The organism is Chloroflexus sp., from assembly GCF_034431535.1.
In the GTDB taxonomy this organism is placed as follows: domain Bacteria; phylum Chloroflexota; class Chloroflexia; order Chloroflexales; family Chloroflexaceae; genus Chloroflexus.
Genome location: NZ_DAOUDC010000055.1, coordinates 115,344 through 164,826 on the forward strand (window position 1 = coordinate 115,344; position 49,483 = coordinate 164,826).

Annotated in this window: 58 protein-coding genes and 1 pseudogene (1 of these 59 running past the window's edge); 38 read left to right on the forward strand and 21 right to left on the reverse strand. The window is 62.9% G+C overall.

The annotated features are described in order from the left end of the window. Nucleotides 1-47: the end of a hypothetical protein gene (locus U9R61_RS13660; protein ID WP_322489372.1), read on the forward strand. 166 nt of this gene lie to the left of the window's left edge; only the last 47 of its 213 coding nucleotides appear in the window; the start codon falls outside the window, past its left edge; it ends in the stop codon at nt 45-47. 13 nt (nt 48-60) lie between these two features. Continuing rightward, nucleotides 61-594 (forward strand): SdrD B-like domain-containing protein, encoded by a 534-nt coding sequence (locus tag U9R61_RS13665; RefSeq protein WP_322489373.1) that lies wholly within the window; start codon nt 61-63, stop codon nt 592-594. Between the two features lie 303 nt (nt 595-897). Here U9R61_RS13665 and U9R61_RS13670 read toward each other — a convergent pair whose 3' ends face one another. From U9R61_RS13670 to U9R61_RS13720, 11 genes are all read right to left on the reverse strand, one after another. After that, nucleotides 898-3,036: a C25 family cysteine peptidase gene (locus U9R61_RS13670; protein ID WP_322489374.1), complete on the reverse strand. Its 2,139-nt coding sequence runs from the start codon at nt 3,034-3,036 to the stop codon at nt 898-900. Between the two features lie 19 nt (nt 3,037-3,055). After that, a complete protein-coding gene (locus U9R61_RS13675; RefSeq protein WP_322489375.1) occupies nt 3,056-3,511 on the reverse strand; it encodes a hypothetical protein in 456 nt (151 codons plus the stop codon). A gap of 278 nt (nt 3,512-3,789) precedes the next feature. Next, nucleotides 3,790-5,406 carry an FtsK/SpoIIIE domain-containing protein gene (locus U9R61_RS13680; protein WP_322489376.1) on the reverse strand — a complete coding sequence of 539 codons (1,617 nt, stop codon included), beginning with the start codon at nt 5,404-5,406 and terminating at the stop codon, nt 3,790-3,792. A 31-nt stretch (nt 5,407-5,437) separates the two neighbouring features. Then, a complete protein-coding gene (locus tag U9R61_RS13685) occupies nt 5,438-6,439 on the reverse strand; it encodes a hypothetical protein (protein WP_322489377.1) in 1,002 nt (333 codons plus the stop codon). A 191-nt stretch (nt 6,440-6,630) separates the two neighbouring features. Next, nucleotides 6,631-7,041, reverse strand: coding sequence for a hypothetical protein (locus tag U9R61_RS13690; RefSeq protein WP_322489378.1), 411 nt, complete (start codon nt 7,039-7,041; stop codon nt 6,631-6,633). A 3-nt stretch (nt 7,042-7,044) separates the two neighbouring features. After that, entirely contained in the window at nt 7,045-8,238 is a 1,194-nt protein-coding gene (locus U9R61_RS13695) for a hypothetical protein (RefSeq protein WP_322489379.1), read from the reverse strand. 213 nt (nt 8,239-8,451) lie between these two features. Further along, the gene (locus tag U9R61_RS13700; protein ID WP_322489380.1) at nt 8,452-9,336 is read right to left on the reverse strand and encodes a hypothetical protein; all 885 of its coding nucleotides are present in this window, start codon (nt 9,334-9,336) and stop codon (nt 8,452-8,454) included. 272 nt (nt 9,337-9,608) lie between these two features. Then, nucleotides 9,609-12,239 (reverse strand): replicative DNA helicase, encoded by a 2,631-nt coding sequence (gene dnaB / locus U9R61_RS13705; protein ID WP_322489381.1) that lies wholly within the window; start codon nt 12,237-12,239, stop codon nt 9,609-9,611. A gap of 36 nt (nt 12,240-12,275) precedes the next feature. Next, nucleotides 12,276-14,225, reverse strand: a complete 1,950-nt coding sequence (locus tag U9R61_RS13710) for a hypothetical protein (RefSeq protein WP_322489382.1) — start codon at nt 14,223-14,225, stop codon at nt 12,276-12,278. A 74-nt stretch (nt 14,226-14,299) separates the two neighbouring features. Continuing rightward, nucleotides 14,300-14,647, reverse strand: a complete 348-nt coding sequence (locus U9R61_RS13715; protein WP_322489383.1) for a hypothetical protein — start codon at nt 14,645-14,647, stop codon at nt 14,300-14,302. Nucleotides 14,648-15,096: 449 nt separating this feature from the next. Further along, the gene (locus U9R61_RS13720; protein ID WP_322489384.1) at nt 15,097-15,378 is read right to left on the reverse strand and encodes a helix-turn-helix transcriptional regulator; all 282 of its coding nucleotides are present in this window, start codon (nt 15,376-15,378) and stop codon (nt 15,097-15,099) included. Nucleotides 15,379-15,558: 180 nt separating this feature from the next. Between U9R61_RS13720 and U9R61_RS13725 the strand changes: the two genes are divergently transcribed. The 25 genes and pseudogenes from U9R61_RS13725 to U9R61_RS13840 all read left to right on the forward strand — a co-directional run bounded on the left by U9R61_RS13725 (nt 15,559) and on the right by U9R61_RS13840 (nt 32,881). Beyond that, nucleotides 15,559-15,714, forward strand: a complete 156-nt coding sequence (locus U9R61_RS13725) for a hypothetical protein (protein WP_322489385.1) — start codon at nt 15,559-15,561, stop codon at nt 15,712-15,714. A 52-nt stretch (nt 15,715-15,766) separates the two neighbouring features. After that, nucleotides 15,767-16,561 (forward strand): hypothetical protein, encoded by a 795-nt coding sequence (locus U9R61_RS13730; protein WP_322489386.1) that lies wholly within the window; start codon nt 15,767-15,769, stop codon nt 16,559-16,561. Between the two features lie 50 nt (nt 16,562-16,611). After that, nucleotides 16,612-17,040, forward strand: coding sequence for a hypothetical protein (locus tag U9R61_RS13735; RefSeq protein ID WP_322489387.1), 429 nt, complete (start codon nt 16,612-16,614; stop codon nt 17,038-17,040). A gap of 39 nt (nt 17,041-17,079) precedes the next feature. Continuing rightward, entirely contained in the window at nt 17,080-17,292 is a 213-nt protein-coding gene (locus U9R61_RS13740; RefSeq protein ID WP_322489388.1) for a hypothetical protein, read from the forward strand. 43 nt (nt 17,293-17,335) lie between these two features. Then, nucleotides 17,336-19,084 (forward strand): AAA family ATPase, encoded by a 1,749-nt coding sequence (locus U9R61_RS13745; RefSeq protein WP_322489389.1) that lies wholly within the window; start codon nt 17,336-17,338, stop codon nt 19,082-19,084. A gap of 84 nt (nt 19,085-19,168) precedes the next feature. Continuing rightward, complete coding sequence (locus U9R61_RS13750; RefSeq protein WP_322489390.1) at nt 19,169-20,548, forward strand: hypothetical protein; 1,380 nt, start codon at nt 19,169-19,171, stop codon at nt 20,546-20,548. 59 nt (nt 20,549-20,607) lie between these two features. Then, a complete protein-coding gene (locus tag U9R61_RS13755) occupies nt 20,608-21,708 on the forward strand; it encodes a DUF6166 domain-containing protein (RefSeq protein WP_416208854.1) in 1,101 nt (366 codons plus the stop codon). After that, nucleotides 21,705-22,574: a hypothetical protein gene (locus U9R61_RS13760; RefSeq protein WP_322489392.1), complete on the forward strand. Its 870-nt coding sequence runs from the start codon at nt 21,705-21,707 to the stop codon at nt 22,572-22,574. The genes U9R61_RS13755 and U9R61_RS13760 overlap by 4 nt, the downstream gene beginning before the upstream one ends. A 104-nt stretch (nt 22,575-22,678) precedes the next feature. Next, a complete protein-coding gene (locus U9R61_RS13765; RefSeq protein WP_322489393.1) occupies nt 22,679-23,815 on the forward strand; it encodes a sigma-70 family RNA polymerase sigma factor in 1,137 nt (378 codons plus the stop codon). A 14-nt stretch (nt 23,816-23,829) separates the two neighbouring features. Beyond that, entirely contained in the window at nt 23,830-24,465 is a 636-nt protein-coding gene (locus tag U9R61_RS13770; protein ID WP_322489394.1) for a hypothetical protein, read from the forward strand. A gap of 139 nt (nt 24,466-24,604) precedes the next feature. Beyond that, nucleotides 24,605-24,961, forward strand: a complete 357-nt coding sequence (locus U9R61_RS13775) for a hypothetical protein (protein ID WP_322489395.1) — start codon at nt 24,605-24,607, stop codon at nt 24,959-24,961. A gap of 10 nt (nt 24,962-24,971) precedes the next feature. Continuing rightward, the gene (locus tag U9R61_RS13780; protein WP_322489396.1) at nt 24,972-25,268 is read left to right on the forward strand and encodes a hypothetical protein; all 297 of its coding nucleotides are present in this window, start codon (nt 24,972-24,974) and stop codon (nt 25,266-25,268) included. 3 nt (nt 25,269-25,271) lie between these two features. Next, nucleotides 25,272-25,799 carry an AAA family ATPase gene (locus tag U9R61_RS13785; RefSeq protein ID WP_322489397.1) on the forward strand — a complete coding sequence of 176 codons (528 nt, stop codon included), beginning with the start codon at nt 25,272-25,274 and terminating at the stop codon, nt 25,797-25,799. A 72-nt stretch (nt 25,800-25,871) separates the two neighbouring features. Next, nucleotides 25,872-26,102: a hypothetical protein gene (locus U9R61_RS13790; RefSeq protein ID WP_322489398.1), complete on the forward strand. Its 231-nt coding sequence runs from the start codon at nt 25,872-25,874 to the stop codon at nt 26,100-26,102. Between the two features lie 13 nt (nt 26,103-26,115). Further along, the gene (locus U9R61_RS13795) at nt 26,116-26,397 is read left to right on the forward strand and encodes a hypothetical protein (protein ID WP_322489399.1); all 282 of its coding nucleotides are present in this window, start codon (nt 26,116-26,118) and stop codon (nt 26,395-26,397) included. Nucleotides 26,398-26,424: 27 nt separating this feature from the next. Beyond that, nucleotides 26,425-26,577, forward strand: a pseudogene (locus tag U9R61_RS19960) (competence protein CoiA family protein); the annotation flags it as partial. Nucleotides 26,578-26,586: 9 nt separating this feature from the next. Continuing rightward, nucleotides 26,587-27,126 carry a hypothetical protein gene (locus U9R61_RS13800; protein WP_322489400.1) on the forward strand — a complete coding sequence of 180 codons (540 nt, stop codon included), beginning with the start codon at nt 26,587-26,589 and terminating at the stop codon, nt 27,124-27,126. Nucleotides 27,127-27,145: 19 nt separating this feature from the next. Continuing rightward, nucleotides 27,146-27,298, forward strand: coding sequence for a hypothetical protein (locus U9R61_RS13805; protein WP_322489401.1), 153 nt, complete (start codon nt 27,146-27,148; stop codon nt 27,296-27,298). A gap of 55 nt (nt 27,299-27,353) precedes the next feature. After that, on the forward strand, nt 27,354-28,343 hold the full coding sequence (locus tag U9R61_RS13810; RefSeq protein ID WP_322489402.1) for a hypothetical protein: 990 nt from the start codon (nt 27,354-27,356) through the stop codon (nt 28,341-28,343). Between the two features lie 257 nt (nt 28,344-28,600). After that, on the forward strand, nt 28,601-28,777 hold the full coding sequence (locus U9R61_RS13815) for a hypothetical protein (protein ID WP_322489403.1): 177 nt from the start codon (nt 28,601-28,603) through the stop codon (nt 28,775-28,777). A 60-nt stretch (nt 28,778-28,837) separates the two neighbouring features. Beyond that, nucleotides 28,838-29,323, forward strand: a complete 486-nt coding sequence (locus tag U9R61_RS13820; protein WP_322489404.1) for a hypothetical protein — start codon at nt 28,838-28,840, stop codon at nt 29,321-29,323. A gap of 84 nt (nt 29,324-29,407) precedes the next feature. Then, on the forward strand, nt 29,408-29,746 hold the full coding sequence (locus U9R61_RS13825; RefSeq protein WP_322489405.1) for a helix-turn-helix transcriptional regulator: 339 nt from the start codon (nt 29,408-29,410) through the stop codon (nt 29,744-29,746). Between the two features lie 118 nt (nt 29,747-29,864). Further along, on the forward strand, nt 29,865-30,650 hold the full coding sequence (locus U9R61_RS13830; protein WP_322489406.1) for a ParA family protein: 786 nt from the start codon (nt 29,865-29,867) through the stop codon (nt 30,648-30,650). A gap of 169 nt (nt 30,651-30,819) precedes the next feature. Continuing rightward, nucleotides 30,820-31,746 (forward strand): ParB/RepB/Spo0J family partition protein, encoded by a 927-nt coding sequence (locus tag U9R61_RS13835; RefSeq protein ID WP_322489407.1) that lies wholly within the window; start codon nt 30,820-30,822, stop codon nt 31,744-31,746. A gap of 958 nt (nt 31,747-32,704) precedes the next feature. After that, nucleotides 32,705-32,881, forward strand: a complete 177-nt coding sequence (locus U9R61_RS13840; protein WP_322489408.1) for a hypothetical protein — start codon at nt 32,705-32,707, stop codon at nt 32,879-32,881. A 27-nt stretch (nt 32,882-32,908) separates the two neighbouring features. Here the strand turns inward: U9R61_RS13840 and U9R61_RS13845 are convergent, their stop codons facing one another. Further along, nucleotides 32,909-33,184: an HU family DNA-binding protein gene (locus tag U9R61_RS13845; RefSeq protein ID WP_322489433.1), complete on the reverse strand. Its 276-nt coding sequence runs from the start codon at nt 33,182-33,184 to the stop codon at nt 32,909-32,911. A gap of 330 nt (nt 33,185-33,514) precedes the next feature. On the opposite strand from U9R61_RS13845, the gene U9R61_RS13850 reads away from it, so the two are divergent. Both U9R61_RS13850 and U9R61_RS13855 read left to right on the forward strand, forming a co-directional pair. Further along, a complete protein-coding gene (locus U9R61_RS13850; RefSeq protein ID WP_322489409.1) occupies nt 33,515-34,225 on the forward strand; it encodes a hypothetical protein in 711 nt (236 codons plus the stop codon). Between the two features lie 10 nt (nt 34,226-34,235). After that, nucleotides 34,236-34,925: a hypothetical protein gene (locus tag U9R61_RS13855; RefSeq protein WP_322489410.1), complete on the forward strand. Its 690-nt coding sequence runs from the start codon at nt 34,236-34,238 to the stop codon at nt 34,923-34,925. 1 nt (nt 34,926) lies between these two features. On the opposite strand, the gene U9R61_RS13860 is transcribed toward U9R61_RS13855, so the two are convergent. From U9R61_RS13860 to U9R61_RS13900, 9 genes are all read right to left on the reverse strand, one after another. Beyond that, nucleotides 34,927-37,227 carry a hypothetical protein gene (locus U9R61_RS13860; RefSeq protein ID WP_322489411.1) on the reverse strand — a complete coding sequence of 767 codons (2,301 nt, stop codon included), beginning with the start codon at nt 37,225-37,227 and terminating at the stop codon, nt 34,927-34,929. Then, nucleotides 37,224-37,493 carry a hypothetical protein gene (locus U9R61_RS13865; protein ID WP_322489412.1) on the reverse strand — a complete coding sequence of 90 codons (270 nt, stop codon included), beginning with the start codon at nt 37,491-37,493 and terminating at the stop codon, nt 37,224-37,226. The genes U9R61_RS13860 and U9R61_RS13865 overlap by 4 nt, the downstream gene beginning before the upstream one ends. 2 nt (nt 37,494-37,495) lie before the next feature. Next, a complete protein-coding gene (locus U9R61_RS13870; protein ID WP_322489413.1) occupies nt 37,496-38,290 on the reverse strand; it encodes a hypothetical protein in 795 nt (264 codons plus the stop codon). Nucleotides 38,291-38,496: 206 nt separating this feature from the next. Continuing rightward, complete coding sequence (locus U9R61_RS13875; RefSeq protein WP_322489414.1) at nt 38,497-39,582, reverse strand: transposase; 1,086 nt, start codon at nt 39,580-39,582, stop codon at nt 38,497-38,499. Between the two features lie 397 nt (nt 39,583-39,979). Next, a complete protein-coding gene (locus U9R61_RS13880; protein ID WP_322489415.1) occupies nt 39,980-40,792 on the reverse strand; it encodes a hypothetical protein in 813 nt (270 codons plus the stop codon). Nucleotides 40,793-41,392: 600 nt separating this feature from the next. Next, nucleotides 41,393-41,983, reverse strand: a complete 591-nt coding sequence (locus U9R61_RS13885) for a hypothetical protein (RefSeq protein ID WP_322489416.1) — start codon at nt 41,981-41,983, stop codon at nt 41,393-41,395. Between the two features lie 48 nt (nt 41,984-42,031). Beyond that, nucleotides 42,032-42,637 carry an SAP domain-containing protein gene (locus U9R61_RS13890; RefSeq protein ID WP_322489417.1) on the reverse strand — a complete coding sequence of 202 codons (606 nt, stop codon included), beginning with the start codon at nt 42,635-42,637 and terminating at the stop codon, nt 42,032-42,034. Next, on the reverse strand, nt 42,634-43,197 hold the full coding sequence (locus tag U9R61_RS13895) for a hypothetical protein (RefSeq protein ID WP_322489418.1): 564 nt from the start codon (nt 43,195-43,197) through the stop codon (nt 42,634-42,636). Before U9R61_RS13895 ends, U9R61_RS13890 begins: the two co-directional genes overlap by 4 nt. Nucleotides 43,198-43,255: 58 nt before the next feature. Next, the gene (locus U9R61_RS13900; protein WP_322489419.1) at nt 43,256-43,468 is read right to left on the reverse strand and encodes a hypothetical protein; all 213 of its coding nucleotides are present in this window, start codon (nt 43,466-43,468) and stop codon (nt 43,256-43,258) included. 310 nt (nt 43,469-43,778) lie between these two features. Between U9R61_RS13900 and U9R61_RS13905 the strand changes: the two genes are divergently transcribed. The 9 genes from U9R61_RS13905 to U9R61_RS13945 all read left to right on the forward strand — a co-directional run bounded on the left by U9R61_RS13905 (nt 43,779) and on the right by U9R61_RS13945 (nt 49,389). Continuing rightward, nucleotides 43,779-44,336: a hypothetical protein gene (locus U9R61_RS13905; protein ID WP_322489420.1), complete on the forward strand. Its 558-nt coding sequence runs from the start codon at nt 43,779-43,781 to the stop codon at nt 44,334-44,336. A gap of 128 nt (nt 44,337-44,464) precedes the next feature. Then, entirely contained in the window at nt 44,465-44,656 is a 192-nt protein-coding gene (locus tag U9R61_RS13910; protein ID WP_322489421.1) for a hypothetical protein, read from the forward strand. A 263-nt stretch (nt 44,657-44,919) separates the two neighbouring features. Then, nucleotides 44,920-45,375, forward strand: coding sequence for a hypothetical protein (locus tag U9R61_RS13915; protein WP_322489422.1), 456 nt, complete (start codon nt 44,920-44,922; stop codon nt 45,373-45,375). Next, nucleotides 45,372-45,899 (forward strand): hypothetical protein, encoded by a 528-nt coding sequence (locus tag U9R61_RS13920; protein WP_322489423.1) that lies wholly within the window; start codon nt 45,372-45,374, stop codon nt 45,897-45,899. Before U9R61_RS13915 ends, U9R61_RS13920 begins: the two co-directional genes overlap by 4 nt. A 16-nt stretch (nt 45,900-45,915) precedes the next feature. Next, nucleotides 45,916-46,137 (forward strand): hypothetical protein, encoded by a 222-nt coding sequence (locus U9R61_RS13925; RefSeq protein ID WP_322489424.1) that lies wholly within the window; start codon nt 45,916-45,918, stop codon nt 46,135-46,137. A gap of 49 nt (nt 46,138-46,186) precedes the next feature. Further along, complete coding sequence (locus U9R61_RS13930) at nt 46,187-46,549, forward strand: hypothetical protein (protein WP_322489425.1); 363 nt, start codon at nt 46,187-46,189, stop codon at nt 46,547-46,549. Next, nucleotides 46,539-47,597 (forward strand): hypothetical protein, encoded by a 1,059-nt coding sequence (locus tag U9R61_RS13935; protein WP_322489426.1) that lies wholly within the window; start codon nt 46,539-46,541, stop codon nt 47,595-47,597. The genes U9R61_RS13930 and U9R61_RS13935 overlap by 11 nt, the downstream gene beginning before the upstream one ends. An 11-nt stretch (nt 47,598-47,608) precedes the next feature. Then, complete coding sequence (locus U9R61_RS13940; RefSeq protein ID WP_322489427.1) at nt 47,609-47,887, forward strand: hypothetical protein; 279 nt, start codon at nt 47,609-47,611, stop codon at nt 47,885-47,887. 890 nt (nt 47,888-48,777) lie between these two features. After that, nucleotides 48,778-49,389, forward strand: coding sequence for a hypothetical protein (locus U9R61_RS13945; RefSeq protein ID WP_322489428.1), 612 nt, complete (start codon nt 48,778-48,780; stop codon nt 49,387-49,389). Nucleotides 49,390-49,483: the final 94 nt, after the last annotated feature.

Here is a 49,483-nt window from a genome sequence, read left to right on the forward strand (position 1 = left end):
AGGCGGATCGCACGCTCCTTATCGACACAGCTAACCCCGAAACCTGAAGGAGAAACTCCAGTGTTTGCTCGTATCACCCTCGCCATCCTCACCGCCCTGATTCTGGGTGCTGCCGTCTCCTTCATCCAGCCCACCGCCGCGCAGAGCAGCGACCGCATCCGTACCGTGGTATGGAACGATGCCAACTGTGACGGTGTGAGGCAGGACAGCGAGGCGCTGATCCCCAACCTGACGCTGACGCTCCGTTGGGCGGGTGCGAACGGCACCATCGACGCCACCGACCGGGACATCGAGCAGGCCGGCTCACTCGTGGGCCAGTACGCCTTCACCCTGGCCGCCGCCGGCGAGCCGTACTTCATTAGCTTCCGCAATGAGGACAAGCCCGCCGGGATGGTGCCCGCGCCCTTCCGCCAGGGCAGCGACCCGGCCCGCGATAACGACCTGACGATGCCGCTGACGGGCACGAGCCTCTGGGCAACCCCGGTGTTCACCATGCCCGCCGACGGCGCGATGGTCACGGGGATCGACCTGGGCCTGTGTACCCCGACCTTCGACCCCGCCAATACGGTGTACCTACCGTCGCTGAGACGGTAGCTCAGGCACCGCCTGAGAGCGAGGCACTGACAGGCAGGGAACAATCCCTGCCCGTTTTTGTTATCTGTAACCTGAAAGAGTGTCACGTTACGCTGCCCTGTGCCATCGTCTGAACTACGCTCTCGCTGCGGGCCTGGAATGAGCTGCGCCCACTCGTGTCCCATCTCCGGTATCTCTGCTGCCGTTTCCGAAGTCAAGATTATGCCGAAAACTAACCAAAACGATACCGCTCCGGGCTGGAGCTGCTGCGCTATAAGCTGCTTCAGCGCCAACGTGCGCGCCATTACCTGCTACCCCATGTCATCACCGCATCAGACTCGGAAGAAAGGTCGCATGACGCGCCAGCGGTGGCAGGGTTACATCGGGATCGCCCAGGACATGGAAGCTATAAGCCAGGTCGCGGGATGCCGCGCCGAGTTGGCCCAGGGCAGCCAGGTGAGCGGCACCGAGGCTGCGCGGCCCCTCTGCCGCAGTCAGCACCGGCAGCAGAGCCGCCAGTAGCCGTCCGTGTGCAGTGTTGACGCCGGAGCCGACAGCGGTAAATGCCGCAACGCTTCCACCCGTCGGCATTACCAGCAGCCGCTCGTCAAGCGATTGCATGATCGGGTTGGCCCAATTGCCGCTGAAGCATGTCATCGACAGCACGATGGGAAGCCGCTGCGCGTTCTTTCGGCCATCGGCGTCGTACAGATAGAACAGATAGGGCGTGGCCGCGTCCGAGCTGGTATGCGCCCATTGCCAGGGCGAGCCGTGGCCCACGTAGACCAGCAATGACGCGCCCGGCTCCTCACCGGCGGCTAGAGGCGGGCAGGCTGTGTCCCGCTGGGAGCCACCATCCCAGGCCCGGAAGAGCCGGCACCTAAGCTCGCCGGTGTTCGCATAGGTGCCAGCGGGTGCTGACGGCTGTGGGGCATAGATAAACTGGCGCACCTGCATCCCCCGTGGCAGCAGCGCAGTCGCGTCACGGATGACTGGGGAGAACGGGCCAGCCGGGTCTGTAACGCCCGTGGGCTGCACGTCGTTATCGGCCACCATCAGCGCCCGGCTCCGCCAACTCCCCGGCGGGGGCGTAGCGTGGCCCACGGTCTTGCTTACGACCGTGCGGGCCTCGTCGAGTGTGCGCGCCGGAATACGACCAATCGGCAAGTTCGGCAGCGTATCGTCACGCACGTCTGCGGCATCGAGGCGGGTGTAGCAGGTGTCACAGGCGATTTCACCCGACGGGTCGATCCCTCGCACCAAGTAGGGCGGGATGAGAGGGTCGGACACGGGGGAGTCGCTCAACACCAGGCCGGGCGTTGGGGGCCGGACCTCACCGCCGCGCATCCGAACCGTACCAGCCCCAACGAGCAGCACCGCCCGCGGCGGGGGCATCCACTGAGCCACCGCCGTAGCGATCAGGGCGCGGATTGCTGACGGGTCGCGCTCGCCATAGCTGAAGGCGTCGTAAGCCCATTGCACATCGACGACGCCGACGGTATCCCCCTGCGCCTGCTTCAAGGCAACCAGGGGCGCCAGGGCCGGCTGAAGGCTGGCGTGCGTAATGATGAGATAGCTGGCCCCTGCCTGGCCGGCGGCAGGGCCGGCGCGCAGGTCACGGGGAGAAACCGGCGACGGGGCCGGGGAAAGAGTCGGAAGCGGCTGCTGAAGGCTAGGGAAGATCAGGTCGTCGAGCAGCACCCGGTCGGTGCCCGCACTTATCAGGGCGGCCTCCAGCGTTACAGCACCGGCGGGCAGGGGTCGCTCCAGGGTTACATCGAGCAGCCGGGGGACAGCAACCGCTCCATCGTCCCAGCGGGCCAGGCCGATGCGCTGACCGTTATAGCGCAGCTCCAGCTCGTGACCACTCCGGCGGAGAGCCGGGGCTACACTCACCTGAAGGCTGGCACCGGCAGGCAAGGGCGCCGGCAGTGTCACCGGGATAGAACGCGGATCGTCGCCAGGGCGCAGCTCGAAGGCGAACCAGCCGTCTCCGCGGAGCGAGGCAACCATCGAGTCGTAGGTCTGATCTTCCTCCCAGCGTAGCGCCGTACTGCCGGTGGGCGACGCCAGAAGCCGCTGGCCTTGCCCACGGCCATAGGTCAGCCAGTAGACGGCCTCGCGGCTAAAGATCGACTCGTTACCGTCGGCTTGAAAGCGCACCGCAGCCAGACCGCCGTTACTGTCAGCGGTGACATAGGCGGGGATCTCAACACCGTTGCGCCACACCTGCACCGTCTGGGGGGCGATCTGGGCGACCGGCCATCCTGCGGCGGCCAGCGCCGGCCCCTCCAGGCTGATCACCGCCGACTGTGCAGTGGTGACGGTGAGGGCGTTCGGAGCTGCGGCCAGCTCGTTCCACACGACCGGCACCACCGGAGCAGCATCGGCGGAGGTGGTGGGGCTAACGAAGGCCAGCGCCAGGGCGAACAGGGCCACATTGGCAAGCAGACGATACCCCATGACACGTCAGGACTTAGGGTTAGGCGCCCACAGGCTCCGGGGCGGCAGCTTGCGCGAGCTGCTGAAGGATCTTGAGTCGCTCGATCAGCTCCATTTGCGCCGCGATGCTGGCTTCCAGCGCCTCGCGCCAGGTTTCGAGCTGAGGGCCGCTGAAGGCCACATCAGCATCGATCTCCGCGGGGGCAATCTCCGCCAGGGCCGCAGCGGCATCCTGTGCCTCGGCATTCGCTCGCTGAAGCGTCGTCAGAGCCCGCTCCATATCGAGGGCCGGAGCCATCACATCACCCAGCACCTTGCGCGCCGTATCAAAATCGCCGCCCACCAGGGCGCCGTAAGCGTTCGCCAGCATCCCCGCGAGCGCGTGTACCGGCTCATCCTCGCGCTGCTGGAGCAGCCGCAGCATCACGTCGCGGCCTACTGGCCCCAACTCCGGCACCACAGCCGGTGTCCCGCTGCCATTCCGCATCGTTGTCATCAGTTGACCCTCTTCACTGTAGAGGAAATACTTCCCCCACGCGAGCCATCGAGCATAGTGTACTAAGCAGGTGTGACCAGATCGAAAATCGACACCGGGGCGGGATCTCATCCCGCCCCGGTGTCGAAGGTCGAACCATGGTGTGAACTACAACGACGCTGGCAGCAACGCGAGCAGCGCAGCAGAGGCCGCGCTGATTGCCGCCAGGCCACCGCGTCGGTGACGGGCCAGCGAGATTGCCAGGCCAATGCAGAGGCAGCAGACAAAGAGGCGGATCATCAACGTACCTCGCTCGTAACCTCGCCGCGGGCCTCGCGGGCCTCTTTGACCATTTCGAGGATCGTGGCCCGTGTCCCACCGACGAGATCGGCAATCTTGTTCGCAGAGTAGGCCCAATCGGAGTTATCGGGCTTCCGCTGAAGGGCCAGCAGGCGCACTGTCTCGGCGCGGCTGAGTGGTTCAGAGGCCACCAGGGCAAGCAGTTCGGCGCGGCTCATGTCCTGTCGAACCGGGGCAGCGGTGACAGGAATAACCGAACCGCCATTTGTCGCGCCAGTATCAGGCGAACCAGCATCGTACTGGTACGGTGATCCGACGCCAATCCTGTCATTTGCCCCGGTTTCGCCTCGTCTTGCCTCAGTGGGCACACCCCGCCGAACCGATACGGACTCACGCGCCGGGGCTACACCCCAACGCCGGCGGATCACGTCGAGCGCCTGGCGCTCCTCCTCATCAGAGATGAAGGCAGAACGCACGTTGAACGCGGCGCGGCCCAGGACAGCGGTGAAGTAGCCGCCGCCCAGGGGTAAGCCACTCGGCGGCACCACACCTTCCGGCCAGCCCCCGACCCCAATGTTGGTATTGGGCCGGTCGTCGTCGGTGGAGGGCTGGTAGCCTGCCACGAAGAGTTGCATTTGCCGGCGCCAGCGCGTCGGCGTGTTCGATGCGGTCTGCGTGCCGATGATGTAACAGATGCCCAGAGCGCGATCCAAGCTCAGGTGATCGTTCGCCCACTCCCAGAAGCGTTCCACGAACCGCTCCAGGGTCGTTAGCTCGGAAATGTATACCAGCAGGAACGGGAAGGGCTTGGGGTCTGCCGCCTCGTGCCAATTCTTTGCACCCGCCTCGCGCAGCAGGGTCTTGCGCCGCTCGCGCTCACCATCGAGCCATTCCAGCGCCGGCGGGATGTCAGGGATGTCATTTGCCAGCGCGACAAGATGCGGCAGGCCAGCATAGCCTACATAGTCCAGCCCTTTGCCGTCGATGATGACGAGGTTGAGATCGTCGGGGCTGTTCCTGAGCAGCAGCACCAGCAGCATGGAGCGCAGCAGGACATCCTTGCCGCTGCCGATCTGGCCGCTGTTCAGCACGTTCACCACGGAGTTTTGGCGGCCACGGCTGAACGTGCCACACTCCAGCAGCAGGCCGCCGTTCTGGCGCACCCGCCAGCCAATCGAGAAGCGCAGCGGATCAAACCCGCCGCGCTGATCAAACCATTCGTGCTGACGAAGCAGCGAAGCCAACCCCGTCGGAGGCTGGTCTGCGGCGACGCCATACGTAGGCGCTGGATGTGCCCCGGCGCGCATCCAGGGCAGCGGTTCGGCTTTCGGACGCCCCAGCGGATCGTCAGGGTTGAGCGGCATGGCCTTCGTCCTCTGAGCAGGCGGAGCAGCGCCCAATCCTGGCGCCGGCTGCATGGACAGCCGGCGCCAAAGCTGAGTCTGCATCCAACGCTGAAGCCAACGGGCGCCGCCGGCAAGCCCGGCCAGCCGCCGCATCACCTGATCGCGCAGTTCGGCGCGCAACTCAGGTGAAACGGCAAGGGCAATGGCTCCCGCGACGATGCTCAGAACGAAGAGCAGCACGAGGAGCTGGATGCCTTGCGCTTCGCCCATTGGCAACCCCTTCCTTGCTTAACTATGCTGACTAGGCCAGCAGAGCCCATATGGCTTGGCCCTGCACCGGCATGGCCTTCGGCGTACCCTGCGACGCCATAAGCAGCCACACCACGATGACCAGCGCCAGTGCCACCAGGACGCCGCCCACTACCATCTTGCCACCTACCATCTTGCCACGCGGATCGGCGGGTAGCAAGCTCATGATTGTGCGCCAGACCACGATCAGGCCGTTCTTCACCGCCTTGATGCGCTGCCGAATGGAGTCAGGCACCAACAACTCCCAGAGCTTCCCGCCGAACACACGGGCGGCCCACTCCGGGTAGAGCGCGAATACGGCGGCCAGCACCCACGCTGTAGCCCATAGACCCCAGCCTGTTTCGGGCACCACGACGCCCATCAGATCCATGCCCATAATAATCGGCATCATGCCCAGAGCGGAGCTTGCCACATTGCCCAGCAGCACCACCAGCCAGGTGATGATCTCCTGGGGGGTACTACCCTCTTCGAGCAGGGCGCCGTCCTCAGCATACACCGCCCGGTGCGGCCAGAAAGCGCCTTGCAGCGCGGAGACGCCCAGACCGATCAGCCACGTCCACACGAAGGGGTGAAAGACCGTGTTGGGCAGCTCGGTCAGGCCGGGGATGCGCTTCAGGAAGTTGACACCGAAGTAGCCGTCTATTCGCCACATCATCAGGGCGATAAAGAGGCCGAAGGCCAGCGCCACGCCATAGGTAAAGGCACGGTAGCCACTGCGCCCAGAGCGCGAGCGCCGGCGGGCAGGGGTACGAGCGGGTGCAGCAGCACGAGCGGGTGTAGCAGCACGAGCAGGCTGCGGTGCAGCGGCAGCATCGGCAAGCTCATAGCCAACACGCCTAGCAATGGCCTCCACCGTCATCTGCTTGAACGCCGCAACAATCTGCTCCGGCTCGTACCCCTCGCTCTCCAGAAAGTCCAGCAGATCCTCTGGCGCACCATAGTCGCGGATCAGCCGCGCACGGGTCGCCGCATCCAGGCCGGTCACTGTCGCCATTGGTTGAGTCTCCTTTGCGACACCTGATGCAAGACAAACCCAACTGGCAGGTGAGCGTTGCCCGCTCCTAGACCCCTCGCAGTTCCAGGCTACGATGGTCAGCCTGCCGCCGAACAAAACCCCCTAAGCGAGCCTAGTTGCCGTCGAACCACTCTGGTACGAGCGCATTGTAGCGCACAATCCCGGTTTTTCTACAAGAAATCACCTCCAAGTTGGTCTATATCGTTGATAGCGCCCAAATCTAGCTTGTCAAGAGACTCATGCTCATCTTCCGAGTGTTCTAATCTGTCACTTGTGACAGTATTGGGACTAGTTATTGGTGCCACAAACACGTGTGGTAAGCGTCCTTGCTGTGCAAGCCAGGTAAGTGCCGACAAAATACGGGGCAGGATGACGGAGGCCAGCATATCCTCCGTCATCCCTTTCGGCAGGCCACCCCCAGCAGCGGCCACTTCCGCCTCCATTAGCACCATGCCACGCTGGGTTGCTAGGCGGATCATATCCGCTTCGTTCGCGGCCTCTGGGTAGAACTGGCGCAGACGGTCAAGCCGCGCCAGGTCAGCAGCAGAGTAGCGAACATTTTTGGGGGATGTTGCAGCCATCAACTAGCCTCGCTTCTCAGCAGCGGCGGTAGCCTGGGCGAGCTGCGCGGCCTTCAGGATAGTGGCGAACAGGATGCCGATAGCGTTGATTACCGACGCCAGGCCGTGATTGATCAGCTCGTAGTCCTCGCCCCTCACCTTCGTTTCCGCATCGAGGCGCGGCACGATGAGATCGTGCAGCAGAATAACTCCGCCGCCTGTGATCACCACATAGCGCCGGCTCTGGCGTAGCACCGGCAGCACGGCGCCGATGAGTCCCTGGCCTTGGCTGTTCAGCACATCGTCAACCTCGGCGCTAATGTCCCGCTGCCGGCCAGCCACCAGCAACCGGCGCGTGATGAGCGCCTGCTGTGCGGCGACGTTATTCAGGTCAAACTTCGGAAACTTGCTCTTCAGAGCGCGGGCAACACGGATTGTGCCGTCTCCAACGCGGTTTGTGGTCATCTGATAGCTCGGCCTCACCCGAACTGTCGTCACCTGCAAATCGCCGCCGCCCACGTCGATGATGTCGAGGGCGTCGAGATCCGTCACGGTAGAGCCGTTCGCAGCCTTCGTGACGGCTACCAGGGTGCCGGTTGTCTGGGCCTGGGGCACTACCGTCAACACATTGATCTGCCAGGTGTCCACCACGCCGTCGGTGTTCGTGCGCTCCACATTCCACCGAGCACCTTTCAGGTGGGCCTCCAGCGCCTCACGAGTTGATGGCTCAACCCCCAGCCGCTCCGGCTCGCCCTCACCAGCGCCGCGGATCGGCACGATCTCGGTATTAGGGATAGCAAAGCCAAGAATGACATTGTGAGCGCCGGGCTTATAGCCAGCGGTGTGGAGGATTTCGACGAGCGCCGCAGCCACCATCGAGCGCAGCCGCCCGTCGATGATCCGCTGGCTCGTCGGCCCAATAGGAAGATCCTCGCCATCGTGGCTCAGGGCCGTCTCCCCCATCCAGAAGGCCGGGCCGCTGTCTACGCTATAGCTGATCTCGTTGTCGCCGCCCCGGATCAGCTCGGCCTCTTTGTAGGCCGTCGGGATGCGGAGCGTCATCAGGCTACCGTCAGACATCAACACGGCGAGCTTCAAGGCGTCGTTGCCGTGGTCAAGGGCGACGACGATCCCCAACTGCCTGCCGATCCGAACCGTGGAGCGCACCCCGAACCGGGGGCGTACCCCGGCGTCGCCGGCGGCGACGAGTTCCTGCAAGATTGTCCGTTTCCCCGTGCTAGTCATCCGTGCCTCCCTACGCTTCCAGGCGTGATGTAACCAAGTGTAACCAATTGTAATCTTTTGTAACTGTACTGTCAAGGAGACCTGTAACTAACTGTAACTTTTTGTAATTCCTTCATGAAATGGTACAAAGGGGCGCGTCCTACTGCGAAGCGCGCCCCTCCATACCACCTCGTACCAGGCTAGTTCTTATCCGTCACGACTGACACGAGGGCGTTTCGGTGTCCCTACGGCATCATCTTCCGACGGCACAATGTCGGGCCGGCGCGTTCGACGAGGCAGCAGCGCGTTCTCTTTCAGCTCGTCGGCCACGTAGCCCAGATAGCTGGCAATGTCGTCGTTGTCGTCGAGTGTCGCAAACGGGCGAGTAGAGTGGGCCAGCGCATCCACGCTCTCACCCACCCGGCGCAGCTCATAGTCAATGTTCTTGACCAGGCCGCGCATGACGCCGGCCAGCTCTTCCTTTTCTTGAACCGTCAGGTTGCAGAAGCCGATCAGCGCCTTCTGCTGGGCGCGAAGCAGCGTCGAGCGCAGAATAGCGATGTCAGCTTCGGTTTGCAGCTCGTACCGTTTGACAAGGTGTGCCTGGCGCACCTGTTCCACCAGTTCCTCACTGGTGACGGGCGTCCAGAGCAGGGCCGGAATGATGATGAAGCCCAGGATGCCGATGATCACTTGCTGGAGGATAAGCTGGGTATCGGCCACTACCTGCTGCGCCGCCCACCAACTGTATTGGATGTGCCCGGAGTAGTACAAGAAGAACAGCGAGCAGGCGATGACGATGGCATAGCCCCACGTTCGCAGGTTCACTTTCTGGAGCAACATGCCTGCCGGCGACCAGGGGATCAGAAACGACGTGAGGGAGGGCGGCGCCAGCGTCAGCAGCACCGTAAACGCAGCAGCGACGAGGCGGTGATCAGTAAGCGCCGATTGCACGCCCCACCAATAGGCGGCTGCGCCTCCCATTCCCAGCAGCGCCAGGATGGTCATGCCATCTTTGGCGTTGGGCTGCCAGCCCGACGAGCGCCGGTACTGGCCGCGAACCATATCCAGATACCTACTACGGCCTTCCATTGAACCCCCTACGCGAAGCCTCGCACACAGCTCCACGTCAGGGGCAGCAGCCCCCGCCGCGAAACGGCAGTGCGAACCATCGTTCGGCGGCGGGCCGTGCTATCATGCGCCCGCCGCGTCCCCGTTCCAGGCGTGAACGCGGTAACGGATGGGGTGCCGCCGGTCACGGCGCCCCATCCACGCAGGTCACAGTCTCCCGTTCTTTGGTTTCGACATCCCCCCTTCACGTCTCTACTCGTCCTGACCGCCGGCACGACCAGGGCGAGGCTTTTCTAGTAGCCTTCGGGGCGGCGATACCGCTCTAGGCTCTGGAACATCGTCGTTCGTGCCTCAAACCGCATCGGAATAACACCCAGCGGGCCGTTTCGATGCTTCAGTATATATATTTCAGCAATACCCTTGCGGTCAGTATCCTTATCATACGTTTCCTCACGATAAATTCCCATTGCGATGTCACAGTCCTGCTCGATACTCCCCGACTCTCTAAAGTCTGATAGCAGTGGAATATGGCTTGGACGTTGATCAACATTGCGAGATAGCTGTGAAAGAGCAATAACGGGAATGTTCAGCTCACGCGCAAGCCCTTTCAGACCACGGCTGATCTCGCTCACCTCCTGCACACGGTTTTCCGCCCGCTTCCCTCCAGCCATAAGCTGAAGGTAGTCGATTATCAGCAGCCGGATGTCCTGCTCGGCGCACATACGCCGAGCCTTGGCGCGCAGTTCGCCAATGCTGAGGCCCGGCGTATCGTCGATATAGATTGGCTGCTCGGAGAGCACACCCATGCCCTCAAAGGCCAGGTTCAACTCGTCGCCGCGCAGGTTTCCCATACGGAGCCGCTGAAGGTCAATGCCTGTGTGCATCGACAGGATGCGCTGGACAAGCTGATCGCGGCTCATCTCCAGGCTGAAGATGCCGACGCCCAGAGAAGCCAGAAAGGCCACGTTGTAGGCCAGCGAGAGGGCGAGCGACGTATTATGAACGCACACATCTTGCGCGATGAAGTTGGCGCCGTCAGGGACGCAGAGATCGTACACCTGATGCGACCCGATAGGCTCGATAGCGATAATCTCATCCCAATACACATCCCGGCCGGCAACCATCGCCAGCCACGGATCTCCAAGTGCCGTTGCGTAACCAGCGAGCCGATTGCGCGGAATACTGCGATTCAGATGAGGGTTAAACCCAGCGTACTTACCTGTTCGTGTTGCCTCCCCGCTGCGGCGGCCCAGCTCGATCAAGGAGAGACCTTGCTGCTGTAGCGAAGCCCGGATGAGCAGCCACGTCTCCTTCGGAGGATGGCCTACATTGCTACCACGAGGCGGAACGGTGTAGTTGTAGTTAGGAAGGCGAGTTGCCTTCTCCCCAATCCAGCCAATTTCCTGCTGATAGGCACGGATAGAGGCAGGATCAGTAATAATTACCCGCCATGCCCCTTGCTTCGTCTGATAGAGTTTGGTGATAATACCAAAGCGAACAAAGGCGTGATGAAGGTCTGAGGCTAATTGCTGCGACGCAACGCTAAACTCTATCGTTGCACGCTCGTGTACGAGGTAGATGGAACCATCGCAGCTCATCAGTGTGCGAATAAACTCAGCGAGGTAGCGTCGGCTCCATTGCCATATGCACGATGGAAACGCCTTTTCTCGCGCATATTTCCCCATCAACCCTAGCGACTGAAGCCATTGAGTGACAGGATTAGGCGGCATCACACCACCTTTTCCCGTCCAAAGCTTCCGCGGCTGGGCGACGATATAGGTGATGCGAGCCTGACGCAAGGCACACTCAGGGAAGTGCTTGTTGATAATAGCCTTGAAGTCGTCGATGATCACCGGGTCGGTGTTGGTGAACGCCGGCGATGTGCTGGTTAGCCCGCCCTCGGCAATGAAGTAGGCCAGCAGCCGCACGAGATCAAGCGGCCAACTTTCATCGCTGCCGAAGACCGGCACGGCTCGCGGCACGGCGATACTGTCGCCAACAGCGAGATCATGCAGCGGTATCCAGCCCTTCACCGTCAAGAAGGGGTGATGCGGGGTTACGTCCACTTGGCGCCCGCTGCGCGTCCTCACGCGCACACAGGGCTGTATCCCGCTATCCACCCACTCCGAAATCAGCGCGGGACGTACCTGGCCCTGCTCTGACAACCCCGAAACGGATGGAAGCCGCCTGCGTACAGCCTCCGCAATAGTGAGGCGTTCGCCCGTAATCGGGTCATCAACGAGTGTCCAGTGGGCGAGACATTTCCCCTGGCTAGGCCGGGCGCCGATGATGATCAGGTCGCTCGGTTGCAAGCCGCCGGTCAGCGCATCCAGATCGCTATAGCCTGTCGGCACGCCTAATACCTCGCCGCGCCGCTCCTGAATGGCCTCGATCCGGGCGAACACCTCGTTGACAACCTGGCCGATGGTCACATACCCCTGATCGCGGCGCTGACCGCTCACCTGCTGTAGCTCGGCCTCGGCCAGCCCGATGATTTCTTCCAGCGACTCAGCTTCGGCCTCGTTGTAACCGATAGCGGCGATCTTGCCGCCAGCCTCAATCAGCCGACGCAGAATCGCCGTGCGCTCGACGTTCCTGGCGTAATACTCGATGTGAACCGCCGTCGGCACCTCGACGGCCAGTTCCCCCAGGAACGCCAGGCCACCCACAAGATCCAGCTTCTCGCGCCGGCGCAACTCTGCGGCCACTGTAGCAAGATCCGGCGGCTCGCGTCGGTTATAGCAACCCAGCATCGCCTCGTAGATAATGGCGTGCTTTTCGAGATAGAAATACCGGCTGGGCAGCCAGGGCGCGACGACGATAATCGCGTCACGTTCCAGCAGGATAGATCCCAGGGTCGCCCGCTCGGATTGCAGGTCAAAGGGCACAGAGCGGTCAAGGGCTGCGGTGCGGTCGCCAGTCACGCTGCACCTTCCTTTGCTTCAAGACACAAGAAAACGCTAGTCGGTTAGCTTGATAGGGCGCTCCGCTAGGAGCCGCTTGATCACCGCCTGCTTTGCCGCTTTGTTATCGCCGGCGGCATGAAACCGCCTGTACCAATCGGCCCGCTCCGTGCTATCAAGCCCAGGATGGTTGTCGATCACCGACGCTGACGGCGGTGGGCCATCAGGGTCAAACTCGTCAGCGGTGACAGCTACGGGCTTCGCGGCTTCGCGGCTATACCAATCCAAGAGGCCGTCAAAGTTTGTCCAGTTGGCCTTGCGCTTGTACTTGTCGCTCCAGTTCGCCAGCACAGCCTCCCAGACATCGCGCCGGCTCACGGTGGCAACGAGATGCTGCGCCCGCTCGACGAGGATCACCGCATCAACGCCGGCGTAGCTGCGCCAGGCTGTGATCACCCAATGGTCGGCTAGTGCTGCTGGCAGCCCGTTCGACGAAGCACTCGAAGCCGCGGGGCTGGGCGCCGCTTCGCGCTTCGGAACACCCGCTTCCTTCTTGGTTTCCTTTTTTTCCAGCGAGGCGGTGCTGAACTCGCAATCCTGCTCCATCCGACGCATATAACCGCCGATGAGACGCAGCCGGATCGGCTCGTTACCGTCGTTGGAGCGATCCGCTTCCCACATCACCCGGCAGAGCCAGTATGCGGCGTGCCCTCCCGTCGGGCCATCGTAGCGGCTGACCAACACTTCGAGCTGGGCCAGGTCGCGGGCGGGTATTTCCTTCTGTCGGCTGACAAGCTGCCAGGTTGTGAGAAGGCCGCGGTGTAGTTCCGGCTCGTCACGATTAGGGCGTGGGGGGATGTCATCAGTAAGCGTTGTCTTGGCCGCGCCGGCCAGAGCCGTCCCTGTCCCTACGCCCGCGCCGCTGGTTATCTGTTGGATCGTTGCGGCTATCAACACAGGAAGGTGATGGTTCATGGCCTGCTGAACCATGAGCCTAAGCGAATCAGGCGAGAGTGTGGCCGCGCTTGGCGCGGCTCCCTCTCTCCTTCCTTCATGCCCATGATCCATCCACCCAAAGGCACCTGTGGGAGCCGGAGTGGACTCCGCTGGTGCCGCTTCCAGGGCATCATGCGGCCCCGGTGAGAGCCAGGCTGCCTCGTTAGGATGTAGAGGCGGCACCGATGGGTGCCAAATAGCTTCTGAAGGGCTTGCTGTGGCACCAATGGGTGCCACACCTGGCTCTAGCTGGTGCTTGTTTACCGTAGCAGCGGCACCCATTGGTGCCGCTGCTGGCTCTGATTGGTGCCAAGTAGCTCCAGACCTGGCACCTATCGATGCCACGTCTAGTCCCAATTGGCGCTTGTCCCCCTCAAAGGTGGCACCGATGGGTGCCAATTCGCGTTCATAAGAGCCAGCAGTGGCACCAATAGATGCCATGTCAGGTACTTGAAGGTACTCGTCGGCTTGGTGCTCCTGCCGCGCCAGAGTCAGCAGTTCCTCGTCGGGTGTGAGACCCAGCATCCTGAACATGTCGAGTTGCTGAAGGCTGGCCGGCTTGCGCCTGGGCACGAGCTGGCCGGCGGCCAGGCGTTTACGGGTCAGCAGGATGCTCTCAGCTTCGAGCCGCGCCGTATCAATGCGGAAAATAGGCTTGCCCTCGTCGCCGTCCTCGTAGCCATCAATGATGATCAGCCCCAAGGCAGCGAGTTTGCGGATCGTGCCATGCTTCCCGCTGAGGTGCCCACGCCCAACACGACCAACCGCGGCGATCTCGCGCTGGCCGAAGGCTCGTTTACCTATTGGCTTGTAAAAAATCAGCAGCCGGTAGATTGCGAACCATGTGGCGATGAGGTGATGATCGCCTTTGCACTTCTCATCGACGATGAGATAGTGTCTCGGCGCCCACAGCTCTGGATCGGCGTTCTGGATAAGCCACCCGATAGTCGGATCAGAGAGGATTTCGGGGGGGAGATCCAGGTTTTCAAGTGATACACCGTAGGCGCTCATCGTTTCCTCCAGACTTCATGCAGGGGAGACGGTGAAACGCCGTGTGACATGGTTAAGCCGTCCATACGCGATCCCTAATCAAGCGCAAGCGGCTCCTGTTGCACCGCTGCCGGGGATGTGGCGGTGCTGGTGGCGATCTTCTGCTGCTGTTGGCGCGCATAGGCTAGGCTGGCGAAGTAGAGCGGAGTCCACGGGATTCGCAACGTCCCGTCGGCTGCACTCGCTACCAGCTCACCCGCCAGAAGCGAGTCGACGAGGCGGCTGAAGCTGGCCTCGTCCATCCCCATACTGGCAGCAAGGGCGCTCCGCTGGCGTGGTGGCTGCCCCAGGGCAAGATCCTCGCGCTCGGCGGCGGCAATGTTGAGCCAGGCGGCGAGCAGCATGGGCTGGCTGGCGCAGCGATGAACGACCAACAAGGGCACCGGAATCTCCCAAAAACGGGTAGTGAAATCCGGCTCTCTACCTTGCGATCTATTCTGTGATCTGTTTGCTGGTACAGCGGTCATTTGCGGCCCCTCGGCTCAATATTTGGCCTTAAACACGAGAAAAGACTATTACCAGAGCGTTCTTCCTGTGATATGCTCTTATATGGAGCGCAAAACAGGAAGCCGGCAAAGGCAACACTAAATCCAGGCGCACCGCACGAAGTCGGGCGCCTAAGAGAGTGAGACTCGCCGGTGCCTGGAGAGTCTAGATCGAGCTTATTACCGAAGGAGCGAAGTGAGGTAACACCGGAGGTTTGTCCTCGTCGGTTGTTGGCGCAGCCGGCGTTGACATAGCTCGGCGCTCTCTCACTGGAGAGCCGGGCAGCCGCAGCGATTGTGCCTGGCAAGGACTGAGATCGCTGCGAGCCATTACGAGCCGCTGTGCGTTACGCGCACAGCGGCTCTAAGTTTTTTTGGCCGTCTCCGCTTGTGCTAGACACCTCGTAGAGATCCCGAACCTCAACACCCAGGCCCAGGGCAATCCCCTCCAGCGTACTATACCCCGGCCTTTTGGTTTGGTTGTTAGCGACGCGCAGCACGGTCGGGTACGCGATGTTGCGGAGATCCGTGCGATCTGGCGGCGCTCGCTCCAAGATACGGCGGTGAAGCTCCGACAGCGTGATGCCTTGGGCTTCTACCAATTCTGCGATGCGAAAGCGGCGGCTCATAAACTTCCTCCTCATGCCTGAACGGCCCCATAACAGTAGCACATGCCTATACGGTATGTCAATACGCCCTAACCGAGCGAACTAGTGAAATGGCATGTTGACAGATTGTAACACTGTGATATAATAGCGTCATAACGACACGTCATATCGAAGCATTATGTTGCAGGATGAGGCAGCCCAATGCAGCAAATCAACGACACCCAGGCTGACGAGTTTGACCTTCGGGCATTCCTGGCCTGGTGCTGGTGGCTCGTGAAGACCGTAATCTTCACGGTGAGCATCACACTCAACATCGTGTTCTTCCTGCTGCTGTTGGGAGTCCGGGCTGGCTACTAGCCGCCACCGACCGAACGCAACGACTTACAACGCTTCACAAGGACACACAACGATGATCGGTCGCAATAAGCCTGCTCCTACCCCCGTCAGCGCCGTCGCTCTGCAATGGGCCAACGGGAAGAGCTACGCCCGCCCCTTCGAGAAGGGCGCCGGCGTCGGTCGCTTCGCCCCCCATGTCGGCTTCTACATCGAAATCGGCAAGGATGGCGAGATCGATGAGGCGCTGGGCCGGGCGGGTATCAAGCAGATTGAGATCCGCCACCAGCGGGAGGGCGGCAGCGAGATCGCCCGCCACTGGGATCTGGGAGCGTCCGTCAAGTTCTACCCCATCACGAGCGGGCCGGTCGCTACGACCGTCGCCAGCAGCCTCGCCGGCGCCAATGCTCGCAAGACCCGTGACGCAGGAATCGGGGTCTACTGGCCCTCTGATGGCAGGAGCAAGACCGCTGTGCGCGGCCTGCTCGACGTGCTGGTGCGCGTGGGATGCCTTCGCCTGGTGCAGCTTGCAGTGCGTTCCCGCATGGGCGATGTGCTGCTGGCGGTGCTGGCCGATCACGCTCGTGTGGCCGAGGCTGCTGATGATCTCGTGGATCGGGAGAGGCACCCGGAGATCATCTGTCTGCACGAGATTGCCCTGCCCCTGGGCGAAGCCGACGAACAGACTTGGGGCAAGGTAGACACGGCGGAGGTTGTGCCCTTCAAGAGTCTCCACCCCGCCAAGATCGATGCCGAGTATCTGCGCGGGCTGTGGCGCCCGGACGCGGTGAACGCCCTGGCCTACCGCGAGTGGGAGGCCATTCAGACCTGGGCCGGCGACTATCAGGCCGGCAAGGGCACCAACGATTAAACCCTGTCACCTTTGACAGCTATGATTAACGATAACGAGGAGCAACCCCTATGGCCTGCAATCTGGCCGTGTCGATCACGAAGGCTGCGGTAAACGAGGAGCAATTGCTAAAGCTCCTGACGCCGGAAGCGGTACAGCCCGTCGTTGAGTCCTACCTGCGCCAGCCCGGCGTGTTGAAGGCCGGCGAGACGTTCAACGTCAGTCGCCAGGGCAACCGCCTGATAGTCACGGTTGGCTCACTGCGGCTCTTCATCGACGGCGGGCGCGTGTCCACCTATGCCACACAGGGCTACAACGACGGGCGAGGCCGGGAGCTTGTGGACGCTCTGAGCAACCTGCTGGCTCTGGCTGCCGATGCGCTCTTTGCACAGAAAGTGAAGGCGGCGCTGGCTCCGTTCGGCAAGGTGGCGCAGCAGCAGGTGACAGTCGATAACGGCGGCGTCACCCAGGCCGCAACGGTGTTCACGCTGAAAATCTAGCCGCTGCCGAAGCGGTCACGAGTGACAGGAGAGACAGCGGTGGAAATCAAGGTGTTTGTGCTGCCTGGCGGCAAGGTGCAGATTTTCGTGGACGGCCAGGTGAGCTTTGAGCAGGCGCAGCAGATCACCAAGGCCGTGATCGCGCAGCTCCAGGCTGGCGGCGTCGAGTTCTCCGAGATCGGGACAGTCGAGCAGCACAAGGATGGCGCGAGCCACGTACACATCACTGGGGGCGTCCATGTCCAGCACTAGCAAGCCCGCGCCAGCCTGGTTCCGGCAGTTCCAGACGAGCTTCATGGCCGGCGAGGCCCACGCCTTCATTCTGCACGGCGACATCAACGGCTATGCCCACGAGGGCGTGACGCAGCGCGGGCTGCTGCTAACCTCCCTGTCGAGCAAGCGCGATGTGGTGGCTGTGTTTAGCCTGGGCCGGGGTATCACCTTCCCGGTGCCGTCAATGCGCGACGCAGCACAGCGGCTCCTGGGCATGGAGGCCAGCGGCGGGCAGGCGGTTAACCCCTTGACGGCGGCCCTGGCCGGTATTACTGGCGGCGAGAGCGACGACGACCCCTTCGCCGGAGCGCGGCGCCCGACGGCGGCGCTAGAGCTGCTGGAGCGGCTACTGCTGGCTCCCGGCGCGAAAGGCAAGGTGGCCGTCATTCTAGATGGCGCTGATCTCATCAGCGCGCACCTGAGCGTCGGCAAGGGGGCGATGTCGCCCGATGATCGCACCGTCCTCTCCACGCTCAGGTATTGGGCGACGGATCGGGATATTGCCAGCACCGACAACCCGATCTTTCTCTTCTCGCGGGAGCTGGCCGACGTTCACGCCGATCTACGCGAGGCCACCAGCGGCTACAAGGCCATCGAGATCGCTATGCCGAAGCGTGAGCAGCGCGTGGCCTTCGTCGAGTGGTATCTGGCAAACCGAGCCGAGGAGGGCCAGCCTATCGCCCTCGACGGTATTACCACCGACGAGATTGGCACTCTTACCGCTGGTCTGAGCCTCCGCCACATCGAGGATATTCTGCTGCTGGGCGCGCAGAGCGGTGTCAGCCGGGAGCTGGTCAAGGCCCGCAAGGATGCGATCATTGCCAGCGACTACACCGAGGTTGCTGAGATGATCGAGCCCATCCCTGACGAGATGTTCGGCGGCCAGCAGCGGCTTCGCCAATGGGCGCAGGATGAGGTTATTGACCCGCTGCGCCAGGGCCGCGTCAACGATGCCCCGAAGGGTGTCCTGCTGGTTGGCCCTCCGGGGAGCGGAAAGACGTTTTTCGTCAAGTGGTTGGCGGGTGCGGTGGGCTTCAACGCCGTGGCGCTGCGCTCCGAGAACATCTTGGGGGGCATCGTCGGTGAGTCCGAGCGCAAGCTAAAGACCTTCTTCAACTTCGTGCGGAGCCTGGCCCCCTGCCTCGTGTTCATGGACGAGCTGGATCAGAGCGACATGAGCCGCCGCGGCAACGGCAGCGGCAACCCTGTCGCAAGCAATTTGTTCAATCAGATGCTCCAGTTTATGAGCGACGAGACGCTGCGCGGCAAGGTGATCATGCTCTTCGCCACCAACCGCCCCGACCTGATCGACACCGCCCTGATGCGCTTCGGGCGCATGGACGCGATCATTCCCGTGCTGCTGCCTGACGAGGCGGAGCGGGCGGCGATCATCGCGGCGCAGGCTCGCAGCCAGGGTGCTGCCATCACAGATCGCGCTGTCGCCACCTTGGCCGCAGCCACGAACAAGTACAGCGCGGCAGACCTGGGTGGCATCATTCGCAAGGCGCGTACTCTGGCCCGCCGCGAGGGCAGCGCGGCTATTACTCCGGAGCTGGCGGCGCGGGCAATGAGCCTGATCCGGCCCAACAGCCCTGCGACAGCGGATTACTACACGCTCCTGGCCGTCAACGCTTGCAACGACGCCGAGCTATTGCCTCCTGAGTACGCCGGGTTGCTGGCAGACCGGGCTGCGCTTCAAGAGCAGATTGCGGCAGCGGAGCCGCAGACGGCGCCGAAGGCAGAAGGGCCGCGCCGGAGCCGCGAGTTTTAGGCCATCCGGGCGGGGGTGAACGCGCTCCCCCGCCCACTCCTACCCTGACAACACTGACAGCATTGAAACCCCTGGGAGAGTGAGATGAGCGACCCGACGAGCCTGGAGAACGCCCGACGCCGCGCCACGATTGCGGCCATCCTGGGCCTCGATGCTGACAAGATTTCTGTGCAGGACATCGGCCAGAATCTCATGCAGGAGGGCGTGATCGTCGATCTCTCCCTCTCCCGCTGGCGTGCGCGGCAGAGCCTCGACCTTGACGACCTGGGGTTGCCTCCGCTCACTGCCGATGAGGCCAAGGCTGTTAGCAGCATCTTCAAGTTGGGCGAGAAGCGGCTGCTGCCCGATACCTACTTCAACCGCCTCGTGGCACTGGAGCGGGTGATCTATCGCACGCTGGAAAAGTTCGCCTTTAAGTCGCCCTGGGGGAGCTTCGTGCCGGCGACAGCGTTCCCGGCCTGGAAAGAGGCTCACGCGCAGGCCGCCGCTGATTGGTTCGCACTCCGCGACGAAATCGTGCGCGACTACCCGCAGATCATGGCTCTGCTGCGCGAGCAGTACGCCGTCGCGTCCCGGCGGGCCTATCGCGTACTGAACAAGATGGAGGGCGTGCTGGATGCAGAGCGGCTGGGCGATCAAGAGACATTCGTGCGGGCGACGTGGGCGCGCATCAAGGCGGCCATCCCTACGGCAGCCGAGATCGGCGCCAGCTTCCGGCTCGACGTGAGCTATAGCCTGGTGCCCCTGCCCTCCCTGCTGGCGTCGGGCAGCGCCGACGCCAGTGAGACGACGGTGGAGGCGCTACGCTCCCGTGTGAGCGCCGCCGAGGAGGCCGAGGCTCGGCGCCGCAAGCTCATCGACGACATGAACCGCGAAGTGCTGGCGCAGGCCCGCGCTAAGAAAGAGGAGCTGATTGACAGCTTCCTGGCGGGTCTCGTCGTACAGCTCCGCGGCCTGATCTATCAGGTGAGCGTCGATACCCTGACCGGCCTGGAGGGCAAGGCCGCGCCGCATAACCGGAGCCTGGGCGCCCTGAAAGAGCTGATCGGGAAGGTACAACGCCTCAATTTCTTTGGCGACACAGAGGCTACGGCGATGATGGCGCAGATTCAGGGGCTTCTGGACAGGGAGCCGAAGGATCGCACCCCGGCGGAGATCCAGCGCGTGCTGCGGGCCATCGGCACCGTTGCCCGAAGCAGCCTGATCGCCATCGGTGAGGAGCCGCGTAGTGCCCGCGACGTGGGCATTGCTGACGCCCCCAGCACCAGCGAGATCCGCGCTGCCCGCGCTGACCTGGGCCTTGTAGTAGTGGAGGGCGGAGAGATGCGGGCTGGGCGCGCCCTGGAGCTGGATCACGATCTACTGGCGGCCCCAACAGGGCGCCGCGGGCGCCGGGTCGATCTCCTGGGCGACGAGCCGCCCACCGGCGACGGCGGGGCGATGCGAAGCCGGCGGGACATCTAAGGGGCACTCAACGGGGCGGCGGCAAGCCCACCGCCCCATAGCGAGGGCGGGGCGGAACGATGGGAGCCACGTATAACGGCTGGCGAGACAACGGGGGTCGCTGGATGGTCAGCGGCAATGCGCGTGCGCTACCGCTCACAGGCATGGCTGCGCGTATGGGCGGCCTGAGCTGGGGCAATGCGGCTGCTGGCGCGTCGGCCCTGGCCTTCGCGCTCCTGGCCGCCGAGTTTGGCGAGGCCATCGCAGAAATGCTCTACGGCCAGTTCCGCGCCGAGGTTGTGAGTAGCTGGAATCCTGAGCAGCCCTGGCGCTTGCACTCATTCGAGCTGCGCCAGTGGCTTGCCAGTAGCATCACGACGCGGCGGCTGCTGGCACAGATGAGCGGTGAGCCGGCCCCGCTCCTCGTGGCGCGGGTCTACCCCTGGGCCGAGGGCAGCAGCGTCGATGCGTCCTGGGCCGATGCCTTGACCGTGCTCAGTACAGGCGAAATGGCCTTTGACGGCGAAGCCATCAGGATGTGTGAACGCCACGGCAAGCTGGCCCGCCTGGTGGCCGCCGGCGGCGTTGTCTGGAGCGAGGTAGTACCCATTGACCGGCTGCGCGAGCTGGTGCCGCCCCTGGTGGACGGCTGTGAGTTGCGCCTGCTGCGCTACCCCAGCCTGGGCCACGCGGCAGCCCTGCCCGCCAACTATGACGGGTGCTGCCTCGTGCGCTGGCGCCGCTGGCACGGCTCTGACGGGCCAGTGGCCGCCGTCGTTGTCTCTGAGCTAACCGGCGAACTGGCCGCTGCTGTGGGCCTCACAAACGAGTCGACGACGATCACGAACCGGGCGACCTGGCTGGCAACGGTGCTGCGCGCCGAGCTGGATGTGGCCCCGGAGCGCCAGATCTACGTGGAGCATCTGCCGGCCCGTGGTGTCCGGAGCCCCGGAGGCTGGGATGTCACTGCCGATTTCTCCCGTGTCACAGGTGACTGGAAAGAGGGGCCGTTGGTGCTCGACGCCGCTCCTGCCGGCTTGGCTGTTCAGATGTCTAACCCCCGTTGGTCTTATTTCAGCCGCGACGCTGCCGAGCAGCTTACCGGCATCTCACTCGACGATACCGCAATGCTGGCCGCGTGGAACTCCTGGCCGGCGACAATCGAAGGTGCGCGACGATGAACGGCGAATTGCTGTCTGTTGAGGAAGTACGGGTGCTGGTGCAGGCGAAGGTGGCCGCCGTGCCTGGCGTGGCGCAGGTGGAGCTGGAGGCTGGAAACGAATGGGGGCTCATCGCCTGGGCGGCAGGCACGCCGGAGGCGCAGGGTGCCGTGATGGTGAACATTGCCAATCTGTATGACGAGTACCTGCGCCGGCCCGGCATTCTCGATGCCCTGATCGACCGGCTGGTGGCCCCTATCGGCCAGATGGCCGCGAGTGTGGCCGGCGGCCAGGTGTACACCATGCCGCCGACCTGGGAGCAGGCACGCAAAGGGCTGTACCTCCGGCTCGACCGGCAGGATCGCCTCGACGAGATCCGCGCCGCGACGGGCGGCCTGCTCATACCCATCTCGCGCCCCTGGCTGGTGCGCGAGCTGTATCAGGCTGTGGTGTTCGACGGCCCGACGACGATGCGGCACGTTACGAACCGTGAACTGGAGCTGTGGGGCGTTGACGAGGCCACGGTGTTTGACGTGGCGGCGCGGCGGCTGCGCGAGCTGGCGCGGCAAGGGCCAGCGATCCAGAAGCGTGAGCTGTTCTATGTCCTTGCCACCCGCGACGGCTATGCCGCGGCGCGGCTGCTGGCCCCCGCCGAGCTGCGTGCCCAACTGCCGAGCTACCTACGGGCCTCCGGGCTGATCGTGGCAATCCCCCGCCGCGATCTGCTGCTGGCGATCCCCAGCTACCGCGACGATCTGGCGGTGCCCTTCGTGGGCAAGATCCTGGCGGAGAGCCAGCCCTACGGCCTCACCACCACGATGTTCCATTGGGACGGTAACGATCTGACGCCGATCCGGCCCCGCCCGCTCACAGCACACACGGCCTGACCAGCCGGGTGTGATTGATCCGCGCCCCGCCTGACCACCGGGACGCTCCGACTCGCGTCGAGCCTGACCAGCTCAACGCGCTCAACTGGAGAGAGGTATAACCAATGAACGCGCTGCAAGGCGCCGCGGGCCTGGAAGCCGCGGCGCCGCCCTCCCTGGCTCTCGCTGGCCTGGAAACGGCAGAGCCGCCCCCCGACGAACTGGCCGACGCGCTGCTGCTGGAGGCGGAGTTGCTGGTCGCTTCCTACGAGCCGGATGATCTGCCCGAAGCCCTGAACCTGTACCTGCGCGAGATCGGCCATGAGCCGCTGCTATCGGCGGCTGACGAGGCCGAGCTGATGCGAGCCATCAACGCCGGCAGGGCTGCGGCTGAGATGCTGGCCGCCGGCGGCAGGATCGCGCCCTCCGTGCGCTGCAAGCTCGTCGCCGCTCGCGAGGCCGGCGAGGCAGCGCGGGCCAGGATGATCAGTGCGAACCTGCGCCTGGTAGTGAGCATCGTCAAGAAGTACCGCGAGCGCGGGCTACCCCTCCTCGACCTCATTCAAGAAGGCAATATCGGCCTGATGCGGGCGCTGGAGAAGTTTGACATCGCCCGCGGCCTGAAGTTCAGCACGTATGCAACGTGGTGGATCAGGCAGGCGGTGACGCGCTCCCTGGCCGAGACGAGCCGCCTGGTGCGGCTGCCAGTGCATCGTGGCGACGATGCCCGCGCCTACTTTGCGGCGCTTAATGCGCTCGTCGGCACCCTGGGGCGCGAGCCAAGCGACCCGGAGCTGCTGGAGCGGCTAAACCAGCCGGCAGCGCGAAAGCGCGAGGCGGGTGAGGAAGCGGCGAAGAAGGGCGCTACGGCGCGTTGGGACGCGAAGAAGCTGGCCGCGGTGCGCGAGGCAATCGCCGTGGCGTGTGTCGACTCGCTCGACCGACCTGTGGGCGACGACGATGGCGCGGAGAGCCGGCTGGGGGCGTTTGTGCCGGCGCCGGTAGATACCGCCAGCGAGGCCGAGGCATCGCTACTCACCGCGACGCTGCGCGAGGCTGTGGCGACGCTGTCGCCGCGTGAAAAGCGCCTGATTGAGCTTCGCTATGGGCTAAACGACGGGAGATACCGCACGCTGGAGGAGGTGGGCCAGGCGTTTGGTGTGTGCCGTGAGCGCATCCGGCAGCTCGAAGCGTCTGCACTCCGCAAGCTGCGCCACCCGTCACGGGCCAGGAAGATCATGCCGCGCACCGACGCGGCCTAGCAGGAGCCAGCACTATGCGCCCTACCCGTCCCTTTCCCTGGCTGCCTGTGACCGGCATCCTGCTTGCCCTAGCCGTGATCTGGTTGGTACATCAGCAGACGTACCGGGCCGATACGGCGCTGCAAACCGCGTTTGCCCAGCAGGCCGCGCTGAGGGACACGGAGATCGCCCTGAACAAGACTGTGACGGCGCTCACGCCGCGCCCAGAGGTGCCCCAGATCAGTCTCGACGACTTGAAGCGACTGCTACCGACGGCAGTATCGTCGCTGCCCAACCTTGTCGGTGGCACCCCAACGCCGGAGCCGATTGCGAGCGGCGCGACAGCGCGCACCCGGATCGATGTGCTGGAGCTGGCCCCTATGCCCGACGGCAGCCAGGGTGTGATCGTTCGGGGCACCGTCACAAATACGAGCCAGGACGAGATCACGGTGCCGATCAGCGCCTTCTCGCTGCGCGACTCCGCCGGCGCCACGTTCACCGTAGACACGGCTGCCCAGGCCGTCCTGAAGCCTGGCGAGTATACTCCGTTGGAGCTAACGGTGCCGGTACAGGCTGATCGCGGCCTGGTGCTGGTGGTGCTCATGGAAGGCGAGGGGCCGGTAGAGCTGAAGCTACGCGACGAGACACTAGAACCAGGGGCACCCGCGTAACGTCTCTTGATAGTTCTGTACGCTCTGCGCTATATTAAAGCGCAGAGCGTACAGCAATTTTGGCTGTGATAATAATACCGTAGCTGTCTGGGTAGACAGTAGTAGCAGCAGCCAATCGTGGCCGTCAGCGGTGACACCAATGAACGACAACAACGATTCCGCTTCCGAGCTGTTTACCTGCCTCGACACCTGTGAGCGCCTGCCGGCCCTCGACACCTGCGGCACTGGCGGCGGCCTCATCCTTACCCCAGAGCATATCAACGCCCTCCTGGCCGCCGCTGCGCGGCTCTTCCCGATACTGCCCTCGGAGATCCGCGAGGGTACTATCCACGCTTACCTTGCGGCTTATGTGCTGCAATGCCCGTGGCGCATCCTCTACGATTGTCAGCGGGAGCCAATGCTGCAAGCCCTGGACGGCTACGCCCAGCCTACCAAGGCGGCGGTGCTGGCAGGAACGCCGAAGAAGAGCAAGAGCCGGAGCCGGCGTGCTGCGTAGCGAGCAACCCATGCCTACATCCAACGACCATACCCACAGCGAGATGATTGGGCTTCGGGAAGCTCAATCTGACACTTTTGGCCTTGTCGGCAGTACGCCGGGCTCTATAGGCGTGTTTGGGCTTCCCAAAGCCCAAATTGGCATTTCTGGCCTGCTTGACAACACAACGATGGGTGGCGGGCTTGTTCCGATGCCAGCCTCGATAGTGGTGATTGGGCTTCCTGAAGCCCGTCCGGCCCCCAACCTTCAAGCCGCCCCGCTGCACGAGCGTCCCGCCAATGGCGTCACCGCTGACAACGGAGAGTAAACCATGCCCCTCGTCACGATAGGCTTTGCCGGCAAGGGTAGCAGTGGCAAGACCACGCTGTTGCCGTCGTTGCTAATGGCTGACAGAGCCGAGCGCCCTGCCGAGCGGTGCCTAGTGGTAGACGTTGACCCACATCAGAGCTTGACAAGCATCCTGGGGCACGATGGCTGCACGACTCTGGGGCAGCTTCGTTCAGCCTACGAGCGCCAGTTACTCACTGGCGCGGCGCTACGCGAGGATGAGACACGCGAGGCGTTTCTGGAGGCTCGCATGGGCCAGGAGGCTCTACTATCCACACCCAGCTACGATTTCCTGGCTCTGGGCCAGTGGGGGCTGGCCGGCTCGCAATACACCCCGAACCGAGTGATGGAGCGGGCACTGGCCTCCATACTGGGGCGATACGATCTGGCGCTGCTCGATCATGAAGCTGGCGTGGAGCATTTGGGGCGCTACACAGCGATCCCGCTCGATGCCCTCGTGATCGTGGCGACGCCAGCCCGGCTCTCCCTCGATGTGGCCCGCCGCATCTGAGAGGACGCCTACCGGCGCGGGTGGGTCAGCGGGCGAGCCTTCCTGCTGCTGAACCGGGTGCGTGAGGATGACATGGAGCGGCCCCACGTTGCTGCGGCACTTGCCGAGATGCAGCAGGCCGGCGTTCACTTCCTGGGCGCGGTGAGCGAGGCCGACGACGAGTCGCACGCGCTCACACCTGATGACCTCTGGCACCAGCAGCTTCCGGCGATCTGGAGCGAGCTGCTGGTGCAGGCCCGGCACCAGGCCGATCTTCGTGCTGCGCGTGAGGCGGCGCTGGCTGCCCTGCGCCTTGATGACTAGCGGAAATACAGGGATGGCTGGCACGCCCGAACTAATCTCGAAGGACACGCTGCGCTACTTAGAGCTGCTGCAAACCGAGTTGGCCGTGTTCTACGGCTACCGCCAGCTTTGGGCCGAGGGTGCCGCCAACGGTAGGCGCCTTCCTTTGAGCCTCGACGAGCTGCTACGCGAGCAGCAGCGCCAGGTTCAGCACATCGCCTATCTGGCCCTGGCCGCGCAGCAGACGGTCTATCCCGGCCAATCGTCCCATGCCCGCTTCGTCTACCGCGAAAAGGGCGATGAGGGCGACGAATAACGAACCGCTGCGTTGCAGGGAAGTGCCATGCTGTTGGCTCTGACACAGGATGGGCGGCGTATCCTAGCCACGCGAGATGAGCCGGGTTTCTGCCCGGAGTGTAACGGCCCGCTGGTCGCTCGGTTGGGTAGAGTGCGAGTGACGCATTGGGCGCATCGGCCAGAGGCAAACTGCCACTATGGCACAGGGATGACCGAATGGCACTATCGGTGGATATTGCGGCATCACAACACTAGTGGCTGGCTGATTGAGCATCGCCACGGGCCGTATCGGTTTGATTGTTTCCATCCTGAAAAGCAGCTTGTATTAGAGTTTCAGAACAAGCCACTCTATGATTACATATTGGAAAAAAGTCGCTACTGCGGAGAGCAGGGATTACGTATTAACTGGATATTAAGCGACGACATGTTCAAGTCGTTTTTTGCAAGAGCAAGACCAAATGTTATCTCAATAATAGGGAATAGACGCCTTGTAATCCTTGACATCCTCGAACAATCAGCAATGAAGTTTCCGTTTGCTTCGTATTACATTGATGTTCGCCAAAGAATACTCGGTCTGGAAGCTCCTGAAATACCCTGCGGGTTGTACCGCATCCACAAGATCCCTATTCCCATGCCGCATCGGGAAGGCGAGGCAGCGCGACCAACCCGGTTTGATTACTACCAATTGCGGCTCGAACGGCACGTCAACAAGGGACGACAAGGCAATGATTCGGAGACAGCACACTGACCCTGCACATGAGGCATGGATGGCTTGGCGGCGCGGGTATCGCGCTGCCGGCTCTTCGTCTGTGTCACTACTGACAGCTATGGAAGCCTGCGAGCGCCACGCTGCTGCCGGCGACGCCTGGCGGGCGGCACTCTGGGCGCAAATCAAGCAGCACGCCAGCGATCTGCGCTGAGTGCTGGCTGCCGTTGAAGCCTCTGGCAATACGAGCCAGCCAGAGAGGGGGTACTGTGACACTATTTTCGACGCCCGCGCCTCTCAGCGGCCCGCACACACAGCCTGGGAGCCTGCTTCGCGTCGTCACCCATCCGAAGCCCGATCTGGATGCTCTGGCGGCCTCCTGGGGACTAGCGTACCTGCTTCAGATGCAGGCATGGCTTTTTTTCAAGGCGCAGCCGGCCCCGGAGGATCACGATCCGGCGGCAGGGCGCTTCGTCGTCGATGTCGGCGGCGGCCCGCTTGATCATCACCACACGAAGCCCGACGGCGGCAGCGAGGCCGATCGTTCCACCTGTGCCTTCGAGCTGGTGTGCCGCTGGTGCCAGGCCCACCCTGACCCCGATGTGCGCTACCGGGCCGATGTGCTGCTGCGCCTCGTTGCGCCGTCGGTGCTGCGCCAGGACTCCACGGCGAGTCTTGCCAGCCCGCCCGATCCTGTGGCCGATCTGCTGGGCCTGCCCCGCCTGATCGACGCCCTGCACCGCCGATTGGGCGACGACCTGGCCGTAGCCAAAGCCGTCAAGCCGTGGCTTGATCTCGTCTTTGATACCGCCCTGGAGCGCGATGCTGCCGAGGCCCGCGCCCTGGCCGCGCTGCCCCTGGTAGCACAGCTCCGCACGCCGGAGATCCTGATACTCACTTATCGCCACCGCGAGGGCGAGCTGGATTTGATGCGTGATGTGGCCTGGGCGCAGCACCCCAGCGCGGCGCTCCTCTGCTACCAGACGATCCACGAGGATGCCGCCGGCCACCTGCTGACCATCAGCCGGGGCATCACCCGCCGGCGCGGCCTGGCCGCCCTCGATGTGCGCGCTGTGATCGCCCGGCTGCTGGAGCTGCCGATCTCCGACGAGCTACGCGCCGAGCTGCGCCGCTGGCACGCCGAACCCTGGTTCGCCAACAGGGGTGGCGTGAAGAAGCCGGTTATCGACGAGCCGCCGGCGGGGATGCTCGACGAGCTTGCAGCCTGGCTGTCGCATGTGCTGTCGGCGCAATCCTAATGGTGCGCGGCAAAGTAACAGGAGATGATGGGGTGGAGGCGAGTCACATATACGATCTCCTTGTGTTCAAGTTGAACATGGACGCCGAGATTATCGCCTCGATAATCTCGATGGAGCGATTCATCTCTCGACAAACACAAAACACATATATGATCTCCCTGTGCCCAAAATGAACACGGCCTGTTACGCCGTGTGTTGACGCACTCGCGCACTTGTGCTATAGTTTGCGTGTCCATATTGAACATATACGAGGCCCCATGTACCCAACCGAAACACTTGTGGTGACGTTCTTCGATTACCCCTGCCTCGCGGCGCGGGGTGCTGACGGCACAATTTATGTGTCCGTGCGCGATCTCTGCGACGCGGTTGGCCTGCGTACTCACGGCCAGCTCCGTCGCCTGCGTGCCGATGAAGATTTGCGCGATGGCCTCTAAACCTTTCGTATCGCTACCGCTGGCGGCCCCCAGGATCAGGAACTCCTGATCCTTGAGTTCATGCCTACTTGGGTGAGCAGCGTGCAACGTTCACGGGCTTCGGTTACAGTGCGCGAGCGCCTGAAGTACCTCCGGCTTTTCGCTATCCGTGAAACCTACAATGCCTTCGCGCGCACCGCTGGCCTGCCGGAAGGCGAGAGCCGTGCGATTGAGGATCTGCGCGCCCTGGAGCACTTCGAGGACGCTATGACGACTATCGCGGAGCGCCAACAAGCTATCGAGGAGAGCCAGCAGAAGGCTCGCTCGGCCTGGCGCGATCTTGATGCGCGGGTACGGGCGCTTGAAGAGAAGGTCGGTGGCGTCATCTCCAATAGTCAGCGCGGGTACATTTACCAGCTCGTCCAAGCCTGGGCCACTGCTCGCATCACCAGTGAGCCGACGTTGAGCCGAGGGGATGTCTCTCAAGCGTGCTGGGGGCGATCAAGACGCGCTATCGCATCGCAAAGTATGAGCATCTTCCCGCCGCGCAATATGCCGATTGCGTGAGCTACATTCAGGGCGCCTATAAGCGACTGACGGGTGAGGAGCTAAATTTGCCCGAGCAGGGCATGCTAGATCTGGAGTAGGGTGATGCCTGGTGTGCATGAGCAGAGTCGCGTTGTCGGCCAACGCATCGCGTCGGCCCGCCAGCGTGCGGGCCTCTCTATTCGAGAGTTGGCGGAGCGCATTGGCTGGCCCCGTGATACGCTGGTTAATTATGAGCTGGGCCGGCGGGCGATTACGATTGAGCGGCTTCAGATCATTGCTGACGCTCTAAGCATACCATCAGCGATGCTGCTTCTTGAAAACGACCAACTTGCTGAGGTGGTGGGTCGCCTCGCAGCCGAGCCAGCCCTGCTATCCCACGTTCGCTTTTTTCTTGACACCCTCCACGACGATGTGCCCGCTGACCCGTTTGGTTCCCTATAGTTCGCGGCCTAGGTAGGGGTGTGAGGTCTCACACCCTGATGGTTGATCTGGCAATTGCTACCAAGGGGTATGAGACCTCACACCCCCCTCGCAAGTGGATGTGGGCAGAGGAATACACATGCAAGTCATCACGGTGGCGAACGAGAAAGGTGGCGTGGGGAAGACGACGACGACGGTGAGCCTCGCGTCGGCACTCGGCCAGACGAACCGCGTGCTGGTGATCGACCTTGATAGCCAGGCACACGCGACAGAGTGGTTCGGTGTGCCGGCGAGCCGTGTCCCAGTCGAGCGTTCCTCCTATGCAGTGCTCACCGGGCAGACCCCGCTTGCGAACACCATCCTCCGCACCGAGGAGCCTGGGGTCGCCCTCTGCGCGGCACACGCCTATCTTGCGAAGGCAGCTCAGGAGTTGGCAGCAAAGGTAGATGGCCTCTTCGCCCTCCGTGATGCTATTGAATCCCTAAGTGAGTCAGGAGTCGAGATCGACTATGTGCTGATCGACTGTCCACCCTCAAAGGGGGCTGTTGTTTTCAACGCGCTGATTGCGGCTGATCTTGTCCTTGCCCCGGTGCTCGCGGAGTCGTTGAGCATGGAAGGGCTGGGTGAGTTGGCGGAGACGGTGAAGCGCGTGCGGCAGCGGTACTCCCCAGAGCTTCCTCCCCCGCGCATCCTCGTGAACAACTACGAGGGGCGCTCGGCTGCAGATCGACAAATCTACGACTATCTGCACACGCAGTTCGGCCATCAGGTGCTCCAGACCGAGATCGGGCGCGACGCCCCACTGCGCGAGTGCTTCGCTGCCCGGATGAGCATCCTGCGCTACCGTCGCGGGGCGCGCTCGGCTGGGCAGTTCCTCGCCCTGGCCGATGAGATCACGGAGTCACTGAATGCCACCGAAGCCTAAGCGGGAGCGCCCCAACCTCAACCTCGATCAGTTCTTCACCCCACAGACCGGGGGAGAGGATCTTGACTTCCTGCTAGGTGCCCCCGAGGAGACGGCGCAGCGTGCGAGGGAGCGTGGCTTGCCCCTCTCTGACATCCCCGTGCGTGCGATTGCCCCAGACAGAGATCAGGTGCGACGCCTGCCGCTCCCAAGCGAGCTGCTTCAGATGGAGGCCGCCGGCGACCGGGCGGCCAGTGTGCAGCTCGCCTCGCTCCGCGAGTTGGGAGAGTCGCTGCGCGAGCACGGCCAAGTGCAACCGGCTATTGTCTATCCCGACTCTGATCCCAATGATTCAGCCATCACCTATCGCCTCCTTCACGGGCAGCGGCGATGGACAGCCGCGGTACTGGCAGAGCTGCCGACTCTGTGGGTGGTGATCGTCGAGCGCCCGAGCGATGTGAGTCGACTCTTACGGCAATTCGAGGAGAATGAGCGGCGGGCGGGCCTCGTCGATATGGAGCGTGCGTTGGCGCTCGTGAGCTTGCGTGAAGCTCTCCAGCGTGAGCAAGGGAAAGATGTCCCGTGGTCAGTTGTCGAGGCAAGGCTCCAAGTGTCGGAGGGGCGCCGTCACGATTTGATGCGGCTCCTTCGCTTCCCCCCCGAGGGCCAGGCAATCATCTTGCGCTATGGCTGGGCCGAGTGGACACTACGCCCACTTCATCAGGCGCTTAGTGCGGGCACGGTGGATGCCGCGACGGCCACAGATATGCTCCGCCTCCTCTCAGAGCAGTCGGAGGTTACGGCTCCAATCGTAGCGTCGTTGGTAAGCGCCTATGTGCAGGAGCGCAGTCCAGCGGCGCCGGTAGACGCAGATGCTGACAACGATGTGAGGCAACGCGGCAAGCCAGAAGCGACTGCGGCGGAGACTGCGACCGCAGCATCGGCCCCGCCCGATGACATCGGCCAGCGGCTCATGCGGCTGCGGCGCCAGATCGAGCAGCTTCAAAGCCATGTCAGGCGTGAAGCCGATGCAGAGCGGCGTGCGGCGTGGCGTGGGGAGGCAGAGCAGCTTCAGGCGAGCCTGGAGGCACTGTTAGCGGAGCTAAGAGGGCCGTAGCTAAGCTCAGCCGGCTAGGACCATATTAGGCTGCCGGTAAGCGCCTCTATTTCGGTCGGGGTTGCGGCGAATCCGGTGGCAACGACAGCAACTAGGCCACCTTATAACAGACAGCAGGGCGCCCCTAGGAAAGCTCAGGGGCGCCCTGCTGTGTTCTGATCGCCGTCACACCCTTCACAAGACTTTAGCACCAACATGCCCGTGTAACTCGTTATCATACACCGGAAAATCTGTTCTAAAGTGCATTGTGACACTACTTCACCTACTGTGGGCACAAATAGCTCGCAACACTCCACCAGAAAACTTGTTCTAAAGTAGAGTAAAGCCACCCTACCTACATGATCACTACTAAACCTACTTGACATAATCAGAACAAATGTGCTAAAATGTGGATCTGTAAACGCGACGAACGTGCTGTAGTCCTTGGTCTGTAGCGGCAGGAGGTATGATATGGCTCGCACGTCAGGAAATCGCAGAAGGTCCGTCACCCGCATCGTCTGGGAAGCCGTTGTGGCAGGATGGTGCTTCATCGAAATTGGAGGTTGGATTGCTGTAAGTACGGGGTGGGGACAAGAGCGTTTGTACTGGCCGCTCTACACCGTCGCGGGCCTTTGTATTCTCCTACTATGCATTGTCGCCGACAGTTACCGTTTATCACTTCCCAACTCGATGGAAGAATCTACGATTGCAGAGCCTCATGAGCCTGTATCGAGAGAAGGCGCTTGATGCTAATGCTGCTCGACGGTGTTGTAAAAACGGCGCTGCCCGATCATAGGACAGCACCGTTTTCAGCGAGATACGACGATCTACGTTACGGACGCCCACGCACCTTCCATCTGCGGCTAACATTTGTCGAGCTGTGGAGGAGAACGCGCGAACCTTCCTGGTCATCATGAACTACAACCGACAGGTTGTGGTCGTCGAAATCCTCGACGGTAACTCGACGTAAGCAGGTATCTTGCCTAAGCCGTACCTCTTCGGCGTCGGCGAGGATCTCACGCCGATGGCGATGCGTTTGTGCGATGTGAACGGTGATGGCGTCGCCTACTTGATCGGTCGTGTCAAGGACGAGCAGATAGTCTACCTCGACCGCGACAGCATCTTCAACCTGATCACTGCTAAGGAGCGCATGTAGTTCGTAGAAGAGGCAGGTGAGATGGTGCTATCCCTTCACGGCCTCTTTGAGCGTACTGCTGGCGCTGAAGCCCGGCGTCTTGCCGGCAGCGATCTGGATCTTCTCGCGGGTCTGCGGGTTGACGCCCTCGCGGGCCTGCCGCTCGCGCACCTCGAAGGTGCCGAAGCCAGTCAGCGTCACCTTCTCGCCGCGGGCAAGGGCCTCGCTGATCACATCCAGTGCATTCTCCACAATCAGCTTCGCCTCTTTCTGGCCCACGCCGGCCTTCTCCGCCACGGCCTTGATGAACTCCGTTTTTTGCATCCCGATCCTCCTATGCGTTCCAATGCCGTCACCGCTGACGGCGTAGGCTTCCGCTCTGGCAGCAACCACGGCCAGACGCTCTCGGTACGCCGCCGCGACGGCGCCGACGAGGGCCGTGGGGGGCAGCAGCTCCAGCCGAATAATAGCCTCTTCCAAGAGCGCGCACACTGGCCCCAGCGACTCCGCGGCCAACACAGGTACGGCTGGCTATTTTGCTCGTGGCATCGTGGTCTGCCTTAGCCCGTGTGCTTACGCTTGACGAAGCCCGCCCTTCGGGCTATGGTAGGCCATACGTTCTGATAGGAATGACTAGAGAAAGGCAGCACCGCTATGGAGCGACCATCTGTGCCTGCTATGGATGAGCTAGATGCTGTTCTGCGAGATATTGAGGAGATGGAGGAAGCTATACGTGTCTTAAAAGAGCGTGTTAGCCAGATACCGGGTGAGATGTCGGAACAGTTAGGTTCAGACGAGGCTCGGATTGCTGCCGCACGATACTTGTACTGGATGACACCTGATGTGCCAACGCAGGCTATTGGATACGGCTTATGTGGGCTGGGTAGAAACAAGCTCGTTGAACTCATTGGAGCGGCACAAGTAAACATACCTTGTAATCGTTGCAAACGCCCGCTTCTTGTTCGCAATAGGACACACATGCTCGAAATTACAAATGCGATAAAGCGCGGAGGGAGGAGATTTGGACGTGGGTATACGTTCCTCTGTGATGCCTGTCAGAAAGCCATGATTGAAGAGCGGTATGCGTGGCACCAACAAATCCAGCAAGCGCAGAGTGAGCGACTTCGGCAGCTAAAGACGATGCCATACGCTGAATATCTTGCCTCAGAGGAGTGGAAGGCGAGAAGGAAACGGCATTTGCGGAGCGTTGGCTACCGCTGCCAGGTCTGCAACACCCAGGGTGTTGTGCTTGATGTTCACCACCGCACCTATCAGCGGCGAGGCGAAGAGCATTATACGGATCTCCTGGCACTGTGCCGAACCTGCCATGATCTCTTTCATCGAGAAGGCAGACTTGTAAAATAGGGATAGCAGTATGGATTTCAGTATTTTGTGTCCGCAAATTGAAGAGGCGTTGCTTCGTGTTCGAGTGCTTTATCAACAGGTGCCTGGTCTTATCTTGACAGAAAGCGACCTTAAATGCGTGCTGTACAAAGAACTTTCTGATATACCGTTTCTGACACAACCCGCAATGACCTATGATTGTCTGTATGCGACTCCTATACACACGGAAGTTTCTTGGTTCGACGAGCAAGGGGCTCTGACTATCACATCGGATCTTGTCATCCTTGATCCGAGGCATCTGCGGCTATTGGAACAGCCACTAGGTCATGAAAAAGCGATGCTGTCGCGGCAGCGAGTCGCACTACGGCGAGAACAGGGCGCAAGGAACTGGCAGCCATTACCAAACAAGAAATATGAGTTTGGTGGAACGGCTATCAACTTTGAGTTGAAGTTTGCGCGTGCAGGTATGGATCGCATATTCAAGGATATACAAGATGACCACGACAAAATAAAGCGATTGGAGCACGTGTTAGAAACGAACGGATCGCACAGCGAGGTTTTCCATTATATTGTGATCTTCAGTAGGTTCAAGAACAGGTCTAATCGATTCTCGGAGTGGGTTAGAAGGTGTAATGAGGAGCCGTATATCAGAGTAATATGGCACCACGCCGATATATGGTTCCCTGGGTTTAGCCGCCGGACCACACAAAGTACGAATTAGGTTAGTTGTCAGCACATAGTCCATCGCCCTCCTCTGGCGCTCCCTCGACCTGGGGCATTTCAGCAGCGAGTTTCAGCGCCGCTCTGACGGCCAGCAATCCTTGGGCAACCACGGGGCGCGGCTGCTCCTCATCGCCGTCAGCCAACAGCCCGCGAGTGTAGCCCCGGATCACCGTGCCGTCGGGGGCGTCGAAGAGGCCCCGCACCGTCATGCCCTGCTCAGGCAGTTCGGCCACCTTGTAGTGAGCCAACCTGTAGGCCAGGGGGAGCTTCATAAACCGCTCGCGCTGCGCCGGCGATGCACGGCGGGCCACCCGATAGTGCATGGCGTGGTCGGTGACGCGATGATAGGCCGCCAGGGTACGCTCGATCTGCTGCTCCTCGTCGCCGGCATAGTCGCCTTCTATTGGCGGCGGCCCCAGCTCGATCCGCTTCACCTGCTCACGGGGAAGCGTCAGCACGCCGGGTGCTGCCCGCCCTCGCTGCTTCGGCCTGGGCGGCGTCGGCGGCGTCGAATCGGCGGGCGCTGACGGGGCGACGAAGCGCAGGCGCACCGCCGGCTCGCGTCGCATGTCGCGTTCCCAAGCGCAGAGCGTCAGGTGCAGCTCCCAAACGAGGCGGGGCGACAGCGCCCCGCCTTCGTTCCAGCGGGCGGGCGGTTCCGGGGCCAGTTGCCACGGGATTATCACGCCGTCGGCCTCACCTTCTGCCGGTGCCAGGCGGAGCCAGCGCGTTCCGTCGGCTTGGGCGTCGATCTCCAGCGCCGCTACGCCGATTTGGGCCAGTTCCGGTAGGCCAGCAGCCGGCAGGCGAACGCGGTAGCGCCCGACAGGCGGCAGGCCGGTGTTAGCCTCGCGCACCAGCTCGGCGGCGACCTGGCGGAGCATCGCAAGCTGCTCGGCTCCATAGGAAGCCGGAACAGGGCCACGCATCGACGGCCCCAACCAGATCGGTGCCTCTGGGTGCCAGAGCCAGGTAGCATTCTTCGGCAACTCCGTGGCCCCCAGGGCGCGATCTACTCGTGTTAGGACGGCCTCAAAGAGCGAGAGATCGCCGCTGGCAGGGTGAATTGCCGGAAGTTCCTGGCCCCAGGCCCACACGAGGGCCAGGGCGGCAGCGAACGCCGTGCTATCCAGCGTGTCGAACGTGGCCGCCAGCTCGAAGGAAGGTGCCTGTAACAGCTTGCCCCAGGTGGTGAAACCCTCCAGCATGCGGGCCGGAAGCGTCGCCGGGCCAATAGTGCGATAGTGCTGCTCCAGGCCGCGCACAATAGTCCGCGCTGCTGGCGAGCCGCCGCCCTCCATCGCCGTGATCAGGCTTAACAGCGTGTCCATCGCGTTCAGCAGCGAGGTGAGCCAGGTCGTTGCCGTCTGAACGGGGAGCCGGTGCGTTCGTGCTAGGAAGAGCGCGGCCAGCAACACCAGGGGCGGCACGCCGTAACGCATTGGGCGATCCCACAGGCGTCGTAGCTCCTCGGTTGGATCGGCGCCGCGCCGGGTGCTGAGAGTGACGCCCCAGCGTAGTCTGAGCCAGCCATCCGGGCGCGTTTCGAGCATGTAGAGGCTGCGGCTGCCGTCCTCGCCAGGCGTGAGAGTCCAGACGCCGGCGGCGCCGGGGGAAACGGTGCCGGCCTCCATCGGAGTGAGGCCCGCGGCCAGCGTCAGCCCCAGAGCGGCGCTGCCGCGCTGCGCCACACCGGCCAACGTTAAGAGTTGCGGATCGCCGGTAGCGATCTCATTGATCGGCAGCCAGTGAGCCGGATAGGCAGCCTGCGAGCGGGGGCGAAGTCCTCGCCACGGGAATAGCTCAGGGAGCGCGTCAAACTGGCGCTGCTGATAGAGCGTCCCTACTAAGTCAGAGGTGACAGAAACGATGATGCCGGCGAACTGGCTGGTTTGCCCGTCGGCAGGGGCCGGCTCGTCGCTCAGACCAACGGTATCTTCGCGTGCAATGAAGGCGGCCACCTGGCGCTCGTCGTCGTCATCGCGTCGGAAGGCGACGCTGAAAGCGGCGGCACGAGGCTGGTGGGCGCTATCCAGCAGCGTGATCTCCAGCACGGAGAGCTGCCCGCCATCAGGGCCGGGGCCGAAGCGCCAGGTGGTGAGCGCATTGGCCTCCAATGGCTCCCCGCCCCTGGCGGCCTCGCGGGCCTCGGCCAGCACGATAGCCACGTCGGGCCGGCGGCGGAGGTCAAGGTGCAGCGCAGGGGCGGCGCCGTGCTGCGTCTGGATGCGCGAGGGCACCCAGGGCAATGCTGCCACTGCGGATTCTTGAAAGGCGCGGGTTGCGGTGTCCGTGGTCATTGGGGCGCTTCGGTGCGTGTTGGGGCCGGCGTTGGCACGCCCGACTCGGCACAGCGAGCTTCGATGAGCCAGCGGGCCAGGGCGTCGAGGGTGCGGAGGGCGCGATCTTCCCACACTTCGAGCCAGGGGCCAGCGGCGATCACGTCGGCGGCCACTGTAGGATAGCGGCTGGTGATCTGCGCGGTCAGGCCCGCCTTCCAGCTCTCATAGGCAGGAGTGAGCGGGAGGCCCGTGCCCATCGGGTCGTCGGGGTGTTGGTGTCGCATTGCTATGCCTCGGCCTTGCGCCGCTCTGCGATCAGTGCCTCAATGTCGTCGATGCTAGTGGTAAGAGCGAACAGCAGGGCCGGGTCGAGCCGGCCCAGGGCGATCTCTGTAGCACGGCTGTAGCTAGTGTCGCCCAAGTCGTTCGGCAGCAGCACGCCCTCGGCAACGTCATCGCCTATCCACATCCGGCGGCGGTAGTCGATCACGATGCAGCCAGGATTGCCCGGCTGACCCTCGCCCACGGTGATCCACAGGTGCGGGTCAACGGCTTGCTGGCCGCGGTGCAGCACGCCGCTCCAGGCCCGGAACGGCACGCCGGCGATGGTGAGGAAGTGGCCGACGATTTGGGTGTGGCCGTCGCACTCGGTTGGGGCGTTCGCGTAGCGGTCGAGGAGGCCGCGCAGCTCGTGAGCCACCAGGGGTAGCTCGTCGGCGCCCCAGCGCAGCGCGTGATGAATAATGAACGCCTCGCGGCTGGCGGCTACCTGGCCCTCTTGGTCGAGGGCATCGAGGTCAAGATCGCCGGTGAACACGGCCAGGCGGGCGGCTACGTTCGGGCGGCCCAACTTGTAGGTAAGCGCCAGGGCGCCGGCACACTGCTGGGACTCGTCGGTGCAGACCGTCTCGCTGAAGCCGTCATCAGCCTCAACCGTCGCGGTGGTCTTGTGGCACGCGAAGCCGTGCATGTCGTTGCCCAGCAGATCGTCAATGATGCCCCTGGCGCGGGTGCCGCGCAGGTATCCCGGTATATCTGTGCGAAAGGGGCAATCTCGGCAGGGCCGTTTGAGGTTAAACATAACCGCCTAGTCTCCCTCGTCAGCGGTGACGGCTTCGAGCCGGTTGCGCGCCGCATACGCGGCGCGCATAACGCTCGCCCACGGCTCTTCTCGCTCTTTGCGATAGTTCTTGCCGCCGTCACAGTGGATTGGAAACCGCTCGACACGCTTGCCCTTTAGTTCCTCATAGGTCAGACGCCCACGGCTGAAGCCTGTGGGCTTGCGCCTCAGCCCGAAGACTGGACACCATAGGCTGTCTGACAGGCAGCCCGTTCGCGGATATTGATCGCGGCGTTCAGATCGGCACCTATACGATGCCCGCACAACACACAGCAGAACTCAGCTTGCGACCGGCGATTCGCCTTCTCGCAATGCCCGCACTCCGAGCAGGTGCGCGAGGTGTTGCGCGGGTCAACCGCCATGACCGGCACCCCTGCCCGTCGCGCTTTGTAGCTGAGGAACTGCCGCAATTGCGCGAACGCCCAATTGCTCTGTCGTGCCCGTTGCTCTGGCCCCTTAGCCCTTGTCCGTTGGCGAATGTGCCGTAGTTCTTCCATGGCAATCGCCCGCTTCGTGCGTTCGGCCTTTGCAACCAGCCGCTTGCTGATCTGATGATTGATGTCCTTCTGAAACCGGCGCTGACGCCCAGCCAGCTTCCGCAGCCGGCGCTTTGCCGAACGTGTTCCGACCGCTTGGAGCGCGGCCCGGCGCCCGGCGTACCAACGGCGCTTGCGCTCGACCGGCTCGCCGGTGTGGGCCTCGCCATCGCTATCGGTTGCGAGCGTGACGATGCCCAGGTCTACCCCGATCACTCCCTCCATCTGCTGCTCATCAGGCTCCGGCACGTCACAGACGGCCAGCAGGTAGAACGCACCCTTGTGGAATACAAGGTCACTTTCGCCCTTGCGGTAGGCCAGCAGCGACCGCTGATGCTCGCCCAGCAGGTAGGGGATGTACTGCCGACCTGCAACCGTCCAGATCGACACCGCGCCCTTGTCGGTGTACCAGGACAGGTTGCGGTCATCGAAGGCGATAGCGCCGTGGGGTCGGAATGTGCGCTGGGTATTGCGGTCGAGCTTGTAGGCGTCGGCTACTTTGGCGATGCAGCGCACAAGGATCTGCGCTCCCAGGTCGAACGAGTCCTTGACCTGATGGTAGACGAGCTTCTGGAGGGGGATACGGCGAAACTCACGCGCTTGCCACGCCAGCGCACTAATCGCATCACACGCCGCGTTCGCTTCTGCTAGTGTTGACAGCAATGCGGTGTGCTGCTCCGGCGACGGGTTGAGCTTGATCTGCGCAATAAGTTTCATACACTATGAGCAATAACACGCTTGTTCAATAATGTCAAATCGAGCTGATAGCCCGGCGCTTCCTCCCAGGGGTAAACGCTCTGTGCTTCCGCGCCGTGATGTGGTCGTATCTGTGCGATGCAAGAAGTCATCTGTGAGCCTGGCAACCATCCGCAAACCCCTGGGCCACAAGCACATCCAGACGACGCTATGCTACGCTGAACAGAGCCATACGCGGCTGATGCAGAGCTACGACTACGCCAGCGCGCCCTTCAGCGCAAGCGGACTTAAGCACCGTACATGCTGCTGGTTATTGCGTTTTCTGTCCTGATGTTGCGCAGAGCCCTCATAGGGATGGCGCACCCGGATTTCGCCGTCAGGAAGCCAGCCGGCTAGGTGCTCATCCAGAGAGAAGGGCTTAGGCATCAGTCGAGTCCTCCCCTGTCAGCCGATTACGGTACTGCAAAGCCTCCGCGAGATGGGCCGGGCGGATCTCCGGGGCATCGGCCAGCTTTGCGGTGCTTGCAGCTACGCACAGCAGGCTGCGAACGCGCCTCCCGCTCAGGGGTAGGGAGCGCATCGCGGCGCGCAGCAGGTTCGCCGCGCCTCCGTCGAGAAGCTGGGGCACGAACGGCTTGCCGTCGGCGTCGACTCGCTCGTCATTGACCTGGCGAAGCCGAGCCGCGGCCACACGCTCCAACACATGCTCATCCGGCTCGCCAGGGTGCAGGCTGATGCTCGTCAGATGGGCTGGCACATCCACAACGATGTCGGCGGCCAGCAACGCGGCCACGTCGGGTTGGGCGCGGTAGGCGCGGATCGCCTCCGGCGTGCAGCCGCAGGCCAGCAGCGGATCGCCCTGATTGCCGCAGGGGCAGGGCCGCACGACAGTTGCGAGACCGGGCACATAGGCGTTCACCCAGGCGGCCACGGCCAGAGCCTCAGCAGCGTCGCCGTAGCCGATCAGTCTGATGGGGTGCAGGCCCACCAGACTCACCTCGGCGGTGCGCTTTACGTGCTCCTGGCGCGGAATCATGTCGAGCCGCGTAACTGGTGGTGTCAGTGGTGACAGGAATGGTATGACGCGGGGCCGGCGAGCTTGGTCTGCCTCCCAGATCAGCCGCTCCAGGGCGTCAAGGGCGGCACTGACAGTTGCCTGCCGGCGCGGGGTGGCGCGGGCGGCAACGAGGGCAGCGCGGGCGGTGTCGAGCGGATCAGAGTTGTGAAGCATGGCTTTGGTTTGGTGTTGGTAGGCGCTGCTCCTGAGGGCGTTTGCGCCGGCGAAGCTCGGTAAGCGCACACGAAGGACAGCGGGCGATTCCCTCGCGGATTTCGACTGCTACAGCCTGGTGGCACTCTTGGCACACCGAGAGCAGCTCTGTCGCTTGCTCAGGTCGTGGCGTGGTGTCAGTGCTCATCGCAGTACCCTCCGCGGCGCGTGAGCGGCAGGGCGCAGCATGAGCGCGCCCGCAGAGAGCAGGGTGAGCGCGAAGCCGGCCAGGGTTGTTCCGCCCAGCGTGACGAGCATCCCCAGAACGACGCCTCCGAGCGGCGCGAGGTATCCATAGAAGAGACGCAGCGGGCGAGGGAGGCCCGCCAGTGTGAGTGCGCCGGCCAGTGCGATAAGGAGGCCCACCAGCGGCTCCCCGGTGCCGGCGAGAAAGAAGCCGCTGCTGACACCACTCGCACACAGGGCGTGGATGAAGAGCAGTCGAAGGAGTGAGCGAAGCAGCATCGGGATGTATACTTTCCGTGAGCGGCAGCGCCTCGGCGCCAACCTGTCGCTGTCGCTCGTCGTGTGGGGTCAGGGGCTTTCCCTGGCCCTACATTTCTAAAAGGGGATGTCTTGATCCACTGTGTCGGCGTGCGCCTTCGCGGGCGTAGTGTCGCCCTCGCCGGGCTCGAAGGGCAGTGGCCCCTCGTCGGCTAGCGTGAAGCTGGCGGGCACCGGAGGCTGCATCGGGACGCCGTTGAGGGCATCGATCAGCCACGAGGCGCCACCTTTGGTGAGCGTGAGGAGCGGCACACCGGCCAGCTCGCAGAAGTTCACCAGGCGTGTATTGTCCCAGCCCTTCGCGGCTGCCATACGTTCGATGGCGTTGCGCTGCTTCGTGCTGGCTGGCGCCTCCGGGTCACGGATCGTGTACCGGCTGCTGCGCCCGCTGCCGGCGAGCTGGGCATCCTCGCGCATCGCTTCGATCTCCCGCTCGGTGTCCTCAGCCTGGGCCTCACGCACGCGCCGTGCGGTATTCTGGGCCTCGCGGATCAGCTCGTCGCTGGCGCCGACGGGCACAACGATCTCGCACTCCAGTGTGCGAAAGTCATCTCCGATCTTGATGCTGGCGCGGTAGATGTGGCGCACCGTGGCGGCAGGGGCCGGCTCCGGCTCCGGGGGCAAAGGTGGGCGTCGGGTTGTGGTCATGGTGTGATGTCTCTCCCTAAGAGCTATGCGGCTACTGGCGGGTATTGGCTAGTTGGTCAGTGTGTGGTAGTGCTGGCGCATCTCGCGCATGGCCGGGCTGTTGGGCCAGGCCGCGGCGGTGCAGTAGAAGCGGAAGCCGCTGGTTTTTGTCCTATACACAATGGTGCCGCCGGCGGAAACTTCGGCATATTGGCGCCCGCGCCACACGAAGAGGAGGGTCAAGGCGTCGGTGACGGCGCTGCAATCGTCGCCGGGGATGATTAGCCGTAGATCCTCGTCGGGCGTCTGCTCGATCACGCGGATCGCGTCGGCCAGATCGTTGTTCGTGGCCGGCTGCCAGATGCCGTTGACCTCGCCCCCCAGCACGGCATTGATGTGATCGGAAACGGCGTCGTAGCCGTTCACGCCGTAGAAGGCGGAGCGGGCAATGGCGTCCCGGTTAAGGGTTGCCGTGGCGTTCAGCAGCCGCCTCCGAAGGGTGGTCATGTTCCCGCTGGCGGGCAGGCCGAACCGGCGGCAGAGCTGTTCCAGCACCGGGCGCGAAGCCCGCGCCAGCATCTCCATCTGAAGCTCCCGCAGCGACGGGTTGCGAAGCACCGACTCGATCCCATCGAGCATTTCTGGGGTGCCCCAGCGCGGCTGTGTCCCCGTCATGGTGTCCTCATTTCGTGGAACTGCACGGCCCCGCCGCTCTCAGCAGCCAAGGCAAACGCGGCGGCGAACTGCTGGTAGGTATCGAAGAGATAGGGTCGCTGCGTAACACTGGCGCTGCGCCGGGCGCTGTCGATGCGAGCCTTGAAGGCAGCAGCCAGCACCACGCAATCAGCGTGGCCGATCCAGCCCTCGCTATCGGAGAAATCGATCAGGCGTGTGAAAGGGTTGCCGGCGTAACGGGCCGGCTTCTCGAAGAGGATTTCGCAGCGCACGCCGAGCATGAGCCGGCACAGCCACTCGCGCCACTCCTCATAGTCCTCATAGCTGCCGATGGTGTAGCTCTGCGTAGGGCCAGAGACACGGTAAACGCCACCCAGAGTGAGCGGGGGCAGCCGTGCCGCGAAGATGCCGGCGGTAGCCGGGTCAATGTAGACAAGTTGATCGCCTCCCACTTGAAGGGCGCTGGCCTCGCTATCGAAGTATTTAGCGCTTACCAGCGCGGCGTTTGGCGCCTCGTCGATAAGCTGAAGCCCGGTGTAGACGGTGACTAGGAGGGGCATCGCCTTACCTCGTGTTTAGAGGCACGGGGGCGCTCACCTCCCCCGCGCCTGCTACGCTCTACCTCTCGTCGCTCCGCAGCTCGCGGCCCTTCACGCGCCCCTCGCCACCCTTGCGGGCGCTCGTCATCACGCCCTTGCCAACCGCGTCAACGATCTCGCCCAGGACAAGCCCGAACGAGATGCCAGCCACGACGATCAGGGCGAGCTGGCCCAGGAAGAACACTGCCAGAGCCGTCGCCAGGAGCAGGCCCGCCGTGACGATCTTGAACATTGCTTGTGCCTCCTCTCCTGTCAGTCGTGACCATAAGATCTCTGAATAGTGAGGATCTTCCTGTACGCTCTGCGCTATACGCAAAAGATTATAGCGTAGACCGTACAGTTTTGTCAAGAGACAATTTAGCGTAGAGCGTACAGGATTTAGAGAGAAAGGCAGAGAAGGGGATTGCGTAGAGCGTACAAGCACGCTATGATTGAGGGCAATGGGAAGGGCTACGGGGGAGAGTCGCCGGCCTATGAACAAAGCAGCACCAACGGATTGATTGCCACGCTCACCTGGGAGCACGATTACAAGGATCGAAGCGATGACATGGCATTGGCGCCTGCCCCAGCTCTACGAAGAGTTGGGCATCTCCGAAGCTGAGCTCGCACTACGGGCGCTTATCCGTCGGCCCACGGTCAATGCGCTACGCGATCAGCGAGATACCTATACGAGCGTGCTGGTGCCCCTCTACCTGGCCGCTCGTCGTGTAAAGCCGGATGTGACCCTACACAGCTTTATCGCTGTTGAGGGCGCCCCTGCCGAAATCGTGATCCGGCCTCAGAAGCCCTTGCCAGAGATGGTGGCGCTGCCAGATCAGCCCGGCATTTACCTGGCAACACCGTTGCTGCGCCGACGCCTGACAACCGAGAGCGAACCAATGACTGTGCGCCAGATGGCTGCGCTGTGTCAGCTCGACGAGACGACCCTGAGCCGCATGGAACATGGGCACCTTCAGCCGAAAGTGTCTACCTTGGTTCGTATCTATCTAGCCTGCCTGGAGCGCGACCCCAGCCTGACGCTGCATGACGTGCTGCTGATCAATGACCGGGAGCTACAGCCGCGGCCCCTGGTGCGGCCCTCCACTCGATCACTTCCCTAGATACCCCAGGGCAAAACATACCCAGATCTGTATTGATGCTTGACAACCTGTACGGTCTACGCTATACTTGTAGATGTAGCGTAGACCGTACAGCGTTTCAGTCACCACTGAAAGGAAAGAGGCCGGGCGTGTATCTCCTCTACGTCAAGAACCGGCGCACCGGCAAGTGGGTGCGCTTCGACAACAGCCACACCGCCAGCCTGAGCGGCCCGCGCTACGGGCGTCCGTCGCGCACCATGCGGTTTGGCGGCGTGGCGCGGGCGTATGCCAGGAGCTTCCGCCGCGAGGGCTGGCAGGTTCATATTCGCAAGGTCGGGTAATCCGCCGGCGTGTTGTCGGCAAGCGCGAAGCTGCTACCCAGGACTCTTTCTGAGCCGTTCGGCTCAGTTTTCGCTGTGTGACAGGGGGCCGCCCCTGTCTGAGCCTCTATCCGGCGAGACGGGAATAAGGCACCCGAAGGATAGCCCTGCTAGGGAGAGAGCCGCTGGCCGGGCAGCGCAGCACGCGAAGGGCAAACAGATCAAGTTCACCCGACTCGTGTGGCCCCGGCCTCCTCTTCATCTTCACTGCCAGCGAGGCGCCGATGAGCCGCGCCGCAACGAATACTGTAGAGTACGACTACCCCATCCCGACGCCTGAGCAGAATGAGCTGCACCTGCGCCTGGCCGTTATAGTGATGGGCTGGGTGCGCGTCACCTACGTCGACGCCCACCAGACCCATGGCACCCTGAAGGGCACGCCGTTCTCGTTCCCCGAACGTGAGGATGGTCGCACGCCCTACAACCGCTCTTTCCAATCCTGGGCGCCCTTCTATGACCCTGCCGCCGCCACCGAGCTGCGGGTGGCCCTGCGGGGCCTGGGCTGGCGCTGCGCCCTCTCCGAAGGTCGCGAAACCACCGACGACGCGAATCGCTGGATGTGCCGCCTTACCCCCGCGGATACTGCTGCCTATGTCTACGCCACCGGCCCCACGCCGGAGGCCGCGCTGACGCTGGCCGCGGAGCAGGTGGCTGTGAAGCTCGACGAGGCGCTGCTATGACCACATCTCCCCGCGATCTGCCGTCAAAGCCGACTCATGCGTTTGTAGCCCGGAAGCCGTGTGGCTGTGCCAGCCTTATCAGCTCCGACATCCCTGAGATGCGCGCCGACGCCGCCGAAGCCTTGGCCCGCGCTGTGATGGTGGGGCACATCCCCGGCTACCTGCCACACGCCGAAGCCGCGGCTCTCCCCTGGGCGTGCCCTGCCTGCACGGCGCCTGCCCTGGCGAAGCCGGCTAATACCCCGCTGGAGCTGGATGCCAGCACCAGACCCGGCGCACCCAGCTTTCACTTCAGAGGCACGTTGACATATCAAGTTACGGTGCTGGTGAACGCTGTCGTGAAGGTCGATGGCGGCCAGGATAAAGCCTACGATGAGCTGTTTGAGCTTCTGCGGCCCACGAGCCTGTATGTCGCGCCAGAGCAGCTTGAAATCGAGTGGCACGAGGATGATCTGAGCGTGACGGCCACCGACGGGCTGCCGTCGGCTCGCCTGGCTGATCAGATGCCTCTGAGCCTGGAGTAATCACAGCGAGGGCACGATGGCGCCGCTTCTCGATGCCGTTGAAGCTGCGTTGCAACAGCTTCGCGCCGTCACCGCCGATCCGACCCGCTGTGTTCCTGATGGATGGTGGCGCGCTGACCCCGCGGCGATGCACCTGCTGGAGCGTGTGCAGCAGATTGTCGCCCTCGTCGCAGATCGGGGCGGCCTGGAAAATGCGCCCGGCTGCTTTGTAGAACGGCACCCTGAATACAACGATTGAGGTGCTGTGCCCGTAGCTGGTCGCCGGCAAGGAAGCAAGCAATGATTGAGTGCCCAACTGTGAGGAGCCAACATCGAAGCTCTACGAGGCGCCGCGGCTCCGCATTCCGGTGCCACCGGGCTACAATGCTTCGGAACTGGGCGAAAGTGAGGTGGTCAGGTGGCATCCGCTGGGGAGTGCCTTCCCTGGCAGCGAGAGCTTCGAACTGCTGGAGGTGCTGCCTAACGGCTGGCTGCTGGTGCTACCCCCGGAGACGCACGCCGAGACGGTGTACTGCGCCCGATGCTGGGCTGGCCGGCTCTGGCCGGCGCTCTTCAGTTACATCGCCAACCACCCCTCAGATTTCCAGCTCGACGGCTACCGCGACCCGATCATGGTGGGCGCAGAGGAAGGCAATACCAATGGCCTCTGACGAGTATTGGCACACGGCGCGGCAGGCTCGAAGCCTGCTGCTGGCCGCCTCATCGGTGGTGGAGGCGCACCTGCTGAACCTGCCGGTGAGTGATCCGACCCTGGCAGGAGTGGTGCCGGGCTATGTTGACGCTGGTGGCCGCTGGCAGCTCTCGCCGTTTCATGATGGCGACGCGAGGCGCCTGCCGGAGCTGCCGGAGCTGGAGGCGCCGCCGCTGGCCGGCACTGTCTACGCAGAGCAGGGCACAGCGGCCATTGGCCCGGCGAGCGCCACGCTCCTGGGGGCGCTGATTGCTTCTGGAGGGCCGCGCCCACTGGCCGACTTAGCTGCGGCAGCAAAGATAGTGGAACGCCCGCTACTGCGCCGGCGCTATCTCGTGCATGACCTTCGCGCCGCCCACGCGCTCATGCTGGGCTTGGAGCAGCGCGGCTTGGTGGAGCGGCGGGCGATCCGCCTCGACGACCTGGGGCGGCTGCGCTGGGTTTGGCAGGTGTACACCCCTGGTGTGATGCCGAGCGCCACCATGTACCCGGAGTTGGCTGCCCTGAGCTTCGAGACGCTGGCCGATCTGCTCGACATTGAGCTGAAGCGTGATCGTCCCAACCTCGACGGTAGCGTTGATGTCGTGCTGGGTGGCCCGCGCAGCGAGCAGCAGAGTGGCGACGAGCTGCACGAGGAGCTGCCGCTGCTGGATGTGGGCGACGGGGCGCAAATCACACCGGGCGTCGTGCTGCACCAGCTCACCCTCATGGGGGCCGAAATGCGCCGGCCCTGGGCCGACGCTCTGGGCGAGCATTTCTTTGTGTGGCTCGATACGTGGCTAAAGGCGCCGTCGGTGGTGCCAACGCCCTGGGAGCTACGTGACCTGGGCATGGAGCTGCTGCACAGTGTTCCCTGGTTTGGGCCGTCGCTGCGGTGGACGGCGGGGAGCCTGCTGCGACGCAAGGCGCCGGTTGGCGTCCTGAAGGGGCTGCTGTTCGCCGGGCTGTGGAGCGATGATCTGGTGATGCGCGCCGCCGCCGGCGCTATCGACTACAAAGTTGCCTGACACGTGGAACGATGAGCGACTTACCGAAGCCGAGGGCTCGTCTGCTGTCCGATAACGATGTGCTGATGAAGCTGGCGGTGATCGCCGCGCACGACCCCCGCGCCGCTGCGCTCGCGGAGGAGGTGTTTCGCCGGCACCGCGATGAAGGCGGCGACGTGGCCGATTGGGTAGCCCAGATTGAGAAAGCCAGGCTGTCGATTTTAGGCCCGTTCGGGCGCACGCGCCTGGCCTATATCTCCGCTGACGAGCTGGGTATCAGGCTGCCGCCTGACCCGCCAGAGCCGGATTAGGAGCCGCCGGCGCTGTCTGCCAGGCAGAGGCCGACGCTGCTGGATGATCCTCTGGGGGCGCCGGCCAGGCCGCGGCGAAGCCTGCTGGATGAGTGAGTCGACGAGGCGCGGTGCCCCTGTGCAGGCACCGCGCCTTTAGGGCTTTAGGGCCAGGTACGCGAGAGTCGACGACCGGGCGCCGCGAGCAAGCAAGCTGTTTCGTAGCTGTCGTAGATGACAAGTAAGAGCTGAACATGTCTCGCTGTACACACCTCAACGGTCTATGGCACGAATGGCGTCGTATTGTTCACACACGCACCGTTGAGCAGGGGGTATTATCGTCTGAAGGAACAAATGAAATAGGCAACATTGCAGGTTATATTTATGAGTGCAAGGATTGTGGCAGGCGTTGGAAGTATGCTTCTTCTGTTGATCAGCCAAAATGGTTGCAGCGTATTCACGAGCAATTAGAGCAGGGATAAAACATTGACTGACCCGCACGCGGTACGGTGGGCGCGGCGAGAGTTACGCCGACTAGCAACGCTCGATTACTCCAAGTGGCATTGGACGCTCGATGCCCACTTTACCGCTTACGGGCGCCTTATTCCGCTTGGTGTGGCTACGACGTTGCCAGAAACCGATGATAGTTCTGAGCAGGTAAATTGCCGGCAATGTCGCCGCAAGCTGACGGCTACGGCTGGGACTACTTCGTACACTCGTGCTACACTTCGCGGTGCCGAAGGAGGTTGCGGAAGCGAAGAAGCGGGGGCGTGATGAGCAAGCTAGGTGATGAGCTGGGCGAAACAGTAGACGGGGGTTGGCAACGATTCGTTGATTCTGCCGCCATAGAACATAATGTTACGACGAAAGTGTCGTAGGTTGGCGTAGACGGGATAGGGCGCACCCAGGTGATGCAGCTCCGGCTGATGCTCGTGGCGATCCCCTGTGTCATCCTGTTCTGGGTCATGGGTGCAAACACTGTGGTGGCGCTGATGGCGGGATTTGCCGCTGCACTCCCGATCTTTCTCGCCTGGGAATCGCGTCGGCAGCCTCGCAATGGTGCGCCGGTGTTGAAGCAAGACGCTGAGACGAGCCGAGCGATGGCGATCTGCATGGCGCTCTTTCTCGCGCTGGCCGTCGGCACGCCGACGGTTATCTGGGCACGCGGGCTGACCGGCGAGGTAGCTGACCGCTTCGCGTGGACGGCGTTCGGGGTGCTGCTGCTCGGGGGTATGCCGGTAGTGGGCAGCGTGATGCTGTATCAAATCGTGCAGCAGCTTCGTGGTAAACGGCCCGTAGAGAGCCGGAAGATTATCAGGAGCGCCGTGCTGGTTGGCTCCATCAGCTTCTTCCCGGCGCTGCTTCCGTCCTACTTGGTGCCGCCGGCCTTTGAGAACATTGCGCTCGCTCTCAGTGTCCTGGTGGCTGTCGTGCTAGGTGTGTGGGTGTACCGTCGGCTCCATCGACTTCACGCGCTCCAGGCGTGTCCTGAGACCCAAGAACTGGACAGTTCGGTATGTTAGGATCCTCCCAGCAGGAGGAGCCGATGAAACCCAGCCAGCACACGACCGAGCAGATCATCAAGATCCTTGAGCAGGCCGAGAAGGGTGAGCAGAC

What these genes read in the sequence shown, in the direction of transcription:
- U9R61_RS13670 (WP_322489374.1), bottom strand. Translation starts at nt 3,036, where the DNA reads ATGGGGTATCGTCTGCTTGCCAATGTGGCCCTGTTCGCCCTGGCGCTG.
- U9R61_RS13675 (WP_322489375.1), bottom strand. Translation starts at nt 3,511, where the DNA reads ATGACAACGATGCGGAATGGCAGCGGGACACCGGCTGTGGTGCCGGAG.
- U9R61_RS13680 (WP_322489376.1), bottom strand. Translation starts at nt 5,406, where the DNA reads ATGGGCGAAGCGCAAGGCATCCAGCTCCTCGTGCTGCTCTTCGTTCTG.
- U9R61_RS13685 (WP_322489377.1), bottom strand. Translation starts at nt 6,439, where the DNA reads ATGGCGACAGTGACCGGCCTGGATGCGGCGACCCGTGCGCGGCTGATC.
- U9R61_RS13690 (WP_322489378.1), bottom strand. Translation starts at nt 7,041, where the DNA reads ATGGCTGCAACATCCCCCAAAAATGTTCGCTACTCTGCTGCTGACCTG.
- U9R61_RS13700 (WP_322489380.1), bottom strand. Translation starts at nt 9,336, where the DNA reads ATGGAAGGCCGTAGTAGGTATCTGGATATGGTTCGCGGCCAGTACCGG.
- U9R61_RS13710 (WP_322489382.1), bottom strand. Translation starts at nt 14,225, where the DNA reads ATGAGCGCCTACGGTGTATCACTTGAAAACCTGGATCTCCCCCCCGAA.
- U9R61_RS13720 (WP_322489384.1), bottom strand. Translation starts at nt 15,378, where the DNA reads ATGAGCCGCCGCTTTCGCATCGCAGAATTGGTAGAAGCCCAAGGCATC.
- U9R61_RS13725 (WP_322489385.1), top strand. Translation starts at nt 15,559, where the DNA reads ATGCAGCAAATCAACGACACCCAGGCTGACGAGTTTGACCTTCGGGCA.
- U9R61_RS13730 (WP_322489386.1), top strand. Translation starts at nt 15,767, where the DNA reads ATGATCGGTCGCAATAAGCCTGCTCCTACCCCCGTCAGCGCCGTCGCT.
- U9R61_RS13735 (WP_322489387.1), top strand. Translation starts at nt 16,612, where the DNA reads ATGGCCTGCAATCTGGCCGTGTCGATCACGAAGGCTGCGGTAAACGAG.
- U9R61_RS13745 (WP_322489389.1), top strand. Translation starts at nt 17,336, where the DNA reads ATGGCCGGCGAGGCCCACGCCTTCATTCTGCACGGCGACATCAACGGC.
- U9R61_RS13750 (WP_322489390.1), top strand. Translation starts at nt 19,169, where the DNA reads ATGAGCGACCCGACGAGCCTGGAGAACGCCCGACGCCGCGCCACGATT.
- U9R61_RS13755 (WP_416208854.1), top strand. Translation starts at nt 20,608, where the DNA reads ATGGGAGCCACGTATAACGGCTGGCGAGACAACGGGGGTCGCTGGATG.
- U9R61_RS13760 (WP_322489392.1), top strand. Translation starts at nt 21,705, where the DNA reads ATGAACGGCGAATTGCTGTCTGTTGAGGAAGTACGGGTGCTGGTGCAG.
- U9R61_RS13765 (WP_322489393.1), top strand. Translation starts at nt 22,679, where the DNA reads ATGAACGCGCTGCAAGGCGCCGCGGGCCTGGAAGCCGCGGCGCCGCCC.
- U9R61_RS13770 (WP_322489394.1), top strand. Translation starts at nt 23,830, where the DNA reads ATGCGCCCTACCCGTCCCTTTCCCTGGCTGCCTGTGACCGGCATCCTG.
- U9R61_RS13775 (WP_322489395.1), top strand. Translation starts at nt 24,605, where the DNA reads ATGAACGACAACAACGATTCCGCTTCCGAGCTGTTTACCTGCCTCGAC.
- U9R61_RS13780 (WP_322489396.1), top strand. Translation starts at nt 24,972, where the DNA reads ATGCCTACATCCAACGACCATACCCACAGCGAGATGATTGGGCTTCGG.
- U9R61_RS13785 (WP_322489397.1), top strand. Translation starts at nt 25,272, where the DNA reads ATGCCCCTCGTCACGATAGGCTTTGCCGGCAAGGGTAGCAGTGGCAAG.
- U9R61_RS13790 (WP_322489398.1), top strand. Translation starts at nt 25,872, where the DNA reads ATGGAGCGGCCCCACGTTGCTGCGGCACTTGCCGAGATGCAGCAGGCC.
- U9R61_RS13795 (WP_322489399.1), top strand. Translation starts at nt 26,116, where the DNA reads ATGGCTGGCACGCCCGAACTAATCTCGAAGGACACGCTGCGCTACTTA.
- U9R61_RS13800 (WP_322489400.1), top strand. Translation starts at nt 26,587, where the DNA reads ATGACCGAATGGCACTATCGGTGGATATTGCGGCATCACAACACTAGT.
- U9R61_RS13805 (WP_322489401.1), top strand. Translation starts at nt 27,146, where the DNA reads ATGGCTTGGCGGCGCGGGTATCGCGCTGCCGGCTCTTCGTCTGTGTCA.
- U9R61_RS13815 (WP_322489403.1), top strand. Translation starts at nt 28,601, where the DNA reads ATGTACCCAACCGAAACACTTGTGGTGACGTTCTTCGATTACCCCTGC.
- U9R61_RS13820 (WP_322489404.1), top strand. Translation starts at nt 28,838, where the DNA reads ATGCCTACTTGGGTGAGCAGCGTGCAACGTTCACGGGCTTCGGTTACA.
- U9R61_RS13825 (WP_322489405.1), top strand. Translation starts at nt 29,408, where the DNA reads ATGCCTGGTGTGCATGAGCAGAGTCGCGTTGTCGGCCAACGCATCGCG.
- U9R61_RS13830 (WP_322489406.1), top strand. Translation starts at nt 29,865, where the DNA reads ATGCAAGTCATCACGGTGGCGAACGAGAAAGGTGGCGTGGGGAAGACG.
- U9R61_RS13845 (WP_322489433.1), bottom strand. Translation starts at nt 33,184, where the DNA reads ATGCAAAAAACGGAGTTCATCAAGGCCGTGGCGGAGAAGGCCGGCGTG.
- U9R61_RS13850 (WP_322489409.1), top strand. Translation starts at nt 33,515, where the DNA reads ATGGAGCGACCATCTGTGCCTGCTATGGATGAGCTAGATGCTGTTCTG.
- U9R61_RS13855 (WP_322489410.1), top strand. Translation starts at nt 34,236, where the DNA reads ATGGATTTCAGTATTTTGTGTCCGCAAATTGAAGAGGCGTTGCTTCGT.
- U9R61_RS13860 (WP_322489411.1), bottom strand. Translation starts at nt 37,227, where the DNA reads ATGACCACGGACACCGCAACCCGCGCCTTTCAAGAATCCGCAGTGGCA.
- U9R61_RS13865 (WP_322489412.1), bottom strand. Translation starts at nt 37,493, where the DNA reads ATGCGACACCAACACCCCGACGACCCGATGGGCACGGGCCTCCCGCTC.
- U9R61_RS13870 (WP_322489413.1), bottom strand. Translation starts at nt 38,290, where the DNA reads ATGTTTAACCTCAAACGGCCCTGCCGAGATTGCCCCTTTCGCACAGAT.
- U9R61_RS13875 (WP_322489414.1), bottom strand. Translation starts at nt 39,582, where the DNA reads ATGAAACTTATTGCGCAGATCAAGCTCAACCCGTCGCCGGAGCAGCAC.
- U9R61_RS13880 (WP_322489415.1), bottom strand. Translation starts at nt 40,792, where the DNA reads ATGCTTCACAACTCTGATCCGCTCGACACCGCCCGCGCTGCCCTCGTT.
- U9R61_RS13885 (WP_322489416.1), bottom strand. Translation starts at nt 41,983, where the DNA reads ATGACCACAACCCGACGCCCACCTTTGCCCCCGGAGCCGGAGCCGGCC.
- U9R61_RS13890 (WP_322489417.1), bottom strand. Translation starts at nt 42,637, where the DNA reads ATGACGGGGACACAGCCGCGCTGGGGCACCCCAGAAATGCTCGATGGG.
- U9R61_RS13895 (WP_322489418.1), bottom strand. Translation starts at nt 43,197, where the DNA reads ATGCCCCTCCTAGTCACCGTCTACACCGGGCTTCAGCTTATCGACGAG.
- U9R61_RS13900 (WP_322489419.1), bottom strand. Translation starts at nt 43,468, where the DNA reads ATGTTCAAGATCGTCACGGCGGGCCTGCTCCTGGCGACGGCTCTGGCA.
- U9R61_RS13905 (WP_322489420.1), top strand. Translation starts at nt 43,779, where the DNA reads ATGACATGGCATTGGCGCCTGCCCCAGCTCTACGAAGAGTTGGGCATC.
- U9R61_RS13915 (WP_322489422.1), top strand. Translation starts at nt 44,920, where the DNA reads ATGAGCCGCGCCGCAACGAATACTGTAGAGTACGACTACCCCATCCCG.
- U9R61_RS13920 (WP_322489423.1), top strand. Translation starts at nt 45,372, where the DNA reads ATGACCACATCTCCCCGCGATCTGCCGTCAAAGCCGACTCATGCGTTT.
- U9R61_RS13925 (WP_322489424.1), top strand. Translation starts at nt 45,916, where the DNA reads ATGGCGCCGCTTCTCGATGCCGTTGAAGCTGCGTTGCAACAGCTTCGC.
- U9R61_RS13935 (WP_322489426.1), top strand. Translation starts at nt 46,539, where the DNA reads ATGGCCTCTGACGAGTATTGGCACACGGCGCGGCAGGCTCGAAGCCTG.
- U9R61_RS13940 (WP_322489427.1), top strand. Translation starts at nt 47,609, where the DNA reads ATGAGCGACTTACCGAAGCCGAGGGCTCGTCTGCTGTCCGATAACGAT.
- U9R61_RS13945 (WP_322489428.1), top strand. Translation starts at nt 48,778, where the DNA reads ATGCAGCTCCGGCTGATGCTCGTGGCGATCCCCTGTGTCATCCTGTTC.